Annotated in this window: 49 protein-coding genes (2 of these 49 only partly in view); 28 read left to right on the top strand and 21 right to left on the bottom strand. The window is 69.7% G+C overall.

Annotated features, from left to right (window positions below; translation table 11 throughout):
* The 3 genes from BO221_RS57410 to BO221_RS57660 form a co-directional block, all read left to right on the top strand.
* Window positions 1–2,368, top strand: partial view of a carboxypeptidase regulatory-like domain-containing protein gene (locus BO221_RS57410; protein ID WP_073563479.1) — the 3' portion only. It extends 257 nt beyond the left edge of the window; the window shows 2,368 of its 2,625 coding nt (coding positions 258–2,625); its start codon lies off the left edge, out of view; it ends in the stop codon at window positions 2,366–2,368.
* A 132-nt stretch (window positions 2,369–2,500) separates the two neighbouring features.
* Entirely contained in the window at window positions 2,501–3,379 is an 879-nt protein-coding gene (locus BO221_RS27415; RefSeq protein WP_073563478.1) for a GGDEF domain-containing protein, read from the top strand.
* Between the two features lie 48 nt (window positions 3,380–3,427).
* Window positions 3,428–3,754, top strand: a complete 327-nt coding sequence (locus BO221_RS57660; RefSeq protein ID WP_073563477.1) for an immunity 53 family protein — start codon at window positions 3,428–3,430, stop codon at window positions 3,752–3,754.
* An 8-nt stretch (window positions 3,755–3,762) separates the two neighbouring features.
* Here BO221_RS57660 and BO221_RS27405 read toward each other — a convergent pair whose 3' ends face one another.
* Entirely contained in the window at window positions 3,763–5,376 is a 1,614-nt protein-coding gene (locus tag BO221_RS27405; RefSeq protein ID WP_073563476.1) for a lysophospholipid acyltransferase family protein, read from the bottom strand.
* A gap of 2 nt (window positions 5,377–5,378) precedes the next feature.
* Entirely contained in the window at window positions 5,379–6,341 is a 963-nt protein-coding gene (locus BO221_RS27400; protein ID WP_073563475.1) for an NAD-dependent epimerase/dehydratase family protein, read from the bottom strand.
* A 100-nt stretch (window positions 6,342–6,441) separates the two neighbouring features.
* Here BO221_RS27400 and mutL point away from each other — a divergent pair, with 100 nt between their 5' ends.
* The 4 genes from mutL to BO221_RS27385 all read left to right on the top strand — a co-directional run bounded on the left by mutL (window position 6,442) and on the right by BO221_RS27385 (window position 10,435).
* Complete coding sequence (mutL, locus tag BO221_RS27395) at window positions 6,442–8,334, top strand: DNA mismatch repair endonuclease MutL (protein WP_073563474.1); 1,893 nt, start codon at window positions 6,442–6,444, stop codon at window positions 8,332–8,334.
* A 72-nt stretch (window positions 8,335–8,406) separates the two neighbouring features.
* A complete protein-coding gene (locus tag BO221_RS55520) occupies window positions 8,407–8,562 on the top strand; it encodes a hypothetical protein (protein WP_198956193.1) in 156 nt (51 codons plus the stop codon).
* A gap of 3 nt (window positions 8,563–8,565) precedes the next feature.
* Window positions 8,566–9,255, top strand: a complete 690-nt coding sequence (locus tag BO221_RS27390; protein ID WP_073563473.1) for a hypothetical protein — start codon at window positions 8,566–8,568, stop codon at window positions 9,253–9,255.
* 184 nt (window positions 9,256–9,439) lie between these two features.
* Entirely contained in the window at window positions 9,440–10,435 is a 996-nt protein-coding gene (locus tag BO221_RS27385) for a tol-pal system YbgF family protein (RefSeq protein ID WP_073563725.1), read from the top strand.
* 111 nt (window positions 10,436–10,546) lie between these two features.
* Here BO221_RS27385 and BO221_RS27380 read toward each other — a convergent pair whose 3' ends face one another.
* Complete coding sequence (locus BO221_RS27380) at window positions 10,547–15,325, bottom strand: Ig-like domain-containing protein (RefSeq protein ID WP_073563472.1); 4,779 nt, start codon at window positions 15,323–15,325, stop codon at window positions 10,547–10,549.
* Between the two features lie 192 nt (window positions 15,326–15,517).
* Between BO221_RS27380 and BO221_RS27375 the strand changes: the two genes are divergently transcribed.
* Complete coding sequence (locus tag BO221_RS27375; RefSeq protein WP_073563471.1) at window positions 15,518–16,468, top strand: hypothetical protein; 951 nt, start codon at window positions 15,518–15,520, stop codon at window positions 16,466–16,468.
* Between the two features lie 18 nt (window positions 16,469–16,486).
* Here the strand turns inward: BO221_RS27375 and BO221_RS27370 are convergent, their stop codons facing one another.
* Window positions 16,487–17,425 (bottom strand): bestrophin family protein, encoded by a 939-nt coding sequence (locus tag BO221_RS27370; protein WP_073563470.1) that lies wholly within the window; start codon window positions 17,423–17,425, stop codon window positions 16,487–16,489.
* A gap of 140 nt (window positions 17,426–17,565) precedes the next feature.
* Here BO221_RS27370 and BO221_RS27365 point away from each other — a divergent pair, with 140 nt between their 5' ends.
* The 5 genes from BO221_RS27365 to BO221_RS27345 are packed head-to-tail and all read left to right on the top strand — an operon-like array spanning window position 17,566 to window position 22,939.
* A complete protein-coding gene (locus BO221_RS27365) occupies window positions 17,566–19,131 on the top strand; it encodes a urate hydroxylase PuuD (RefSeq protein WP_073563469.1) in 1,566 nt (521 codons plus the stop codon).
* 27 nt (window positions 19,132–19,158) lie between these two features.
* Window positions 19,159–20,517, top strand: a complete 1,359-nt coding sequence (gene allB / locus BO221_RS27360; protein WP_073563468.1) for an allantoinase AllB — start codon at window positions 19,159–19,161, stop codon at window positions 20,515–20,517.
* 3 nt (window positions 20,518–20,520) lie between these two features.
* Window positions 20,521–22,083, top strand: a complete 1,563-nt coding sequence (gene alc, locus BO221_RS27355; protein ID WP_073563467.1) for an allantoicase — start codon at window positions 20,521–20,523, stop codon at window positions 22,081–22,083.
* Between the two features lie 11 nt (window positions 22,084–22,094).
* The gene (uraH, locus tag BO221_RS27350) at window positions 22,095–22,427 is read left to right on the top strand and encodes a hydroxyisourate hydrolase (protein WP_073563466.1); all 333 of its coding nucleotides are present in this window, start codon (window positions 22,095–22,097) and stop codon (window positions 22,425–22,427) included.
* On the top strand, window positions 22,424–22,939 hold the full coding sequence (locus BO221_RS27345) for an ureidoglycolate lyase (protein ID WP_073563465.1): 516 nt from the start codon (window positions 22,424–22,426) through the stop codon (window positions 22,937–22,939). Before uraH ends, BO221_RS27345 begins: the two co-directional genes overlap by 4 nt.
* A 13-nt stretch (window positions 22,940–22,952) precedes the next feature.
* On the opposite strand, the gene BO221_RS27340 is transcribed toward BO221_RS27345, so the two are convergent.
* Complete coding sequence (locus BO221_RS27340) at window positions 22,953–23,591, bottom strand: CAP domain-containing protein (protein ID WP_233166285.1); 639 nt, start codon at window positions 23,589–23,591, stop codon at window positions 22,953–22,955.
* Window positions 23,592–23,778: 187 nt separating this feature from the next.
* Between BO221_RS27340 and BO221_RS27335 the strand changes: the two genes are divergently transcribed.
* The 5 genes from BO221_RS27335 (at window position 23,779) to ureG (ending at window position 28,620) form a co-directional block, all read left to right on the top strand.
* Window positions 23,779–24,630: an urease accessory protein UreD gene (locus tag BO221_RS27335; protein ID WP_083681415.1), complete on the top strand. Its 852-nt coding sequence runs from the start codon at window positions 23,779–23,781 to the stop codon at window positions 24,628–24,630.
* Between the two features lie 92 nt (window positions 24,631–24,722).
* Complete coding sequence (gene ureA, locus BO221_RS27330) at window positions 24,723–25,490, top strand: urease subunit gamma (RefSeq protein WP_073563464.1); 768 nt, start codon at window positions 24,723–24,725, stop codon at window positions 25,488–25,490.
* Window positions 25,487–27,202 carry an urease subunit alpha gene (gene ureC, locus BO221_RS27325; protein WP_073563463.1) on the top strand — a complete coding sequence of 572 codons (1,716 nt, stop codon included), beginning with the start codon at window positions 25,487–25,489 and terminating at the stop codon, window positions 27,200–27,202. Before ureA ends, ureC begins: the two co-directional genes overlap by 4 nt.
* 9 nt (window positions 27,203–27,211) lie before the next feature.
* Window positions 27,212–27,874 carry an urease accessory protein UreF gene (locus BO221_RS27320; RefSeq protein ID WP_073563462.1) on the top strand — a complete coding sequence of 221 codons (663 nt, stop codon included), beginning with the start codon at window positions 27,212–27,214 and terminating at the stop codon, window positions 27,872–27,874.
* Between the two features lie 8 nt (window positions 27,875–27,882).
* A complete protein-coding gene (ureG, locus tag BO221_RS27315) occupies window positions 27,883–28,620 on the top strand; it encodes an urease accessory protein UreG (protein WP_073563461.1) in 738 nt (245 codons plus the stop codon).
* A gap of 12 nt (window positions 28,621–28,632) precedes the next feature.
* Here ureG and BO221_RS27310 read toward each other — a convergent pair whose 3' ends face one another.
* Window positions 28,633–29,424, bottom strand: a complete 792-nt coding sequence (locus tag BO221_RS27310; RefSeq protein WP_073563460.1) for a cyclase family protein — start codon at window positions 29,422–29,424, stop codon at window positions 28,633–28,635.
* 29 nt (window positions 29,425–29,453) lie between these two features.
* Entirely contained in the window at window positions 29,454–29,699 is a 246-nt protein-coding gene (locus tag BO221_RS27305) for a hypothetical protein (RefSeq protein WP_143195713.1), read from the bottom strand.
* Between the two features lie 92 nt (window positions 29,700–29,791).
* Here BO221_RS27305 and BO221_RS27300 point away from each other — a divergent pair, with 92 nt between their 5' ends.
* Window positions 29,792–30,151, top strand: a complete 360-nt coding sequence (locus tag BO221_RS27300) for a GFA family protein (protein WP_073563458.1) — start codon at window positions 29,792–29,794, stop codon at window positions 30,149–30,151.
* Window positions 30,152–30,423: 272 nt separating this feature from the next.
* Here BO221_RS27300 and BO221_RS27295 read toward each other — a convergent pair whose 3' ends face one another.
* A complete protein-coding gene (locus tag BO221_RS27295; protein ID WP_073563457.1) occupies window positions 30,424–31,833 on the bottom strand; it encodes an APC family permease in 1,410 nt (469 codons plus the stop codon).
* 83 nt (window positions 31,834–31,916) lie between these two features.
* On the opposite strand from BO221_RS27295, the gene BO221_RS27290 reads away from it, so the two are divergent.
* Together BO221_RS27290 and lspA are read left to right on the top strand one after the other, a co-directional pair.
* Window positions 31,917–33,197 (top strand): hypothetical protein, encoded by a 1,281-nt coding sequence (locus BO221_RS27290; RefSeq protein WP_073563456.1) that lies wholly within the window; start codon window positions 31,917–31,919, stop codon window positions 33,195–33,197.
* Window positions 33,194–33,727, top strand: a complete 534-nt coding sequence (gene lspA / locus BO221_RS27285) for a signal peptidase II (RefSeq protein ID WP_073563455.1) — start codon at window positions 33,194–33,196, stop codon at window positions 33,725–33,727. The genes BO221_RS27290 and lspA overlap by 4 nt, the downstream gene beginning before the upstream one ends.
* Here lspA and BO221_RS27280 read toward each other — a convergent pair.
* The 3 genes from BO221_RS27280 to BO221_RS27270 form a co-directional block, all read right to left on the bottom strand.
* Entirely contained in the window at window positions 33,708–35,219 is a 1,512-nt protein-coding gene (locus tag BO221_RS27280) for a CsgG/HfaB family protein (protein WP_073563454.1), read from the bottom strand. The two genes, lspA and BO221_RS27280, sit on opposite strands and share 20 nt — an antisense overlap.
* Complete coding sequence (locus BO221_RS27275; RefSeq protein ID WP_073563453.1) at window positions 35,216–35,881, bottom strand: CsgG/HfaB family protein; 666 nt, start codon at window positions 35,879–35,881, stop codon at window positions 35,216–35,218. Before BO221_RS27275 ends, BO221_RS27280 begins: the two co-directional genes overlap by 4 nt.
* 78 nt (window positions 35,882–35,959) lie before the next feature.
* Window positions 35,960–36,691: a hypothetical protein gene (locus BO221_RS27270; RefSeq protein ID WP_233166284.1), complete on the bottom strand. Its 732-nt coding sequence runs from the start codon at window positions 36,689–36,691 to the stop codon at window positions 35,960–35,962.
* Between the two features lie 141 nt (window positions 36,692–36,832).
* Between BO221_RS27270 and BO221_RS27265 the strand changes: the two genes are divergently transcribed.
* Together BO221_RS27265 and BO221_RS27260 are read left to right on the top strand one after the other, a co-directional pair.
* Window positions 36,833–37,942 (top strand): sensor histidine kinase, encoded by a 1,110-nt coding sequence (locus BO221_RS27265; RefSeq protein WP_158079917.1) that lies wholly within the window; start codon window positions 36,833–36,835, stop codon window positions 37,940–37,942.
* The gene (locus BO221_RS27260; RefSeq protein ID WP_073563451.1) at window positions 37,935–38,759 is read left to right on the top strand and encodes a LytTR family DNA-binding domain-containing protein; all 825 of its coding nucleotides are present in this window, start codon (window positions 37,935–37,937) and stop codon (window positions 38,757–38,759) included. The genes BO221_RS27265 and BO221_RS27260 overlap by 8 nt, the downstream gene beginning before the upstream one ends.
* A 64-nt stretch (window positions 38,760–38,823) precedes the next feature.
* Here the strand turns inward: BO221_RS27260 and BO221_RS27255 are convergent, their stop codons facing one another.
* Window positions 38,824–39,891, bottom strand: a complete 1,068-nt coding sequence (locus tag BO221_RS27255) for a hypothetical protein (RefSeq protein ID WP_073563450.1) — start codon at window positions 39,889–39,891, stop codon at window positions 38,824–38,826.
* A 171-nt stretch (window positions 39,892–40,062) separates the two neighbouring features.
* Window positions 40,063–41,079 carry an oxygenase MpaB family protein gene (locus BO221_RS27250; protein ID WP_143195711.1) on the bottom strand — a complete coding sequence of 339 codons (1,017 nt, stop codon included), beginning with the start codon at window positions 41,077–41,079 and terminating at the stop codon, window positions 40,063–40,065.
* Window positions 41,080–41,249: 170 nt separating this feature from the next.
* On the opposite strand from BO221_RS27250, the gene BO221_RS27245 reads away from it, so the two are divergent.
* On the top strand, window positions 41,250–42,092 hold the full coding sequence (locus BO221_RS27245; protein ID WP_143195710.1) for a hypothetical protein: 843 nt from the start codon (window positions 41,250–41,252) through the stop codon (window positions 42,090–42,092).
* A gap of 33 nt (window positions 42,093–42,125) precedes the next feature.
* Here BO221_RS27245 and BO221_RS27240 read toward each other — a convergent pair whose 3' ends face one another.
* The 6 genes from BO221_RS27240 to BO221_RS27215 are packed head-to-tail and all read right to left on the bottom strand — an operon-like array spanning window position 42,126 to window position 49,083.
* Window positions 42,126–43,268 carry an MFS transporter gene (locus BO221_RS27240; RefSeq protein ID WP_073563447.1) on the bottom strand — a complete coding sequence of 381 codons (1,143 nt, stop codon included), beginning with the start codon at window positions 43,266–43,268 and terminating at the stop codon, window positions 42,126–42,128.
* On the bottom strand, window positions 43,261–44,223 hold the full coding sequence (locus BO221_RS27235; RefSeq protein WP_073563446.1) for an ACP S-malonyltransferase: 963 nt from the start codon (window positions 44,221–44,223) through the stop codon (window positions 43,261–43,263). The genes BO221_RS27240 and BO221_RS27235 overlap by 8 nt, the downstream gene beginning before the upstream one ends.
* Window positions 44,220–45,200 carry an ACP S-malonyltransferase gene (locus BO221_RS27230; RefSeq protein WP_073563445.1) on the bottom strand — a complete coding sequence of 327 codons (981 nt, stop codon included), beginning with the start codon at window positions 45,198–45,200 and terminating at the stop codon, window positions 44,220–44,222. The genes BO221_RS27235 and BO221_RS27230 overlap by 4 nt, the downstream gene beginning before the upstream one ends.
* On the bottom strand, window positions 45,200–47,686 hold the full coding sequence (locus BO221_RS27225; protein WP_073563444.1) for a beta-ketoacyl synthase: 2,487 nt from the start codon (window positions 47,684–47,686) through the stop codon (window positions 45,200–45,202). The genes BO221_RS27230 and BO221_RS27225 overlap by 1 nt, the downstream gene beginning before the upstream one ends.
* Complete coding sequence (locus BO221_RS27220) at window positions 47,683–48,762, bottom strand: aminomethyltransferase family protein (protein ID WP_073563443.1); 1,080 nt, start codon at window positions 48,760–48,762, stop codon at window positions 47,683–47,685. The genes BO221_RS27225 and BO221_RS27220 overlap by 4 nt, the downstream gene beginning before the upstream one ends.
* 30 nt (window positions 48,763–48,792) lie before the next feature.
* Window positions 48,793–49,083: a phosphopantetheine-binding protein gene (locus BO221_RS27215; protein ID WP_073563442.1), complete on the bottom strand. Its 291-nt coding sequence runs from the start codon at window positions 49,081–49,083 to the stop codon at window positions 48,793–48,795.
* A gap of 209 nt (window positions 49,084–49,292) precedes the next feature.
* Here BO221_RS27215 and BO221_RS27210 point away from each other — a divergent pair, with 209 nt between their 5' ends.
* Together BO221_RS27210 and BO221_RS27205 are read left to right on the top strand one after the other, a co-directional pair.
* Window positions 49,293–49,532, top strand: a complete 240-nt coding sequence (locus BO221_RS27210; RefSeq protein ID WP_073563441.1) for a hypothetical protein — start codon at window positions 49,293–49,295, stop codon at window positions 49,530–49,532.
* A gap of 215 nt (window positions 49,533–49,747) precedes the next feature.
* Window positions 49,748–50,260, top strand: a complete 513-nt coding sequence (locus tag BO221_RS27205; RefSeq protein ID WP_073563440.1) for a hypothetical protein — start codon at window positions 49,748–49,750, stop codon at window positions 50,258–50,260.
* A gap of 13 nt (window positions 50,261–50,273) precedes the next feature.
* Here BO221_RS27205 and BO221_RS27200 read toward each other — a convergent pair whose 3' ends face one another.
* Window positions 50,274–50,813: an FHA domain-containing protein gene (locus tag BO221_RS27200; RefSeq protein ID WP_073563439.1), complete on the bottom strand. Its 540-nt coding sequence runs from the start codon at window positions 50,811–50,813 to the stop codon at window positions 50,274–50,276.
* Window positions 50,814–51,009: 196 nt separating this feature from the next.
* On the opposite strand from BO221_RS27200, the gene greA reads away from it, so the two are divergent.
* Both greA and recG read left to right on the top strand, forming a co-directional pair.
* Entirely contained in the window at window positions 51,010–51,522 is a 513-nt protein-coding gene (gene greA, locus BO221_RS27195; protein ID WP_073563438.1) for a transcription elongation factor GreA, read from the top strand.
* A 112-nt stretch (window positions 51,523–51,634) separates the two neighbouring features.
* Window positions 51,635–54,541 (top strand): ATP-dependent DNA helicase RecG, encoded by a 2,907-nt coding sequence (recG, locus tag BO221_RS27190; RefSeq protein WP_083681414.1) that lies wholly within the window; start codon window positions 51,635–51,637, stop codon window positions 54,539–54,541.
* 74 nt (window positions 54,542–54,615) lie between these two features.
* Here recG and BO221_RS27185 read toward each other — a convergent pair whose 3' ends face one another.
* Window positions 54,616–56,170 carry the final stretch of a myxosortase-dependent M36 family metallopeptidase gene (locus BO221_RS27185; protein WP_073563437.1) on the bottom strand. 3,341 nt of this gene lie beyond the right edge of the window, so the window shows 1,555 of its 4,896 coding nt (coding positions 3,342–4,896); its start codon lies beyond the right edge, outside the window — the gene reads right to left on this strand; its stop codon occupies window positions 54,616–54,618.

Below are 56,170 nucleotides of genomic sequence, written 5' to 3'. Positions count from 1 at the left end.
TGACGGCAGCGCGCTGGGCTGCCAGTGTGACAGCAACCGGTGCGTGGTGGCGCAGTGCTCGGCGGACGCGGAGTGCGCGGCGGCGGGGCAGGTGTGCCGCAACGGCGGGTGTGGGCCGGCGCCGGAGGCGAGCGCGGTGACGGCCTGCCGGGTGACGCCGGACTTCGTGGTGGCGAGGGCGGGGACGTTGGCGCGCTTCTCGGTGCTGGCGATGGACGCGGCGGGCCGGGCGGTGGTGGTGCCCTCGGGCGCGGCGTGGACGGCGCTGGACGAGAGCGTGGAGGTGGAGGGCGGGGGCACGGGGGTGGAGTCCGCCTTCGTGTTGTCGGCGGCGACGGAAGGGGCGAGGGAGTCGGTGCGGGCCCAGGTCGGGGGAGCCACGTGCACGGCGCGCGTGTCGGTGCTGGAGGCGGCGGTGGCGCCGGGGCGGTTGCGCGCGGTGGTGAAGGACGAGCTGACGGGCCGTCCCATCGCGGGAGCGGCGGTGGTGGTGGCGGATGCGGCGGGAGCGGTGACGGCCACGGCCACGACGGACGCGAGCGGCGTGGTGACGCTGGCGGCTCCGGCGGAGGCGGGGAGCGTCTCCGTGTTCCACGAGGACTTCGGCTACCTCACGGTGGCGCACGAGGGGGTGGCGGGCCCGAGGGACCTGGCGCTGCCGCTGCGGCGCAACCCGACGGACCGGTACGGCGGGTACAAGGGCACCTTCCGGAACATGCCGGCGAGCGTGGACATGCAAGCGGGGCTGGCGGGGCTGTCGGCGCCGGACGCGGTGACGGACGTGTCGGCGTCGCTGCTGGCGGGGCCGGTGCGCGAGGTGGCCTTCACGATGGGCGGACAGGCTCGCGAGGCGACGCTGCCGGCGGGGGCGTACGTGGTGCTGCCGGGCAGCACGCTGGCGGTGACGGATGTGTCGGCGCAGGGGCTGGCGGGCGTGTGCGGGGCGGTGCTGGAGGGCTCGGAGAGCGCGGAGGAGGCGATGGCCGCGGGGGCGTGTGGCACGCGGACGGCCTGGGCGCTGGGCGGGGACATTCCGCTGAACGCGCTGCCGCTGCTGTCGGGCGGGACGATGGACGTGGGGCAGTTGCTGGCGCGGACGATTCCACTGCTGCGCACCTTCAGCTCCTCGGTGGTGCGGGACGTGGAGTTCCGGCTGAAGGAGACGCCGCCGGAGCCGGACACGGGCGCGCCGGACTTCCGGGACCAGGCGCACTTCGTGACGGTGGACCATGACTTCAAGGAGGACCAGCGCATGGGGCTGGGCTTCCAGTTCGCGGTGCGGGTGCCGGCGCTGCCGAGCTACCGGGGGTACATGGACAGCGCGGCGGTGATGGGGGCGGTGCGGGTGCCGGGGCGGGGTCTGGTGCCGCTGGGCCTGGGCATGGGGGTGAACACCAATCCGGCGGACCACAACACGGACACGCAGGCGGGCCTTCCGGCGCCGGGACTGGTGAGCGTGCGGATGGCGCCCGCGCACCACGGGCTCGAGGGCAGTCCGTACGAGCTGATGATCACCGCCACGTCCTCGGCGGCCAGCAGGGACGCGGCGGCGGGAGTGGCCTCCAGCGCGCTCATCCACCGGACGCTGCAGAAGCTGCCGTTCGATCCGAAGGGAAACACGCCCGTGCTGGTGGGCGGGCCCTTCCTGCCGGTGCCGGAGGGGGCGCGCTACAACTACAACCGGGCGGCGGGGGGTGGACTGGAGGGACGGCAGTTGCGCTTGCTCGGAGCGCCGGAACTGCCCGCGGCGACGGTGCTGCGCGCGGTGTTCACGGACCGGCTGGAGCGCCGCTGGGAGGTGTGGATGGACGTGGCGAGGGCCGGGACGGGCGTACGGCTGCCGTTGCCGCCCGATGGCTTCGAGGACCGGACGTACTACGGGGACACGGTGGGCTCGCGCTCGCCGATGGGGGTGCAGGCGCTGGAGGTCCGCCGGACGGGGACGTCGGCGGGGGCGGCGGTGAATCTGCACGGACTGGTGGAGGCGGACGGGGTGGACCTGGAGCACCTGGGCGAGCTGGCGGTGGCCTGGTCGGCCCTGGAGTACGGGCGTCCGCTGGTGACGTGGATGGAGCCGGCGGAGGACGGCCAGAGCGTGGCGAAGGGCTCGAAGGTGAAGGTGCGCGTGCTGGGCTTCCGGGTGGGCAGCGGCATGGCGGACGAGGGCTACGTGCGGCTGACGTTCGCGGGAGGCACGGGTTGCGAGCCGGTGGACGGGTACGTGGTGGAAGGCCGTGGCGAGGTGGAGTTGCAACTGCCCGCGGCCTGTACGGGAGCGGAGGTGCAGCTCAACGCGACGTTGGTGGACACGGAGGGAGTGGCACTGAGCCCGCCAGTGACGAGCCAGCGCACCCTGACGATCCACTGAATCCCATTCTCAACCCTTGAGACTGATATCCCCTCGCCCTCCGGGAGAGGGACAGGGTGAGGGTGCCCGGGCCCCGGGTTGGACCCTGGAACTGGCTTCCAGGGTTTTACGGGTGGTACCGTCCTATCTGGTATGGCGCAGAACGAGACGGTCGTCACAGTCATCTCGAAGATCTCTGAGCGGCCGGTCGATCTCGACGCGGCGCTGGTGGTCATCTACGGCCTGGAGCTGGGCCGGAAGTACGATCTCTGCAGGGAGGAGACGCTGATTGGGCGCTCCTCGAAGGCGGAGATCCAGGTGGACCAGGAGTCCATCAGCCGCAACCACGCATGCATCGCGAACACGCGGCGTGGGGTCTTCATCAAGGATCTGGAGTCGACGAACGGGACGTTCGTGAACGACGAGCCGGTGAAGGGCGAGAAGGCGCTGCACAACGGCGACCTGGTGAAGATCGGGCGGACGATCTTCAAGTTCATCGCGGGAGGGAACATCGAGGCGGCGTACCACGATGAGATCTACCGGCTGACGACGATGGACGGGCTGACGCAGATCTACAACCGGCGCTATTTCGAGGAGGCGTTGGAGCGGGAGGTGTCGAGGTCGCGGAGGTACGAGCGGAGCCTGGCGCTGGTGATGTTCGACGTGGACCACTTCAAGCAGGTGAACGATCGGTACGGGCACCTGGCGGGGGACTACGTCTTGAAGCAGCTGGCGTCGGCGCTGAAGACGAAGATCCGGCGGGAGGACGTGTTCGCGAGGTACGGGGGTGAGGAGTTCGGGATGCTGTTGCCGGAGGTGGACGAGGCGGGGGCGGTGCAGCTGGCGGACAAGGCGCGCAAGCTGGTGGAGAAGCAGCGCTTCGAGTTCGACAAGAACGTGATTCCGGTGACGATCTCTCTGGGGGTGGCGGTGCTGGCGCCGGAGCACCGGGGCCTGGAGGACCTGAAGCGGGCGGCGGACACGAAGCTGTACGAGGCGAAGTCCGGGGGCCGCAACCGCGTGTGCGCGTAGGGCCCAATCCCTCACAAGGAGTGAGTAACGCTCCTTGGAGGCACTGTGATGTTAGATGACCTGGAATGGTTGGAGCAGTGGTATGCGGCTCAGTGTCAGGGTGACTGGGCCGAGGACAGGGGTGTGGTGATCGAATCCCTGGACAATCCAGGTTGGATGCTTCGGGTTGATCTTCGTGGGACAGCGCTCGAGGGGCGCACGACGGAGGCCCTTGTCCATCGCTCTGGGGAACCGCCCTCGGAGGAGAACGGAAACCTGGGTGGTGAGGAGTGGATGGAGTGCTCCATCAAGGAGGGCCGATTCGTTGGGGCAGGCGATCCCACGAAACTGAGAGCCCTCCTGCGCTGCTTCCGGGCATGGGCTGAGCAGGAGTAGCTGAGCGCTCACCCCGCGAAGACGGAGCGGCGCTCCTTGAGCAGGGCCTGGAGCATGCCCTGGATGGACTCGCGGGTGCGCTCGGTGAGCCGCTGCACCTGGGACATGTCCTCGGCGGCCTCGGGCGGCAGGTCTCCCATACCGATCGGATCTCCGAAGCGGATGGTCCACCGGGCCGGCAGTGGCGGAGGCGTCAGCGGCAGGTAGGGCAGTCCCAGGAAGCCCGCCGGCAGCTTGGCGAACAACGGCACCGTCTCCTCGGCGCCCACGATGGCCACCGGGACGATGGGCGCGCCCGTGCGCAGCGCCAGCTTCACGAAGCCGCCTCGTCCGAAGCGCTTGAGCTGGTAGCGCTGCGCGAAGGGCTTGCTCAACCCCTGGATGCCCTCGGGGAACACGATGACCGGGCGCAATTCGTCCAGCAGCCGCAGCGCGTTCTCCGGGCAGGCCCGCACCGCGCCCATCCGGTTCATCAGCGTGCCGAGCATCGGCGCATGGAAGACCTGGTCCTCCGCCAGCCAGCGCGCCTCCTGGAGATCCGGCCGCTCCCGCGACAACGCCTGTTGCAGCACCGGCCCGTCGATGGGCAGCGCTCCCGAGTGGTTGGCTACCAGCAGCACCGGCCCCGCCGGCACGTGGCTGGCGCCCTGCACCGACACCCGCCAGTAACGCTCGTACAGGAAGTCCAGCACAGGCTGCATCACGCCGCCGAGCGCCGCGTCCTTGCCATACTCATCGATGGCCGTGCCGCCGCCCACGCCAATGCCCGTGAGCGCCGCGCTCAGCAGCCCCTGCGCCGAGCCCACCGTCTTGCTGAACCGCTCGCTCGCCAGCGCCTGGAAGGCGGCCTCCTTCGCCAGGGACAACAGCCCCGCGAAGCGATCCCCCATCCGGTGCGGCTCGGCTCCGGGAGACTCGGCGGTGAAGAAGGCGTCGGCGGTGCCGCTCACGGCGGGCTGCACGGGCGCCAGCGCGGCCTCCACCTGCACCTCGATGCGGGCTTCCTCCGCGGCCTCGGCCTCGCTGTCCGGGGCGTACTCGTCCTGGCTCGCGTCGAGCACCTCGACGGCCACCGTCTCGGTCACCGTCATCTCCACCACGTCCTCGAAGCCGGGCATGGCGACGGGTCCGGTGGGCAGCGGCTCTCCAATGGCCTCTTCCAGCTCCCGCAGGGCCTCCACGGCCGAGAGGGTCTCCGCCGTCCGCTCCCGCGGCTCCTCGACGGAATCGCGTGCCTTGGCCTGGGCCGGCGCTGGTGTGGCAGGTGGCTCGACCGGAGTGCCCACCGTGGCCCCGGCGGCCCTGACCGCCCCGGGAGCGGCGGGGGTCTTCGAAGCCGTCCCCTTGGAGGCAGAGGCCTTCTTCCCCTGTGCACCCGAGGCGGGCTTGGGTGCCGGCTTCGGCGTGGCGGCGGGCTTCGGCGCGGCGGCCCTGGCGGCGGGCTTCTCCTTCGGCGCTGGAGCCGGAGCGGGCGCCTTCTTCGCGGCCTTCGCCGGGGCACTCTTCCCCGTGGCCTGGGCCTTCTTTGGCTCCGGGGCCGCCGTACCGGCCGTCTTGCCCTCCGAGGGCCGCTGAGCGGCGCCCCGCTGGAAGGGATCGTTCCCGAGCACACCCTTGGCCATGATCAACTCCTCCGCATCGCCGCCACGGCGTCCCGGGCGTGGAACATGGGGATGAAACCGAGCTCTTCCTCCGCCCGCTCGCCGTTGGCGACCCACCCGTAGTGCATGTAGTCGAGCAGGGCGGTGGGGAATCCAGGTCCCCCCAGCGAGGTCATCGTCTTCAGGGCCGCCCGGTAGAGCGGTCCGGGCAGGGGGAGCGGCTGGGCGCCCGCCTGGCGGATGAGCCCCGAGAGCGGCAGCACCCCGCGTCCGACGATGTTGAACTCACCCTCGGCGTTGGCGCTCAACGCCTGGTACAGCGCCCGGGCCGCGTCCTCCTCGTGGAGGGCCTGCCAGAGCGGATCGAACCCCAGCAGCGTGGGCACCACGCCGCGAGCCACCATCCGCGTGGCCGGGTTGTCCATGTGCGGGCCGAACAGCGGCGCGAAGCGCAGGACGATGACGCGCGTCTCCGGGTGGCGGTCGCGGAAGGTGCGAACCTGCTTCTCCACCTCGACCTTGTCGGTGATGTAGCGGCTGCCAGGGCACCCCGCCAGCGAGGTGTCCTCGTCCAACAGGGCGGGGTGCTGGCCGCGTGCTCCATAGAGCGCCGTCAACGAGGGGACGATGAGCCGCGGCACCCGGGCCCGCCCCACCGCGCTCAGCACACTCATCGTGCCGATGACCTCGAGCTCGTGTGCCAGGGATCCATCGCGCACCGGCCCATGAAGGAAGGCCAGATGGTAGAAGACGTCCACGGGCAGCTCGGCGAGCGCGTCGGACAGCTCGCTCTCCGCGTCGTGCCGCGTGAGGTCCACGCGATGGAAATCCACCTTGTCACCGGCGGGCTTGGCCACGTCCAGGACCAGGATGCTCTCCACATCGGGGTCTCGCTCCAACAGTGGGAGCAGCAGCCGGCCGAGGTCGCCGGCAGCGCCCGTCACCGCGACGCGAAGTCCCCCCTTGCTCGCCTGAGTTGCTTCCATACGGGAGTGGGCGTGATAGCTCAGAAGCCCACCGTTGTCAGCCGCGACGCGTCAGGATTGCTGGCCAACTTCCCGGGTCCTGCGCATCATATGACCTCCCATGGCACGTATCGCCCGCCTCACTGACGTCCTCATCAACAAGATCGCCGCCGGCGAGGTGGTGGAGCGCCCCGCCTCCGTCGTGAAGGAACTGGTGGAGAATTCCATCGACGCTGGCTCTCGCACCATCCGCGTGGCGCTGGAGAAGGGGGGACTGGGGCGCATCACCATCTCGGACGACGGGCACGGCATGGGGATGGAGGACGCCCGGCTGTGCCTGGAGCGCCACGCCACCAGCAAGCTGCGCGAGCTGGACGATCTGTTCACCATCAACACCAAGGGCTTCCGGGGCGAGGCGCTGCCGGCCATCGCCTCGGTGTCGCGCTTCACCCTGCACACGGCCGAGCCGGGGGCGCAGGTGGGCACGAAGGTGGTGGTGGAGGGCGGGAGCGATCCGCTGGTGGAGGAGGCGCCGCCGCGGGTGGGGACGGTCATCTCGGTGGAGGACCTGTTCTACAACACGCCGGCGCGGCGCAAGTTCATGAAGCGCGAGTCCACGGAGCTGCAGCACGCGGAGGAGGCGGTCATCCGGCTGGCGCTGGCGCACCCGGACGTGGCCTTCTTCGTGGAGCACGGGGGCCAGCAGCTCTTCACCAGTCCGGCGAGCCCGGGAGATCCGCGCGAGCGCATCGCCGCGGCGCTGGGGCCGGGGGTGCACCCGCACCTGGTGCCGGTGGAGGAGCGGCGGCTGGGGGTGAGCGTGACGGGGCACATCGCCTCGCCCGAGTACACGCTGCCCAACGCGCGTGGCATCTACACCTTCGTCAACCGCCGCTACATCCGGGACCGGGGCCTCAACAGCGCCATCCAGCGTGGCTTCCAGGAGTTCCTCGCGGCGGGGCGCCAGCCGGTGGTGGTGCTCTTCATCGACGTGGACCCTCGGGCGGTGGACGTGAACGTGCATCCGCAGAAGCAGGAGGTGCGTTTCTCGGACGCCAAGGGCGTGGTGGACACGGTGCACGCGGCCATCTCCCGGGCGCTCCGGGCCGCGCCCTGGCTGGGCAACAAGGGAGAGGGTGGGGGGCCCGAGCAGCCGAGGCAGGCCGCCCACTACGCCATGGCGGTGGAGCGCTTCCTCACCCGCGCGCAGGAGGCCACCTGGGGCGCGCCTCTCCCTCTGCCGGGCACCCAGGACGCGCCCGTGCCTGGAGGAGGCCCCGTCTCGCCGTTGCCCTTCGCCCCCACGTCCATGCCGGGGCCCTTGGGTCTGGCCTTCGCGCCCACCGCCTCGCTGCTGCCGGGGCGCGCTCCCGCCTTCGGCCAGGCCCAGCCCCAGCTCAACGAGGCGCCGCCGCCGGGCTACTTCGGCGCGCTGCGGCCCATGGGCGTGCTGGGCGAGCGCTTCCACGTGTGCGAGGGACCGGGCGGCACGCTGGTGGTGCTGGACGCGCACGCGGCCCTGGAGCGGGCGCGGCTGATGGGCTTCCAGCGGATGGTGCAGCGGGAGGAGGCTCCGGTACCCACGCTCTTCGGCGCCACGGTGGAGCTGCCGGTGTCGGTGGCCAAGGCGCTGGTGGAAGGGCGTGAGGCGCTCGCGCGCCTGGGGCTGGAGGTGGAGCCCTTCGGCGGAACGACGCTGGCCCTCAAGGCCGTGCCGCCCTCGCTGGTGGGGGCGGATGCCCGGGCGCTGCTGGAAGCCCTGTCACGTGCCCTGCCTCCGCCCGGCTCGGCGCTGGACGTCACCACGCTGGCCGAGGGACTCCGCGTGCTGGCCTGCCATGCCGCGCGCCATGCCGAGGGCCAGCTCAGCGAGGGCAAGCTCCGGGCGCTCCTGGGCGAGCTGGACGCGGCGGACTTCCACCCCACCTGCATCCACGGCACGGTGGTGGTGCTCGAGGTGCCGCTGCTGGAGTTGGAGCGGCGCGCCCTGCGGCCCCCCAGCCCGAAAATTTGACCCTCCAAACGTCACTGCTACGGTGCGCGCCCTGCCTGTAGCACCGGGGCGGACTGACGCGAGGAGGAGCGCATGCGCGGCGTGATCACTCTGCGGGACGTGATGGCCAACGTGGGCCTGGTCCGGCGGGAGTTCGGCTCGTTGTGTGTGGTGCGGTGTCTGCTCGCCGCTCTGTCCCGGCGCCGCACCACGTTTCTCGAAGTCGCGCTGCGCCTGAAGGACTCCTGACCGATGCGCCGTCTCCTCCCGCTCGCCGTCCTGCTCGCCGCCGCGAGCGCCTCCGCCCAGGACGAGGAGCTCATGCCGCTCAACGGCGTGGGCCGTATGACCATCGAGGCGGGCTGGCGGCACACCTCCAACGGCACCTTCTACGACAGCTTCTACTCGCTGCCGGCCTACCAGGGCGTGCAGCGGGCCCCCGAGTCACCGGGTGGCCCCTTCCTGGCGGGCTCCTTCGCGTACTCCGTCACGGAGTTCCTCGAGCTGGGGATCGATCTCTTCGCCACCGGCGAGCAGCTGCGGTTCACGGGGGCCCCCACCATCACCAACATCACCTACGGCGCGCTGGTGGGCCTGCGCCTCCAGACGCTGCTGGACATCCTGACGCCCGAGGGCGTGGTGCCCTTCGTGGGCATCCAGACGGGCCCCACGCTGGCCTACTCGGTGGCCGAGGGGGTGGGCTCGCGCGAGCTCTTCACGCAAGCCTGGGCGGGGACCGTGGGAGCGACCTTCCGCTTCTCCGCCCAATGGGGACTGACCGCCGAGTACCGCCTGGCCTTCGCCCGGGGCCAGAGCGTCTTCAACAACAAAGCCGAGTTCAAGGGGCTCTCCTCCTACAACGCGGGGGGCAACTGGTTCGCGCTGGGAGTGACGTACTTCTTCGCATCGGATCCCTCCCGACCCTTCTCGACCTTGCCCTAGCGGCGTACCGCTAGCCTGGCCCCCTGCCTTCGAGGGATGCACCGGAAATTCTTCGGGGCGTGGGGCCTGTTTCCGGGGCCGACCACCACGAAGCGGGTGTGAAAAGTCACCAATCCCGCCCGACGGAGCCCCTACGATGCGCGAAGAGGCCGAGATCATTTCCGGGCCCAACAGGAAGATGTCCATGGCTGCTGAGACGAAGCCGGAGCAGAACAAGGAACTGAGCGAGATCCGCAAGGAGGTCATCGAGGCCCGCAACCTCGTGATCAAGACGGACAGCCTGCTGAAGAACCTTCACGCGGAAGTGAAGGCCATTGGCAAGCGCCACGAGGATCTCCAGAAGCGGCAGTGGATTTCTTCCGGCGTGGCGTACGCGATCTTCGCGGCGCTGTGCGTGGCGGGCGCGGTGATGGTGAGCTCGGCGAAGAGCTCCGGCGCGACGGCCGAGCGCGAGCGGCTGGAGAAGGCCGTGGCCGAGCTGACGACGCAGCTGGACAAGCAGCGCACGGAGACGACGGCGATGCAGACGTCCCAGCGCCAGGCGGCCGAGGTCTTCCGGCTGATGACGACGCTGCCGGGTGATGAGCGGCTCAAGGGCGTGGACGAGCTGGTGAAGCTGGACACCTCGAAGCTGACGCAGCTGGAGCGCCACGCGCTCAACGACAAGGCGGCGCAGCTGCGCCGGGAGATTGGCGACGCGGCGCTCGAGCGCGGCAAGGCGGCCTTCCGCCGCAACGACATGAAGACGGCGATCGAGGAGATCACGCGCTTCGTGGCGATGAACCCGCCGGCGGAGCAGCTGGTGGAGACGTCGTTCTTCCTGGGCGTGGCCTACAACATGGAGAAGAAGCACGAGCAGGCCGTGCCGCAGCTGACGCGCTACATCGAGAGCGACCGGAGGGCGAAGAACCGCGACTACGCGATGCTGCTGCTGGCGCAGTCGCTCCAGGAGACGAACCAGCTGGAGAAGGCCGTGCAGATGGTGAATGACGGCGTGACGCAGCACCCGGCGAGCGAGTACATCTCTCAGTTCCGTGGCCGTCTGTCGACGGTGCGGCGGCTGATGTCGGGTGGCACGGCGGCGGCGGCGACGGTCCCGGCGGCTGGGACTCCGGCGCCCACGGCGGCTCCGGCGGGTGGGGCTCCGGCTCCGGCGGCGCAGCCCGCTCCGGCGCAGTAGCCCCATCCACCCTGTCCTCCCTCTCCCTCTGGGAGAGGGCCGGGGTGAGGGTCTTCCCAATGAAGGGCCTGGGTTCCGAGAGGATCCCAGGCCCTTTTCTTTTGCCGCCCGCTAATTGCTCACGGTGATGGAGACGGTGGCGCTGTAGGCGGAGTTGCCGGCGGGATCGTAGGCGCGGCTCCTGAGCGAATAGGTGCCATTGGCCTTGCTGGTGGAGTTCCAGGAGAAGGTGAAGGGCGCGGTGGTGGAGGAGCCGAGCAGGGTGTAGCCCAGGTAGAACTCGACCTTGGACACGGTGCCCCGTTCATCGTTGGCGGTGGCCTCGAGGAGGACGGTACCGGAGAGGACGGAGCCCGCGGTGGGAGAGGTGAGGGAGGTGGTGGGGGCCGTCAGGTCGTTGCTGAAGACGACGTTGATGGAGGAGAGGGCCGCGTTGTTGGAGGTGTCATAGGCCCTGGCTTTCAGGGTACGGGTGCCGTTGGGGATGCCGCGGGTGTTGTAGGTGCAGGAGTAGGGGGCGGAGGTGTCGACGCACATCAGGGTGGTGTTCGAATAGAACTCCACCTTGCTCATGCCCCGGTCGTCCGTGGCGGTGGCGGTGAAGGTGAAGGTGCCGTTGATGATGGCGCCCTCGGTGAGATCGGTGAGGGTCACCGAAGGAGGCGTGAGATCGTTATCGGTGGTGACGTCCACCGGGGCGGAGGTGGTGCTGTTGCCCTCGGCATCCAGCGCCCGGGCGGTCAGGGAGTGCGAGCCATTGGCGCCGTTGCGGCTGTTCCAGGACAGCGAATAGGGCGAGGTGGTGTCGGAGCCCAGGAGGGTGGAGCCGTCGTAGAACTCCACCTTGGTGACGCCCACGTTGTCGGAGGCGGCCGCCGAGAGGGTGATGGTGCCCGTGATGGTGGCGCCGGCGGCCGGAGCGGTGAGGGACACCGTGGGCGGGACCAGGTCGTTGTTGAGGGTGACGTTCACGGCAGGCCCCCCGGAAGAGGACAGTCCCACGGCGTCGAAGGCGACGACGGAGAGGGCGTAGGTGCCGTTGGGCATGGTGCGCGTGTCCCATGCGAGGGAGAAGGGCGGGGAGGAGTCGGAGCCCACCAGGGTGGAGCCGGCGTAGAAGTCGACCCGGGCCACGCCGAAGTCATCGGAGGCGGACACCGGGAGGGTGACCGTGCCCTTGAGGGTGGCACCGGCGGCCGGAGCGGTGAGCGACGCGGAGGGCGGCGTGGTGTCCACGCCGGTACCCACGGCGAACACCAGGTCATCGTGGTCGTTCACCGTGCCCGCGTTGCACTCGGAGGTGCTGCCCCCGCTGCGGTAGACGGCGCGCAAGGCCTGCAGGGAGCCCGGAGGCAGCAGGTACGTGGTCGACAGGACCCGTGCGCCGGTGCTGGTGGGGGTCAGGGTGGTGAGGTACGTCCACGACGGCGCGTTCGCGTCCTCGGCGTAGAACAGATCCAGCCGCTCATTGGCGATCGAGCTCACCCAGACGGTGACATCGACCTTCACTTCCTTGCCGGGGGCGAAAGGCGTCCCATCCGTCCGCGAGACCAGGATCTGGTCGATCGAGGGACTGGTGTGGAAGGTGCCACTCGTCCCATCCGCGCAGGAGCCGCCCAGGGTGTTGGGCTGATGAGGTTCGGGCCCGAGGTTGGCTCGGCCCCTCACCAGCGTGGTGGTGTCGCAGCGATAGGTGACGTCCGGGCACAGGGGCACGCCGAGCGTGGCGTCGTACCCGGCGGTGCCGGGGTGGAGGATCGTGACGGAGACGTTGGCACTGTAGGCGGCATTGCCGGCGGGATCGTAGGCGCGCGTCTTGAGCGTATAGGCGCCGTTGGTCCGGGTGGAGGTGTCCCAGGCGAAGGAGAAGGGCTCGGTGGTATCGGTGCCGAGCAGGGTGGAGCCCAGATAGAACTCGACCTTGGAGACGGTGCCCCGTTCATCGTTGGCGGAGGCCTCGATGGGGACGATGCCGTAGACGACGGCGCCCGCGGTGGGCGAGGTGATGGCGGTGGTGGGGGCCGTCAGGTCGTTGTCGAAGATGACGTTGACGGACGACAGGGCCGTGTTGGTGGCGGTGTCATAGGCCTTGGCGGTCACGGCACGGGTGCCGTTGGAGAGGTTGCGGGTGTTGTAGCTGCACGAGTAGGGCGAGGTGGTGTCGGAGCACAGGACGGTGGTCCCGGAGAGGAACTCCACCCTGGACATGGCCCGGTCGTCCGTGGCGGTGGCGGTGAAGGTGACGGTGCCGGTGAGGGTGGAGCCCTCGGCGGGAGCGGTGAGGGTGACCGTGGGCGGGGTGAGGTCGTTGTTGGCGGTGACGGTGACGGGGGCGGAGGTGGCGCTGTTGCCCACGGCATCCAGCGCCCGGGCGGTCAGGGTGCGCGAGCCGTTGGGCCCGTTGCGGCTGTTCCAGGACAACGAATAGGGCGAGGTGGTGTCGGAGCCCAGGAGGGTGGAGCCGTCGTAGAACTCCACCTTGGTGACGCCCACGTTGTCGGAGGCGGCCGCCGAGAGGGTGACGCTGCCCGTGACGGTGGCGTCAGCGGCCGGAGCGGTGAGGGACACCGTGGGGGGGATCCAGTCGTTGTCGACGGTGACGGTCACGGCGGCGCTCCCGGAAGAGGACAGTCCCGCGGCGTCGTAGGCGATGGCGGAGAGGGCGTATGTGCCGTTGGAGACGGAGCGGCTGTTCCACGAGAAGGTGAAGGGCGGGGAGGAATCGGAGCCCAGCAGGGTGGAGCCGGCGTAGAAGTCGACGCGGGTCACGCCGAAGTTGTCGGTGGCGGAGGCCGAGAGCGCGACGGTGTTCTTGAGGGTGGCGCCCGCGGCCGGAGCGGTGAGTGAGGCGGAGGGGGGCGTGGTGTCCACGTCGGTGCCCACGGCGAACACCAGATCATCGTGATCGTCCAGCTCGCCCGGGGAGCAGGGCATGGGCATGCCGTAGGTCCGGTAGGTGCCGCGCACGGCCTGCAGGGTGCCCTCGGGCAGCAGGTACGTGGTGGACATCGTCAGGTAGCCACTGGAGTACGGGCGCAGGGTGGTGAGGTACGTCCACGACGGCGCGTTCGCGTCCGCGGCGTAGAACAGATCCAGAAACTCGTTGGTGGGATCGAGGCTCGCCCAGAAGTTGACCTCGAGCTTCACCTCCTTGCCAGGGGCGAACGGCGTCCCATCCGTCCGGATGACGCGGATCCGCTCCAGCGAGGGGTCGAACTGGTACAGGCCGTAGATGCCCTCCTGGCCGTCCGCGCAGGTGCCGCCCAGGGTGTTGGGCTGGTGCTGCTCGGGGCCGAAGTGGGTGCCCCGGCCGGCGAGCAGCCCCATGGAATCGCAGCTGCTGCTCGGGGAGAGGCAGCGCGGGACGCCCATCACCGGGTCGTAGAGCGCGATGCCCGGGTTGTCGAGCGTCACCTCGACGGAGCTGGCCGCGCTGTTGCACCCACTGTCGAAAGCGCGCGCGGAGAGGGAGGCCGTGCCGTTGTCGTGCTCCCGGCTGTCCCAGACGATCGAGTAGGGGGCCGTCGTGTCGGAGCCGATGAGCTGGCCATCGGCGTAGAAGTCCACCCGGGTGACGCCCACGTCATCGGACGCCGTGGCGGTGAGGGTCACGCTTCCACTGAGCGTGGCGCCATGGGCGGGCGCGGTGAGCGACACCTCGGGGCGCACGGAGTTGCCCATCCCCATGCAGGCCGAGTGAAGCAACCGGTTCGGAGAGCCGAGTCCGGGCTCGATGACGAGGTTGGGGGTCGAGCGGGCGATGATCTCCTCGTTGACCTCGGTGGGAGCCGCCGTGGGGTGCCCCTCCAGGTAGAGCGCCACGGCACCGGAGACGTGGGGCGTGGCCATGGAGGTGCCATCGGCGTACTCCATGTCCGTGTCGCCCGTGAACCAGGCGGAGAGGATGCCCTGGCCCGGCGCGAAGAGGTCCACGCAGGTGCCGTAGTTGGAGAACCAGGCGCGCATGTCGTACTCGTCCGTCGCGCCGACGGTGATCGCCTGGGGTTCGCGGGCGGGAGACGTGGAGCAGGCCTCCCAGCCGTCATTGCCCGCGGCGACCACGAAGGTGACGCCCGCGGCGATGGTGGCCGCCACCGCGTCATCGAGCGCCTGTGTCGCCTCGCCTCCGAGGCTCAGGTTGGCCACGGCCGGCTTCTCGTGGTGGGCGGCGATCCAGTCGATGCCAGCGAGCACCTGCTCCAGGGTGCCCTCGCCCTCGCAGTTGAGCACGCGCACGGGATGGAGCAGCACGTCCTTGGCGACGCCCACCGTGGTACCGCCCACCGTGCCTGCCACGTGGGTGCCATGGCCGCGGCAGTCTTCCGTGCCCAGCCCGTCGCCGATGGAGTCGAAGCCGGGGCGCATGCGGCCCGTGAACTCGACATGGGTGGACAGCACGCCGGTGTCCACGATGTACGCGTGCACTCCGGCGCCCGTGTACTCGTAGGTGTAGGTGCCATTGAGCGGCTGGTTCCGCTGGTCGATGCGATCCAGGCCCCAGATGGCGTTGCTCTGCGTGCCGGACTGGCGGAAGAGGCGATCCTGCTCGATGTAGCGCACGCGCGGGTCCGTGCTCATGCGCCGCGCCGCCTCCTCGGACATGGCGGCCGTGAAGCCCTTCAGCGCGTGGGTGTACGTGCGCCGCGGCTGGGCCCCGTGCGCCCCCGCCAGGGACGTGACGCGCTTCCGGGTGTCCTCGGCGGAGTCCGCCACTCCCTTCTCCTCCGCGAGCACGACGATGTAGCGGTCCTGGATGGCCCGGGCTGGTTTCGCGAGCCGGAGCTTCTGGGTGGAGGTGTGCTCCGGGGGAGGGGTCTCCGGCGATTGCTCGCATCCCACGGCGAGCAGGCAAGCAGCGAGGCGGACGAAGCTCCACAGCCGAGTGCGCATGGAAACCCCCTGGGTTTTTAGGTAGCGCGTCGGTGGATCATCTCAGGAACGATGGAGTCGGGACCAGACCCCCAGGCCGGAATGTCGGGAGGACCCCGCTCAACCCGCCCCCCTATCGGGCCACGGTGACTCCCGGTTAGCGTCGCGGCTCTTCTCTTTGTGACCCCGGAGAAGCTTCAGGGGGAGGACTGCATGCGTTCACGTTGGCTGGCGGTAGTGGCGATGTCCGGACTGTGGGTGGGCTGTGGTGGCCCGGCGGCCGAGGCACTCAACAAATACAAGGCGGCCTCCCTCGCGTCCGAAACCGATGTGCAGGAGTGGGCCGAGCGGTCCAGTGCGCCCAACATCTATGCCATCGCCAACGTGGCGGTGACGCTCGTGGCGCTGACGGGTGGTTCGGAGGGCGCGGATCCCAACTGTCCGGTGGAGAAGAAGGACGGCAAGACCACGCGCATCACCGGAGGCTGCACCGACAAGAACGGCGTGGAGTGGATCGGCTCGATGGAGCTGGTGAGCGAGGAGGAGGGCGAGAGCTCGGGCATCCAGAACGCCCGCTACACCTATGACAACTTCGGCTACCAGAAGACATACACCTGTGGGGGCAAGACCGGCGTGAACAAGTTCGCCTTCCATGGGACCACCTCGGTGACCGGCACCAAGGCGAAAAAGGAGTTCGCGATCGACGTCCGCCTGGAGTCCTCCGAGCTGCGGGACGAGGACTCCGACTCTTGCGAAACCCTCAGCTCCACCGCGGCGTGGGAGTACAAGGGGACCGTCGACGGCGCGGACACCGCCCTGGGCAATGGCAGGCAGACCTGGAACGGCTCGGGCCGCATGGGCTCCGAGGAGCGGGGCGTGGTCGAGGTGGCGACGAAGGACGAGGTGGTGGATGACTCGGTGTGCGACGATGAGGCGGCCTCGGGCAGCACCACCATCAAGTCGGGCGGCCACACCGCGGTCATCACCTACGATGGCGCCACCGACTGCGAGGAGGCCAGCACCGTGCAGTGGAGCCTCGATGGGAAGGCCTCGGGAGAGATGGAGGGCGTCAGCTGCTCGGCCGCCAGTGGCCCCACCTTCGCCGCGTGGGGCGTGGCCCTGCTCGGCGCGCTGGGGCTGATGCGCCGCCGCGCCCGGCGCTGAGTCCACGCCCCCTTTGGCTCACGCCACCGGGGGAGGCTCCTTCGGTACCGGAATCCCCGGGTAGCTCAGCGCGGGACTGTCGATGACCTGGTGGGTCCACGGCACCAGGTCATCGAGGATCCGCGCGATGCCCCCGGAGATATCCTCGAGCGGAAGGTCGTTGTCCTCGGTGCCGAAGGGCTCCTCGATCTCCACGCCAATCTCCTCGATGCCCAGGAAGGTGTGGGCGATGAGCAGGATGACGGGCACGGCGGCCCAACCGAAGGGCTCCACGAGGGCGAAGGGCAGGCCGAGGATGAAGAGGATGAGCGTGCGGCGCAGGTGGAGCATGTACGCGAAGGGCATCGGCGTCCGGACGATGCGCTCACACCCGCCCTGATAGTCGATGAGGAGCTGGACGTTGCGGTCGATCTCCATCTGGATGATGTCGGAGATGAGTCCGGCGCGGCGGGCCTCGGCGAGGATGGCGGACATGCGCATCGCCACCGCGAGGCCGGCGTTGCGCGCGTTGAGGATCTGATCGATCTCCGCGCGGGGAAGTACGGCCGCGGCGGGCCCGAGGTCGTCACCCCCGCCTCGGAGCACCCGGGTCAGCGCGAACGGGTACACCGCCGTCCACGCGGCGAGACGGCGCACCAGCTCGGCCGAGGGGATGTTCAGCGCCGCCGCGCGCACCAGGTTCCGCGTCTCGTTGACGACGCCTCCCCACAGCTTCCGCCCCTCCCAGAACCGGTCGTAGGAGGAGTTGGTGCGGAACACGAGCAACAAGCTGAGCACGGTACCGGCCAGCGTGTGTCCGGTGGCGGGGACGTCCACATGGCGGACGTTCTGATGGAACCAGACCACCGCCGCGGACCAGGCCACGAACATGCCCAGCCGTCCAACGATCTCCTTGAGGATGCCGCCGCGGAGTTTGAGGAGGTGCCGCCACCAGTGATGCGGGTCGTAGTGGATCATTTGTCTCGACGGGCGATGTCAGCCGCCCCTGGCGCGGGTTTTCGCTCAGGAACCATGGAAGTTCCATGGGGATCTGTTGGTTTCCCCACCATTGTTCAGGGGGCTGCTTTCCGGAAAAACGCGGTAGAGTCGCGGCCATCATGTCCGCCTTCATCCATGAATGGCTGAACCTCCTGGTGCGCTGGGTCCACGTGATCGCGGCGATCATGTGGATCGGAGATTCGTTTCTCTTCATGTGGCTCGACAGCCACCTCACCGCGCCGAGCCGCCCCCGCGAGGGCGCCGTGGTGGGCGAGCTGTGGATGACCCACAGCGGTGGCTTCTACGAAGTGGTGAAGCGCAAGTCGCTCGCCCAGGGCGAGATGCCGGACACGCTCTACTGGTTCAAGTGGGAGAGCTACACCACGTGGATCAGCGGCTTCCTGCTGCTCATCATCGTCTTCCACCTCAACGGCGCGTCGCTGCTGATCGACCCGGGCGTCTACCCGCTCACCAGCTGGCAGGCCATCGCCATCAGCCTGGGCCTGCTGCCAGTCGCGTACGGGGTGTACGAGCTGCTGTGGAAGACGCCGCTGGCGAAGAACAACCGGGTGTTCGCGGCGGTGGGGTTCGTGTTGATCACCGGGCTGGCGTATGTGCTGACCCACCTGTTCAGCGCCCGGGGCGCGTTCCTCCAGGTGGGCGCCACGCTCGGCACGATCATGGCGGCCAACGTGTTCTTCCGGATCATCCCCGCGCAGCGCTACATGCTCGCGATGACCCGCGAGGGCAAGCCGGTGGACACCACCCTGGGCCTGCGCGCCAAGGGCCGCTCCATCCAGAACCACTACCTGACGCTGCCCGTGCTGTTCACGATGATCTCCAACCACTTCCCGAGCACCTATGGTGGCTCGAAGCCGTGGCTGGTGCTGGGCCTGTTGTTCGTCGTGGGCGCGGGCCTGAAGTACGTGATGAACTTCCGCGTCAACACGCCGCCGCTGGTCTGGGCGGGCACGGGGCTGGCGATGGTGGGAGTGGTCTTTCTGACGCGGCCGCCGCCGGATCCGGCGCTCGAGCAGTTCGCGGGCAAGCCGCCGGTGAAGTTCGAGCAGGTGGCCTCCGTGATGCAGACGCGCTGCGCCACCTGCCACGCGGCACGGCCCTCGACCCCGATGTTCGCCGCGCCGCCGCAGGGTGTGGTGCTCGACACGCCGGACTCCATCCGCGCCCACGCCGATCGCGTCTTCGTGCGCGCGGTGGCCACCAAGACGATGCCGCTCGGCAACCTCACGGGCATGACGGAGGACGAGCGCGCGCTGGTGGGGGCGTGGTTCGCCCAGGGCGGTGAGGTGCCCTCGGACGCGAAGATGCCTGATTTCGTCGCGCCGCCCGTGGCCGCCGCTCCGGCCGAGGCCCCTACGGCGGGAGCCAATCAGGCGGACATTCCGGAGTCCGCGCGCAACTACTTCGCCTCGGTGTGCAGCACCTGCCATGGCCCCAATGGTGCGGGGGATGGCACGGTGGCGGCGGCGTTGGATCCGAAGCCGCGCAACTTCGGCGACAAGGCCTGGCAGCAGAGCACCACCGACGAGGCCATCAAGAAGATCATCGTCGAGGGCGGTGCGTCGGTGGGCAAGAGCCTGGTGATGCCGCCGAACCCGTCGCTCGCGGACGATGCCGAGACGCTCAACGGCCTCGTGAAGCTCATCCGCGCCTTTGGCGCTTGAGGCAGGGACTCCAGAGGGGAACAACAGATGCAGCCGTTCATCGTGCGCGGCCGTCGTGTGCTGACGCCGCAGGGGATCCGCCCCGCGGCGATCCACATCCAGGACGGGCGAATCACCAGGGTGGAGGCGGGTGACACCGTGCCTCCGGGCGCGAACGTGCTCGAGGCGGGCGATCTGCTCGTCACGCCGGGCGTCGTCGACAGCCATGTCCACATCAACGAGCCGGGCCGTACCGAGTGGGAGGGCTTCGAGACGGCGACCGCGGCCGCCGCGGCGGGGGGCATCACCACCGTGGTGGACATGCCGCTCAACTGCATCCCCGCCACCACCACGCGCGAGGCGGCCGAGGCGAAGCTCGCGGCGCTCGAGGGCAAGCTGCACGTGGACGTGGCGTTCTGGGGTGGGGTGATTCCCGGGAACGTGGATGCGCTCGAGGGGCTCGCGAAGTTCGGCGTGCCCGGCTGCAAGTGTTTCACCTGCCCGTCCGGCGTGGACGAGTTCCCACACGTCTCACGTGAGGACCTCGAGGTGGCGCTGCCTCGGCTCCGGGATCTCGGGCTGACGCTGCTCGTCCATGCGGAGGCGCCGGGTCCGCTCGACGCGGCGGAGCGGGCCATTTCCGGGAAGGATCCCCGGGACTACCGCACCTATCTCGGCTCCCGGCCGCGCGCGGCGGAGGACGAGGCCATCGCGATGATCATCGACCTGTGCCGCAAGCACCGGGCGCGTGCGCACATCGTGCACCTGTCGAGCGCGTCCGCGCTGCCGATGATCCGTGCCGCGCAGCAGGAGGGCGTGGAGATCACCGCCGAGACGTGCCTGCACTACCTGGCCTTCACCGCGGAGGAGATCGCCGCTGGGGCCACGAGCTTCAAGTGCGCGCCGCCCATCCGCGAGGCGGAGAACCGCGAGCTGCTCTGGCGCGGGCTCGAGGACGGGACGATCGGCATGGTGGTCTCGGACCACTCGCCGTGCACGCCCGCGTTGAAGAAGCCGGAGGCCGGCGACTTCCTCCAGGCGTGGGGCGGCATCAGCTCATTGCAGCTCGGGCTGTCGGTGCTCTGGACGCTGGCGAAGGAGCGCGGCCATTCCGTGGAGCAGATGTTCCGCTGGAACGTCGAGGGCCCGGCGCGGCTCGCGGGCGTGTCGGACCGGAAGGGGCGGCTCGCCCCCGGGTACGACGCGGACCTGGTGCTCTGGGACGACGCGGCCTCCTTCGTGGTCCAGCCCGAGGCCATCCGCCACCGTCACCACGTGACGCCCTACGCGGGCCGGCGGCTGTTCGGACAGGTGAAGAAAACCCTCGTCGGAGGCCGGATGGCGTATGACGCTGCGTCCAACCAGCCCCCGGCCACCGTTGGCCGCTTCCTGGCGGTTCGGAGGTAACCCGTGGCAACGCATCAGCCCGTCCCGGCGGAGTTCAAGGGACTCGTGGATCTCTCGGCCGACCTGCTCGGCACGTTCGTGCTCTACGCGACGGATGACTACTTCGCCGAAAAGGAGAACCTGCTCAAGCCGGGTCCTCCCGAGTGGCGCGAAGGCGCGTACACCGACAAGGGCAAGTGGATGGATGGTTGGGAGTCGCAGCGCAAGCGCGAGCCCGGCCATGACTTCGCCATCATCCGCCTGGGCGCGCCCGGCCGGGTGCGTGGGGCGCTCGTCGACACCACCCACTTCAAGGGCAACGCGCCCCAGCAGATCATGCTGGAGGGCCTGGAGGCGCCGCACACCGCCACCCCGGCGCAGCTGCTCGCGGACGAGCGGTGGGTACCGATCATCGAGCAGAGCACGGTGAAGCCGGACTTCCCGAACGTCTTCACGCTCGCGCAGCCGAGCCAGCGCGTGACGCACGTGCGGCTGCGCATCTACCCGGATGGCGGCGTGGCGCGGCTGCGCATCTACGGTGACGTGCTGGCCGAGGATCGCACCTTCTGGCGTCCGGGCAGCGTGGACCTGGGAGCGGTGGAGAACGGTGGCACCATCGCGGCCAAGAGCGACGAGTTCTTCGGCCCGCCGGCGAACATGCTGCTGCCCGGGCGCGGCGTGAACATGGGCGATGGCTGGGAGACGAAGCGGCGGCGCACGCCGGGCAGCGACTGGGCGGTGGTGAAGCTCGCGCGGCGCGGGGTGCTGGAGCGCATCGAGCTCGACACGCACTTCTTCAAGGGCAACGCGCCGCAGGCAACGCTCATCGAGGCCGTGGACGCGACGGGCATGGACGCGGAAGTCCTGCAGACGCTGCTCGGCTCCGCCTCGTCGAGTGGCTGGCGGGTGCTCGTGGACAAGACGGCGCTCGTCCAGCACCGGCGGCACCAGCTGGAGCCCATCCACGCCATGCCCATCACGCACGTGCGTGTGCACATCTTCCCGCACGGTGGAGTGAACCGGCTCCGGCTCTTCGGGTACGCGCTCGACACCGAGGCGGAGTCCACGGCGCTGAAGCGGTTGAACGCGCTCGACGAGAAGGAGGCGCGGGCGGTGTTCCAGGCGTGCTGCGGCTCCTCGGCGTGGGTGGACGGGATGATCGCCCGGCGGCAGTTCCCGAGCGTGCGTGCCCTGTTCGCGGCGGCGGACGAGGTGTGGTGGTCGCTCGGGGCGAAGGACTTCCTGGAGGCGTTCGCCGCGCACCCGCGCATCGGCCAGACGAAGAAGGCCGCGCCCCAGAGCGAGAAGTCCGCGGAGTGGAGCAGGGGAGAGCAGCGCTCGGTGGCGCAGGCGGACGCCGCGACGCTGGAGCGGCTCGCGAAGCTGAACGACGAGTACTACGAGAAGTTCGGCTTCACCTTCATCGTCTTCGCCACGGGGAAGAGCGCGCCGGAGATGCTGGAGCTGCTCGAGCAACGGGTGCGGCGCGGCAAGACGGACGAGGTGGAGACGGCCGCGGCGGAGCAGGCGAAGATCACCCGCGTGCGGTTGGAGAAGTGGCTGCGCGAGCAGATGGCGGGACGCTGAAGGAGAAGCACATGGGCATCAGCACGCACATCCTGGACACCTCCCGTGGGCGCCCCGCCGAGGGTGTCACGGTGAAGCTGTCCGTATGGCAGGACGGGAACTGGGCGGAGTTGGCACGTGGGGTGACGAACGCGGACGGGCGCGTGAAGCCGCTGCTGGAGACGATTTCCGCGGCGGGCGTGTACCGGCTCTCGTTCGAGGTCGCTCCGTACTTCGCCCGGCTCGGCATCGACAGCTTCTACCCGGCGGTGTCGGTGGAGTTCCGGGTGAACGTGCCGTCGGAGCACTACCACGTGCCGCTCCTGCTCAACCCCTTCGGCTACTCGACGTACCGGGGCTCATGAGCACGCCCCGGATCATCCGCGCGAGGCCGCTGACGCCGGAGGACTTCGCCCCGTATGGAGACGTCGTCTCCGCGGGGCTGAAGAGCGGCACGTCGGCGAACCAGGGCACGGCGGTGCGGTTCGACTGGTCGGCCCGGCTGGAGAGTGATCGCACGGGTGCGAAGCCGAACCTCGCGGTGTTCCGCTCGGTGCCGCAGCCGCTGCCCTTCACGGTGAAGCTGCTCGAGCACCACCCGCACTCGAGCCAGGCCTTCCTGCCCATGGTCTGCGGGCGCTTCCTGGTGTGTGTGGCGCCCACGGACGCCTCGGGGGGCCCGGACGTGGAGCGGCTCGCCGCGTTCGTGTGTGGCCCGGGGCAGGGGGTGAACTACCACCGGGGCGTGTGGCACCACCCCATCATCGCGCTGGACGCCCCGGCCGAGTTCGCGATGCTCGCCTGGGAGGACGGCGGCGCCGGAGACTGCGTGGTGCGGCAGTTCCCGGAGCCGCTGCGCGTCCTCGTCGAGTGCTGAGCCCTCGTGAGCCCTACTGGGCGCCGAAGTTCTGCGTCCAGTAGCTCGCGTAGGTGCTGCCGGAGCTCCGGTGGTAGTACCCCACGCCCAGGTGCTTGTAGCTGGCGCCCATGATGTTGTTGCAGTGCCCGGTGCTCTTCATCCAGCCATCCACCACCGCGCTCGGCGTGTTCTGCCCGGCGGCGATGTTCTCCGCCGCGGCACGCCAGGCGTAGCCCGCCGAGGTCATGCGCTGGAACGGCGTGGAGCCGTTGGAGCCCGTGTGGCTGAAGAAGTTGTTCGTGGCCATGTCCTTGGAGTGCTTGCGCGCGGCGCAGCGCAGCCGCGTGTCCAGGGTGAGCGCGGGCACCGCTGGCTTGGCCACGCCGCCGCACGTGGCTCCCGCCGCGCGCTTCTGGTTCACCAGCGTGAGCACCTGGTTCTCGAAGCCGGTCCAGTCCGTGTTCCAGGTAGTCACGTCATCGCACCAGGCCTGGGCCGAGACCGCGCCTTCCCCCGCGGGAGCTTCCATCTGCACGCTCTCGCCAACCACGCCCTCGGACGCCGTCTCGGCACACAGATCCGGACACTCCTCGGCGGGATCCTCACCTCCACTCCCACCACAGCCCGCCAGCAGCACCGCCCCCAACAGAACAGAGACTCCTCGGTTCATTCGCATCACGTCACCGTTCTTTCTTTTCAATGTGTTGTCCAGCGACAGACCCCGCCGCGCGTTCAGGCCGCCCGGTGAGGAGGCGGTCCTGTATTCCATGATTCATCATGAATCCATGTTTGGCTATTCTCGCGGGTTGAGAGAAGGATTGGAGATCCCGGGTCGCATACGGCAGGCTCATGTGCCGATGATCGCCAGTGAGCACACGCCGCCCCTCGAAGTGCCCCGGACCCGTCGAGCGGGAAGCGCGAGGCTCGCCTTCGAGCGCGTGGGGAACCGGACCGTGGTGCGCACGGCGCTGGCGCACAGCCCCCTGCGGTTGCTGACGCCGCGCAATCACGGACACGCCGCCTGGGTCTACACCAGCTCGCTCGGAGGCGGCCTGGTGGATGGGGATCATCTCACCGTGGACCTGGATGTCGCCGAGGGCGCCACCGCGCTGGTGTCCAGCCAGGGCTCCACGCGCGTCTACCGCTCGCCGCGTGGCTGCCGGAGCGAGCTGTCCGCCCGCGTGGCGCCGGGCGCGTTGCTCGCGTGGGTGCCGGATCCCACCATGTGCTTCACGGACGCCCGGTACACACAGAGCCAGGACATCCAGCTCGCTCCGGGTGCCTCGCTCATCCTGATGGAGCTGCTCACCGCCGGCCGCAGCGCCGCCGGCGAACGCTGGGCCTTCACGCACTACACGTCCTCGCTCCGGGTCCACCGCGAGGGCAGGGCGTTGCTCGATGAGCGCTGGCTGCTCGACCCGGCCCATGGCGTGCTGCCCGAGCGTCTCGGCCGCTTCGACGCGCTGGGCACCGTGCTCCTCGTGGGGCCCGCGCTGGACTCCGCCCGCGAGGCGCTCGCCGCGCATGTGGGCTCCCTGCCCGTGAAGCCCCGCTCCGGACTCGTCTGCTCCGTGAGCCCGCTCGGACCCGACGCCCTGGTGCTCCGCGCGGCGGCCACCTCCGCCGAGGCGCTGGTGCGCGCCAGCCGCGAGTGGCTGTCCTTCCTGCCCTCGCTGCTCGGGGACGATCCCTGGGTACGCCGGGGGTGAAACTCATTCTCGCTGGCCGAGAATGACGCATCGCGCTAGGGTGGCCGCTGGCCAGTCCAGGGTCAGTGCTGGGCGGCCCACCCGGAGGGGCGATGCACCTGTCACCGCGTGAGATCGACAAGCTGCTGCTGCACGGCGCGGGCTTCCTGGCCCAGAAGCGCCTGGCGCGGGGCCTGCGGCTCAACTACCCCGAGTCCGTGGCGCTCATCGCCACCCAACTCCTGGAGCTCATCCGTGACGGCCGGAGCGTGGCCGAGCTGATGGATCTGGGACGGAAGCTGCTGGGACGCGCGCAGGTGATGGAGGGCGTGCCAGAGATGGTGGCCGAGGTGCAGGTGGAGGGCACCTTCCCGGACGGCTCGAAGCTGGTGACGGTGCACCACCCCATCGAGGCCGAGCACGGCGACCTGTCACTGGCGCTCTACGGCAGTTTCCTCCCGGTGCCGCCGCTGGAGCGCTTCCAGCGGGGGCCCCAGCAGGAGGAGGTCCGGCCGGGTGAGGTGCTGGTGCAGCCGGGCGAGCTGGTGCTCAACGAGGGCCGGGACACCGTCACGCTGGAGATCACCAACCGGGGAGACCGTCCGGTGCAGGTGGGCAGCCACTACCCGTTCTTCGAGACGAACCGGGCGCTCGTGTTCGATCGAGCGAAGGCATACGGGAGGCGGTTGGACATCCCGGCGGGGACGGCGGTGCGCTTCGAGCCCGGGGAGAAGAAGACGGTGTCGCTGGTGGCCATCGCCGGGGCGAGGGTGGTGTGGGGCGGCAACGCGTTGGGCTCGGGGCCGGTGACGCCGGAGAACCAGGAGCGCGCCCTGGCCGAAGTGGCCGCGCGGGGCTTCGGACACGAGGAGGGCGCATGAGCCGGAAGATGGATCGCCGTCACTACGCGGACATGTTCGGTCCCACGACGGGGGACCGGGTGCGGCTGGGGGACACGGGGCTGGTGGCGCAGGTGGAGAAGGACTTCACCGTGTACGGGGACGAGTGCAAGTTCGGCGGCGGCAAGGTGCTGCGCGACGGCATGGGCCAGAAGTCCGGGGTGGGGGATGCCGAGGCGCTCGACTGCGTCATCACCAACGCGCTGATTGTCGACTGGTCGGGCATCTACAAGGCGGACATCGGCATCAAGGCGGGGCGGATCATCGGCATTGGCAAGGCGGGCAACCCGGACGTGATGGCGGGGGTGACGCCGGGCATGGTGGTGGGCGTCACCACCGAGGCCATCGCGGGCGAGGGGCTCATCGTCACGGCGGGCGGCATCGACTCGCACATCCACTTCATCTGCCCGCAGCAGGCGGACGAGGCGATCGCCAGTGGCATCACCACCTGGGTGGGCGGAGGCACGGGGCCGGCCACGGGGACGAATGCCACCACCTGTACGCCCGGCGCGTGGAACATCCGGCGCATGCTGCAGGCCACGGACAACATTCCGCTCAACATCGGCCTCACCGGCAAGGGCAATACCTCGCGCCCCGAGGGCCTGTTGGATCAGATCGCCGCGGGCGCCATCGGCCTGAAGCTTCACGAGGACTGGGGCACCACGCCGGCCACCATCGACAACTGCCTGTCGGTGGCCGAGGGCGAGGACGTGCAGATCACCATCCACACGGACACGTTGAACGAGTCCGGCTTCGTGGATGACTCGATCGCCGCGTTCAAGGGGCGGACCATCCACACGTACCACTCGGAGGGAGCGGGAGGCGGGCACGCGCCGGACATCATCCGGGTGTGCGGCCAGCCGAACGTGCTGCCGAGCTCGACGAACCCCACGCGTCCGTACACGGTGAACACGCTGGACGAGCACCTGGACATGCTCATGGTGTGTCACCACCTGGACCGGGAGATTCCCGAGGACGTGGCCTTCGCCGAGAGCCGCATCCGGGGAAGCACGATCGCGGCGGAGGACATCCTGCACGACCTGGGGGCCATCAGCATGATGTCCTCGGACAGCCAGGCGATGGGGCGGGTGGGGGAGGTCATCACCCGCACGTGGCAGACGGCGCACAAGATGCGGGAGCAGCGCGGGCGCCTGCGCGAGGAGACAGGGGACAACGACAACCTGCGCATCCGCCGCTACGTGGCCAAGTACACGATCAACCCGGCGATTGCTCACGGGCTGTCGCACGAGGTGGGCGCGGTGCAGGTGGGCATGCTGGCGGACCTGGTGCTGTGGCGGCCGGCCTTTTTCGGCATCCGGCCGGAGCTGGTGGTGAAGGGCGGTTTCATCGCCTGGGCGCAGATGGGAGACCCGGGGGCGTCGATTCCCACGCCGCAGCCCTTCTACATGCGGCCGCAGTTCGGAGCCCGGGGCCATGCGGTGGGCGCGACGAGCATCGCCTTCGTCTCGGGCCGCGCGCTGGCCGAGGGAACGGTGCGGGGACTGGGGTTGACCAAGCAGCTCTCCGGGGTGAAGCGGTGCCGGGGGATCGGCAAGCGGGACATGAAGCTCAACGACGCGCTGCCGGTGCTCACGGTGGACCCGGAGACGTACGAGGTGCGTGCGGATGGCGAGCTGCTGACCTGCGAGCCCGCCGTCCGGTTGCCGCTGGCGCAGCGCTACTCGCTGTTCTGAGGGACGGACATGGGCTCCGCGTGGAGGGTGCTGCAGCTGGCCGACTCGGGCTTCCCCACGGGAGGCTTCGCGCACTCGGGAGGCCTGGAGGCGGCGGTACAGCAGGGCGAGGTGCGCGAGCGCGAGGGCCTGGAGCGCTTCGTGCGCGAGCTGATGTGGCAGACGGGGCACGGGGCGCTGCCCCTGTTGGGCGCGGCCTGGCGCGAGCCCTCCACGTTGGGCGCGCTGGATGCCCGCGCGGACGCCTTCATCACCAACCATGTGGCCAACCGGGCGAGCCGCACGCAGGGGCGGGCCTTCCTGGACACGTGTGCGCGCATCTTCCCGGGACCGGTGGGGCCGTTGCGGCAGGCGGCGCGGGAGGCCGGAGTGCGCTACCACCACGCGCCCCTGTTCGGCGCGGTGCTGCGCGTGCTGGACGTCGAGCTGTCCGACGCGCGGCAGCTCCTGCTGTCCCTCACGCTGCGCGGGGCGCTGTCCGCGGCGGTGAGAATGGGGATCGTCGGTACGCACGAGTCCCACCAGATGCAGAACCGGTGCGCGCCCCTGCTGGACTCGGTGCTGGAGACGTGTGCCGGGCTGGGGGTGGAGTCACTGGCGCAGACGTCGCCCTTGATGGACCTGCTCGGCTCCACGCACGACAGGCTCTACTCACGGTTGTTCCTTTCCTGAGGTGAACCATGCACGACGACCACCGTGGCCACGGCCATGACGACGACCATGACCACACGCATGAGGAGTGGGACCACCCGGGCCACTTCCACGAGCGCGATAAGCCCGAGCGGCGCGACTACGCGGCGAGGGCCTTCACGATTGGCATTGGAGGGCCGGTGGGGAGCGGGAAGACGGCGCTGGTGCTGGCGCTGTGCCGGGAGCTGAGGGAGCGCTACCGGCTGGGCGTGGTGACCAACGACATCTTCACGCAGGAGGACGCGGAGTTCCTGGTGCGCAACAAGGCGCTCTCGCCCGAGCGCATCAAGGCGGTGGAGACGGGCGGCTGCCCGCACGCGGCGATTCGCGAGGACATCAGCCACAACCTGCTGGCGCTCGAGGAGCTGATGGAGGCGCTGAAGCCGGAGCTGCTGATTGTCGAGAGCGGGGGAGACAACCTGGCGGCCCAGTACAGCCGGGAGCTGGCGGACTACACGGTGTACGTCATCGACGTGGCGGGCGGGGACAAGGTGCCGCGCAAGGGCGGGCCGGGCATCACCCAGTCGGACCTGCTGATCATCAACAAGACGGACCTGGCGCCGCACGTGGGGGCGGACCTGTCGGTGATGGATCGCGACGCGCGGAAGATGCGGGGCGACGGGCCCTTCGTCTTCACGCAGGTGACGAAGGGCGTGGGGCTGCAGGAGGTGATCGATCACCTGATCGGAGCGTGGCGCAAGGCCACGGGCGCCACGCTCCGCACCTGATGTCTGACGGTACTACTGGGGAATAAAGGCCAGCACGCGCGCGGGGCTGCCACTGCCGCCCTGCACGGCCACCGGCTGCACGACGACGTAGGCCCCATCGGCCGGCAGGGCGGAGAGGTCCGCGAGGTTCTCGATGTGGTAGCCGCCACCCGACAGGAAGTGCCGGTGCTGCTCGAACGTCTTGCTCGGCCCCGGATCCGTCGAGAGCGTGTCGATGCCAATGCCGCGCACCTGACGAGTGTTCAGCAACTGGCTAGCGGCCATGGAGACTCCGGGGAAGTGCAGCACGCCGGAGGCGTCCGCATTGCCGTAGCGCGCCTCATCCGGCCAGCGCGAGGCCCAGCCGGTGCGGATGAGCACGATGTGCTGGGGCTTCAGCGGGCCGTGCTGCCGCTCCCAGGCCTCGATGTCCTCCACCGTCACCTCGTAGTCCGCGTTCTGCGCGGCCTTGTCCGAGACGTCCACCACGGCGGCCGGGCCCGCCAGTGACTCCACGGGGAGCTGGTCCACCGTCTTCGCACCGGCGGCGAAATGAGCCGGAGCGTCCACATGCGTCCCCGTGTGCTCGCCCACGGTGAAGTCGCGGATGTAGTAACCGTCCTTCTCGACGGTGCCCTTGAGCTTCGCGGACATCAGCGTGCCCCCGGGGTAGACGGGCATCCGCTCCGTGAGGGGATGGCTGATGTCGACGACGCGCGTACGCGCCATCGTATCGGCGAGGCTGGTCCGTCCAGCCTGGGTGGCACACCCACCGAGCAACAGCGTCAGCGGCAAAGCGAGTTTCTTCCAGGAGATGTCGTTCATGGCTGGAACATACCTGTCTGATGTCCGGGTTACTTGCCGGACTTACTGCGCCGTGCCGGGCTCTTCCTCGGCGCGGCCTTCTTCTTGTCGTCGTCCGTGACTCCGCTGGGCAGAAGGATCCTCGCCGGGCTCTTTTTCGGCGTGGCCTTCTTCTTGTCGCCGTCCGTGGCTCCGCTGGGCATGAGGATTCGCGCCGGACTCTTCTTCGACGCGGCCTTCTTCGCCTTGGAGGGAGCCTTCACCTGCTTCTTCGCTGCTTTCGTTCGAGTCGCCATGGTGGGACGGAGTGTAGCCCGTCCACCATGTGGACTCCGAGCCCCCTCACGTCCCGCTGGCTGACGTGCCGGCAACTGCCTAGGCTCCGCGCATGTCCACCACCCACTCGCATTCGGGCGGCTGCCACTGCGGCGCCGTTCGTTACCGCGTCGAACTCGATCTCTCCCAGCCCGTCATCCAGTGCAACTGCTCCATCTGCGCGCGCACCGGCACGCTGCTGGCGTTCGCGCCCGAGAGCAGCTTCACGCTCGAGAAGGGCGAGCAGAACCTGACCGACTACCAGTTCAACAAGCAGGTCATCCATCACCTGTTCTGCAAGACCTGCGGCATCCGCTCCTTCGCGCGGGGCACCAGTCCGAACGGCCCGATGGTGGCGATCAACACCCGCTGCCTCGATGAGGTGGATGTGACCAGGCTGAACATCCAGCACGTCGACGGGAAGAGCCGCTAAGCCAGCCGAAGTAAGTCCGTTCAGGGGTCTGCCCTCAGCTCGAAAGCAGGAGGGACCCCTCCGGGCACGGTCTCGCCAGACTTGTCCAACAGTTGGACAAGTTCGCGAAGAGCGCGCCCGGAAGGCGGACTCACTCACCCCTGAACGGACTTTGTTCCGATGGCTTGGATGTCTTCGCCCGCGCCGTGGAGGAGGCGAGACCCTATCGAGGTCTCTTCCCGCAGCCACGGACGGACGAGTAGCTGACGTCCCCGGCCGCCAGCCCGCGCGCCTCAGCCTTGGCCTCCGGCCTGTGCGCTCACTCGAGGCGCGTTCTTCCCCCCGGACGTGCGGTGCCGCCAGAAGAAGAAGACCGGGATGCCGGCGAGCAGGAGCAGCGCCCCCTTGAGCGCGTTGGCGGGGTTCGACGCAATGGAACCGATGACGACGTAGGCGGCCGCCGCGATGAAGAGCAGCGGGGTAATGGGGTAGCCGGGAACCCGATAGCGCGCTCGTGGCACGCTGCCCGCACGCTCGCGTGCGCGATAGACAAAGAGCGTGGCCGCCGTGGCGCCGAAGACGAGCCAGTCGGCGAAGACGACGGCGTCGAGCAGGTCGCCGTAGGTCCCGGACAGGGTGAGGACAATGGCCCATGCCGCCTGGAACACGATGGCGGACGTGGGGGTGCGGTAGCGGGGATGCAGCCGGGCGAGCTGCGGGAAGAAGAGTCCATCCGCCGCCATGGCCTGATAGACGCGCGGTGAGACGAGGATGACCAGGTTCAGGAACCCGAAGGTGGACACCGCGATGCCCGCCGTGATGAACGTCCGGCCTCCGGGCCCGAGCAGTTGTCCGAGCGCGTCGGCCGCTGGCGCGCTGCTCGCCGCGAGCCCCTCCGCACCGAGCGTGCGCAGGTAGGTGAGGTTGGCGAGGAGGTAGACCGTCACCACGGCGATGACGCCGAGGAGGAGGGCGCGTGGCAGGTTGCGCTCGGGGTCGATCATCTCCTCGGCCACGAAGTTGGTCTGCTGCCAGCCGCCGTAGCTGAAGAGAACGGGGACCAGTGCCGCGCCCACGGCCAGTCCGAGCGAGTCGGGCATGGCGGTGGAAGCGCCGACGGCTGTCTCCGGCGTCACTCGGGCCAGCAGAAGCCCGGCACCGCAGAGCACCGCGAGCGCCACCAGCTTCAGGAGCGTGAACACATTCTGGGTGAGCGCCCCGAGTCTCACTCCGACGTAGTTGATGCCCGAGAGCAGGACGATGGCACCCACCGCGAGCGGAAGCCGGGCCGTGTCCGGCAGCGAGAGCAGCGCGACCGTGTAGCTCGCGAAGGCCACCGCCACCGCCGCGACTGCTCCGGTGGCGATGATGAGCAGCAGGCCCCACGCGTTGAGGAAGGCCGGCAGTGGTCCGAAGGCGTCGCGAAGGTAGACGTAGCTGCCACCCGCCTTCGGGGCGCGCTGACCGAGCTCTCCGTAGACGAATGCTCCGATCAGCGCCACCACCCCGCCGAGCACCCAGACGCCCAGGGTGAGCTCGGGCGTGTGGACCCGCTGCGCGACGATGGAGGGGTTGAGGAAGATGCCCGAGCCGATGATGCCGCCGATGACGAGCATGACGCCCGAGAAGAGCCCGACCCGTCGCGAATATCCGGCCTGGTCTTCCACGGCGCCGCGCGGCCCTGCTTCGTGTTGTTCGTCCATGAGGGCCCTCGGGTCCGGACGTGAGCTTATCCGATGACCCCCGTGGAGTCCGGCGGGGACCGCGTTAGAGTTCCGCCCGCCGCATGTCCTCGCGCACCTCGTCCCACTCCGCTCCCGCGCCCTCCCTTTCCTCGCTGGCGGACCTACGTGTCCAGCTCGAGGGCTCCTGGGAGGTGCTCGAACAGGCCCGGGTCCACAAGAGTGCCCTGCTGAAGCGGCTCGGTTCCATCCGATGGAGACACCACCTCCAGCGTGACCCCGAGCTGCCGCGGCGGGTGAGGGAGCTGGAGGCCCCACTCGCGCAGGCCCTCGAGCGTGTCGAGCACCGGCTGCGCCAGGAGTCCTGGCCCAAGGACCATCCCCTGCACCGCCTCACCCGTCAGCTCCACGACCTGGACGCCCATCTGCACGAACGCGTGCGCCAGCGGCTGGCCCTCTGGGAGCCGGACGGGAAATGGTCCTTCATGGAGGGTCTCGTGCGATTGGAGGCCCGGGTGCGCGAGCCACTCCTCCAGGTTCCCGGTGAGGCCGAGCCCGTGCTCCTGACGGGGGGGGCTGAGTGGGGGTGGGGCAGCTCGCTCTCATTCCTCTTGAGCATGTTCTGGGTCGTTCCCGCGCGTGCTCTGGGCCTGGGGTTCCACGGGTACCTCGCTTCAGGCGCTCTCATCCTGGTGGGTTATCCCCTGGCCTTGAGGCTCCTGCGACGGCGGGCGCGCTTCTGGCTCACGCCGTGGAGGCTGGTGTGGCGCACGAGCCGTGGTCAGGTGAGACAGGTGCTCCTGGACTCAGGGGACGGGCGGAGAACCCGCCTGGTGGGGATGCAAAAGCTCCAGAGCCTGAGAGGGATTCTCGCGATGCGTGAGCTGCCACCGTTGCGCGGACAGACCCTGGGCTTTCCCACGTATGCCCTGGCCATGTTCCCGGCGGTACGCCGGAAGGGGAGCGGTAGCGGATTCATGCGGCGCAACCACTCCCCCGGAATGCTCGTGATGCGCCCCGGCCAGCTCGTCTTCCTCGAGGACAAGAACCTCTGGAATATCTTGCGCGAAGTGTTCCACAGGGGGTTCAACGAATTCCAGGGGTTGACCCTGAGCATGCTGCTGCAACAGCTCCAGCTGCTCCCCGAAGCGGAGTTCGACCGGTGCCTGGAGGAGATCGTCCGCGCCCGTGAAGGCTCGCGCTGGGCCTGGTCCAGCGTGACCCACGGCCTCACCGCCGACGACAAATACCAGGTCCTCCTGCCGGATGGCTCGGTGCTCACCGGGGCTCCCGACGCCACGCAGCACACGGCCATCAGCCGCGTCCTCCAGCTCAGCCGGACACGGTGGATGGGGCAGGGCAAGTCTGGCATCCTCGGGGGATGAATCCATTGGCCCGCCGGTATCGACTCACGCTCGTGTCGCTGGTCCTCGTGGGGACGGTGGGCTGCGATCAGGCCACCAAGCAACTGGCCATCTCGCAACTCCGCGATGAGCCCACCCGGAGCTTCCTGGGCGGGCTCCTGCGGCTCACCTTCGCCGAGAATCCCGGCGCCTTCCTGAGCCTCGGCGGCAACCTTCCTCAGTCCGTGCGATTCTGGCTGTTCAGCGCGGCGGTGGGCGTGCTCCTCCTCGGTACGCTGGCCTACCTCGTGATGAGTCGCCGGCTCGAGCCGCTCCAGTCTGTGGCGCTCGCCCTGATCGTTGGAGGTGGACTGAGCAACTGGTTCGACCGTCTGGTGAACGATGGACGTGTCGTGGACTTCCTGAACCTCGGCATCGGCTCCCTGCGCACGGGCATCTTCAACGTGGCGGACGTGGCCCTCATGCTCGGCGCTGGACTGCTGATCCTGGCTGGGCGGCGAGCGAACAACCCTGAAGAACGCCAGGGGGATGCTACGGGTTCTTCCCGTTAGAACCCGCCCTGACAGCGCCACCGCTCGGGCCTTCGGGCGTACCTGGGGCGGCGGCTTCTTCGTCATCCGAGGGCAGGCTGTTGCGGGCTCCCTCCACCAGGTTGCGCTGGGCTGCGATGTCCGGGTGGGCGTCCACGAAGGATTCGAGCTCCTCCAGGCTGGCGTTGGCCTCGGTGAAGCGGCCCATTTCGGCGAGCGCCGTGATTTCCTTCATCAATGCGATGCTGACATCCACGCGCGCATCGGTGTCGTCATGGTGTCTCCAGGACTCGATGAAGGAGCGGCAGACAAGACGCGCCTCCTCGAACAGGAAGTGTTCGCATCTCAGCGTGCAGTGATCGAGCTCCAGCTTCCGGATCCAGTAGGCCTGGCTCGGGCCGGGCTGCCTGGCCTGGGTCGTCCATGCGTCGTTCTCCGCGATCACTCTCGCCGCGGTGGCTCGGCCCGCCGGTCTCTCCCGTAGCTCCGCGATGAGACGGTTCGCCTGTACCTCCATCGTGAGGGTGTGGACACTGCCAGGGAACTCCCGCAGGAAGCGCTCGGTGACCTGGAGGGCCGCCTCTCGCTGCCGGAGCTCCCTGTGCGCCTTGGCGAGGCTCTCCAGCGCCTGCTCGCGCACGGAGGCGGATATCCGCTCCGGCAGCGTCATTCCCCTGATGCGCTCGGCGTCTCGCCGCAGTCCCCACCAGCTCCGGGCGTGCTTGTGCAGCACGAAGAGCTGGAACGCGGCGTTCCCTCGCTCCTCGGGAGTCAGCGACTCGTCACCCAGCATCGCGAGGAGCCGGGACCGGCGCTCCTCGCGCGCCGCCGCCGCCGCACGCCGGTACTCGCGCAGACGGGCTTCCAGCCGGACGAGGTCCTCGCGTGCATAGGTGAAGTCCGGCTCCGCCTTCACCGCCTCGCGCAGCAGTGCCACGCGCTCGGTCTCCGAGACGCTCGCGAGTGCACGGCCATAGAGCTCGTAGGCCTTCACCACCCGGGGCCCGGTGCGCCGCCGTCGAGGAGCCTTCGTGTCCCCAGTGCCGAGCAGCCGCACGACGAGGTCGTCCTGCAGTGCGAAGATCTGCTCGAGCTTTCCAGTCACCTTCGCCGTGTCCAGCACCACACCCGTCTCCACGGCGACGAGGCGAGCGTTGAGGCGGAGTTGATTCCCCGCACGCTGGAAGCTGCCCAGCAGTACCGTGCGGGCTCCCACCATGCGCCCCACTCGCGACGCCGTGGACTCCTCGGTGCCTCGCGCTTCCTGGAGGGCGAGCTCCGCGAGCGCGTGGCCAAGCTGCTCCCGCTCCACCACCTGGACCCTGCCGCTGGCGCGCAGGTCCGAGAGCAGCGTTTCGGCGATGCCCAGCCGCATCCACTCCAGCGTCGCGTCCTGGTTGAGGTTCTTGAAGGGCAGCACCGCGACGGGCCCCTTGGTGACAGGCTTCGCCGCCCATGTCTCCGCCGCGAGCAGTACCAGCAGGATCCCCGCCACCCGCCCCATGCCGCTCATGTGCGCATCCTGCGCTGGAGCATGGGCAACAGCGCCTTCACCCGCGCGGCGAGCGCGTCCTGGAGGGCCAGGGGCTCCGCGGCGGGCCCTTCCACTCGCGCCGTCTCCAACACCTCGCCCGTCTCGACGTGGACGAAGCGCGCGGTGGCCCGGAGCACGTCTCCCGCGCGCTGGTAGCTGCCGAGCACCACCACCTCCGCCCCGACGATGCGGCCGAGCTGCGCACGCGTGGCCGGGTCCACGTGGCTGCTCTGGGAGAAGGTCAGCTCCTGGAAGTCCAATTCGAGCAGCCCGCGCTCGATGAGTCGGAAGCCGGAATGTTGCCCGAAATCCGTCACCACCGACTCGGCGAGGCCATCCTGCAGCACGGCCAGCGCCTCTTCCCGGCCCAGGTTCTTGAAGGGCAGCACGCACACGCGCACCGGCGACCCGGCCTCCCTCGGCCCGGCGCTCGAGGGGACGGCGGCCGCGACAGGCGCTGGAGTCGCGGGGGGCTCGGCGCGGAGCAGGAGGGCCACCAGCCCCGGAAGGGCGAGGCCAATGGCGACGAGGAGCGCGTGGCGGAGCGACAGCAGGGCGCCGGACGTGCGGGCCCCGGGCTCCACGCTGGAGCGGGCTCGTGAGCGGAGTGGCTCCGTTCCGGTATCTTCGTGCCGCGACATGTCGCCTTTCCCGGGGCAGGTGGGGGTGCTCGGCACCGCCGCTGGGGTCCTGGCCACATTGCCCTCGGCGCTCCGAGCCTAATGCGACTGACCTGGTCTGGAGAAGACCGTGCCCGCGGCTCGGGGCGTGATGCGCTGATAGCGGGCATAGGCGTCCACCAGCGCGGTGCGAAGGCGGCCCGCCTCGCTGGGCCCATGCTTCGCGACCGTCGCCGCCAGCGCCTCGAGGAGGTAGGCCTCCGGTGCCATCATGGTCCGGGTGAGCACGACCGGCCGGGCCCCGAGGGACCGAAGCACTGGCCCGAAGTACTGCTCGCTCATGCAGGCCAGCACCGCGACGGGCTTCGGCGTGGCACCCGAGAGGGCCTGGAGCTCAGGTGGAGCCCGGTCCATGAGCCGGTCGTGCCCGGCCCAGACCAGGAGGTCCGCCGGGCTCCCGCCAGCGGCCGCGCGCAGGAAGTCTTCCAGGGCGTCATCGATCCGATCTCCAGCGTACGCCCGGAGCGAAAGCCGGACGAGCCGCTCTCCCTTCGCGGCCGCCCGCTCGATGACGAGCTCGCGCAGTACCCCGGAGGAAGGGGGGCCCTCGCGCCGGCTTCGAACCCGGAAGCCTGGAGCGCGGGACAGGAACCGCTCCGCACCAAAGGCGGCTCCCCAATAGAGATTCGCCTCCAGGGAGCGCGGGTCCCCGGCTCCTCCCCGGCCACAGTTGAGCTGCGCACCGTCACACAGCGGAACGAAGACCTCGATCTCGATCGGCGCGGCGGGAGTGGCCCCGAGCAGGGCGATCAATCCAAGGGTGAGCACCATGGGCATCCTCCGGGAGACAGCCCTCTTGAACAACCGTGGGGACTCACGAGTTCCATGAGCGGGCTGGGGTGGCTCCGTTCCGGTATCTTCTTGCCGCGACATGGGTCTCGAAATCGGAGTGAGGTTCTCCAGGTGGACGACGTGAGCGCGGATTCGCGGCGGTCTCTCTTCCCGGGGCAGGTGTGGGTGCTCGGCACCGCCGCTGGGATCCTGGCCGCATTGCCCTCGGCGCTCCGAGCCTATGCGGCGGAGCCTCGGGACTTCGCCTTCAAGCTGGCCCTGCACCTGTTCCCCTATAGCGTGTGGGCCCTGCTCGTCCCGCTCGTCCTGGTGCTCTTCGGGCGCGCGCCCCTGGCGGGCCCCCGTGCGCGCTACCACCTGACGTTGCTGCTCGGAGCCGGTGTGCCGCTCTCGCTGGGGCACGTGCTGCTCACCGCGCTGCCCACCGGGTGGCTCCTGCGCTGGCATGGGCTCGAGGGGTGGAGTGCCGGTCTCCGCCAACTCCTGGTGGACCGGGGCGCGGCCAGCTTCATCGAGTACCTGGCCCTGCTGGCCATCCACCACCTGGTGGCCTCCGCCCGCCGGCTGCGGGAGCGGGAGCTGGCCGAGGCGCGGCTGGCCACGCGGCTCGCCGAGTCCCGGCTCCAGACATTGCGGATGCAGCTCGACCCGCACTTCGTCTTCAATGGCCTCAACGCCGTCACGGGTCTGATGCGCATGGGGAGGGGAGACGAGGCCGTCCACGCGCTGGTGGAGCTGGGGCAGCTGTTGCGCATGAGCCTGGAGGGCCGGGAGGAGCTCGAGGTGACCTTGGAACACGAGGTGGAGTTCGTGAGGCGCTATCTGGGGATCGAGCGGCTCCGCTTCGGTGAGCGGCTCCAGGTGGAAATGGACGTCGAACCGGAGGCGATGAACGCGCTCGTTCCGGCGCTGGTGTTGCAGCCGCTGGTGGAGAATGCGCTCCGGCATGGCGTGGCCCGCGGCGCGGCGGGGGGGTGCATCCGCGTCCGGGCCACGCGCGAGGAAGACCGGCTGCTGTTGGAAGTCCGCGACAACGGTCCGGGGTTGGGCAGGGGAGGTGAGCCGGGCACGGGCATCGGGCTGGCGAACACCCGGGCGCGGCTCCGGCAGCTCTACGGTGAGGAGTCCTCCCTCACCCTGACGGACATGGAAGGGGGAGGCGTATGCGCGCGGGTGGTGCTGCCCTACGAGCCAGACTCCGGTGGAGCGCGGGAGGTGCCCCATGCGTGAGGCCAACGCGCCCGTGAGCCCGCTCCGGGTGCTCGTGGTGGACGATGAGCCGCTCGCGCGTGCCAACCTGCGCGGCCTGTTGGGCAAGGTTCCGGACGTGGCACAGGTGCGGGAGTGCGCGGGCGGCCGGGAGGCCATCGACGCCATCCTCGCCGAGCCGCCGGACCTCGTGTTCCTGGACGTGCAGATGCCCGAGGTGGACGGGTTCGCCGTCATCCGCGAGGTGGGCCCGGAGCGGATGCCCGCGGTCATCTTCGTGACGGCACATGACCGGTACGCGGTGCGGGCCTTCGAGGTGAACGCACTCGACTACCTGCTCAAACCCTTTCATGACGCGCGCTTCCGGCAGGCGTTGGATCGGGCCCGGCAGGCGCTCGGCAGTGGGCGGGACCGGGAGCTCATCCAACGGTTGTCGGCGCTGCTCGCGGGGCACCTGACGGCGGTGCCAGCGCCTCCTCCGGCCGCGCTCCCGTCCACGGGCTACCTGGAACGCCTCGTGGTGAAGACGGACGAGCGCGTGGAGTTCGTGCCGGTGGATCAGATCGACTGGTGCGAGGCGGAGGGCAACTACGTGGTGCTGCACGTGGGCCGGCGCAGCCCGATGATTCGCGAGACGCTCTCCCAGGTCGAGCAGTGGTTGGATCCGCGCCGCTTCCTGCGCATCCACCGCTCCACGCTGGTGAACGTCGATCGTATCCGCCACCTCGAGCCCGGCATCGAGCGGGGCCATGTGGTCGTCCTCGCGGATGGGACCCGTTTGAGGCTCAGCCCGGGGCGCAAGGCTCACGTCGAGGCCCTGCTGAATCAGACCTTCTGACGCGGACTCCCCGCCTCGGAAGCACCGGGGCGGGGAGCCGTGACCGCGCTACACGTGAGAGGGACTACCGGCAGCCGATGAACTCGAGGCCGCCCAGGGAGATGACCTCGATGCCGGTGCGGGAGTCGTTGTCATCCGAGACGTTCAGGCGGTACTTGCTGTAGGAGCCGGGCGAGGCGACCGTGTACTCACGCCGCTCGAAGCCATTCCAGTTGAGCTCGTTGGAGCGCGTGTCGACGGCGACCCAGGCGCTGCCGTTGAAGGCCTCGAGCGTCCAGTTCTTGGGAGCGCGCGTGGTGATGGAGCCGTTGGAGTACTGGAGGGCGTAGCGGTTGATGGTCCTGGGCCCATCGGTCCACTCGTAGCCAATCGTTGCCGGAGTCTGGCCCACCTGGGAGATGAACATGGAGGTGACGCTGGCATCGAACGCCAGCCAGGCCTCGTAGGACGAGCCGTAGGCGCCGGAGCGGGTGACGATGCCGCCAGGCGTGGTTGGGCCGCTCATGACAGGCACCTGGTTGGTGTTCTCGCAGGCGCAGCCGATGAGTTCGAAGCCGCCCAGGGAGATGACCTCGATGCCGGTGCGGGCGTCGTTGTCATCCGAGACGTTCAGGCGGTACTTGCTGTAGGAGCCGGGCGAGGCGACCGTGTACTCACGCCGCTCGAAGCCATTCCAGTTGATCTCGTTGGAGCGCGTGTCGACGGCGACCCAGGCGCTGCCGTTGAAGGCCTCGAGCGTCCAGTTCTTGGGCGCGCGCGTGGTGATGGAGCCGTTGGAGTACTGGAGGGCGTAGCGGGTGATGGTCTTGGACGAGGGGAACTCGTAACCAATCGTTGCCGGAGTCTGGCCCACCTGGGAAATGAACATGGAGGTGACGCTGGCATCGAACGCCAGCCAGGCCTCGTAGGACGAGCCGTAGGCGCCGGAGCGGGTGACGATGCCGCTGGGCGTGGCCGGGCCGGTCATGACGGGCACCAGGTTGGTGTCGCAGGCGAGCTCCTGGGTGCTCTGGGCGAGCCCCTCGCTCGGGGATGCCTCGGCGGTGGGCTCACCTCCCTGGCATCCCGGCGTGGACGCGAGGATCAGGGCACTCATCAGGAAGATGTTTCGGACGGACGTCAGGGTTTTCATGAAGCCTCCATGGAGTTCACGTGCGAAGTGCACGGAACCTGTCCCGGAGCCCGTGGGCTCTCGGGTGGCTTCATTCGTAGCGGTAGATGACAAAGCACAGCGGAGACATGTGACGAAACCGCCGTGGCGAGGGACGAAACCGCCGCCGGGAGGGACGGCGCTTCGTGTTTCTCAATCCTTGTCCGCCGGGGCCTTCGGCGCGACCGGCCGGATGCTGAACGGCACATCGACGAAGGAGTCGATGGTGTTCAGAGCCCGGGACATGAGCGTTGGCCGCTCTCCTCGAGCCAGGGCCAGCCGCATCTGGGCCTGATGCCAGGCCGTGACGGAGCGGAGCTCGGGCGGGGTGAGGTTGATTCCCCGGCGCATCGAGCTCTTCAGGAGCTTCCACGCGAGCTGCCGTCTTGATCCCCAAGGCAGCCTGTACGCCTCGCGCCAGCGCTCCGGCATGAGTCCAGCGGTGAGCACCTCATCGACCTGTCCCCGCGTGAACGGCGAATTGAAGAGCAGGCCCGACAGCTCGAGCGCCGTGTCTCCCACGCGCAGCTGCTCCCCCGCCAGCTCTCCGTCATACCACGCGTAGAAGTCCTCGAGCGTGGGTGGCATCTGCTCCGGCAGGATCCCGAAGTACGCCGCGGCACGCAGCGTCTCCTGATAGAAGCGGCGCTTCTCGTCGATGCTGAGCGGCCGCACGAAGGTGTCGAAGATCAGCATGGCGGTATCGATGAGGGTGGCGTGCACCCAACGCAGCAACGAAGGATCGTTCGCGCGATAGGGTCCGGCGCCATCCGCGATTGAGCCGTAGACGCGGCTGTGCAGGCTGTGGATCCGCTTCGCGGCGCCCGTCGCCTCGCGGAGGCCACCAAACTTGAGCTGGTACATCGCCGTATAGGTGCGTCGCGCACGGCCGAGCAGGTCATTGCGGAAGTTGCTGTTCTGCGAGACGCCGGAGGCCACTGCCGGATGGGCGATCTGCAGCAGGATGGCGCGCAGTCCACCGAGGAGGATCACCGGCTCGCGATAGATCATCCAGGTCATGCTGTCGGGGCCGTAGACACCCTCGGTCTCGCCTGCCGCGTGTTCCCGCATGTAGTCGAGGCACTTGCGGAAACGCTCGCGGTCCTGACTGACGTCCTGCTCCATTTCCGGCGGTGGTGGCCACCGCCTCGGGTTCCCCTGCGAATTCACGATACGACCTCCATCACGATTGTCGCCCTCCTCTGTCACATGGGTGGGCCGGCCCACAAGCCATGCTGAGCAACCAGGTGAAGGAGCGGGAAGGGGAGCGCGCGATTCTGAAGCACCTGGGCCTGCCCACGGCAGGTGCGAGGCGGCGAAAGAAGATGCATGCTGCGCATGTGCAGGCACGACTCCGTGAGACCCTTCAAGCGTGGATGCCTCCCGCTGGCAGTGCGGAGGAGGCGTATGCGGCCAGCTTCCAGCGCATGGCCGGGTTGCTGCTCAACACAGCCACCTGCTACGCCGGCGGACGGCCCCACCGCTTCACCGAGCTCGAGTTCTACTTCACCAGCCCAGGCCATCCAGACCCCTTCACCCATGGCGACCCGATGCAGTGCGAGCGGGGACGCTGGTACTTCCACCGCACGGGCAACCAGTACCGCGGAGGCAGCTACAAGGGACTGGACATCACCATCGGTGAACCGGGGGCTCCTGGGGGGATCCTCATTCGCGGCCTGGAGCAACTGGGAGAGGACCACAGGCTGCTCGATGGTCCCTCCCTGTGCGTCGACCACATCCTCGCGCTCACCGGCCATGCCTCCATCGCGTCACTGGTCTCGACGTTCAGCCGTGGCGTGGACCTGGAGCCATCGGGCACTTCGCCCCTCTACGTGTTGCTCGACGCCGCACCCGCCTCCGTGCGGAGGGTCTACGCCTCGGCGAGGGTAGGGCTCACCCTCAAGCGCGGCACCTCCGAGGAGCGGGTCCGTTTCCTCTCTCGTCCCTACCGCTTCCTCACGGAGCCGGTACGCATCAAGAAGGGTCGGCTGCACGTCGCCGTTGCGCTCCACGCCCAGGGGCACCCGGTGGAAGAGGTGGCACGATTGACGGGCTCTACTGTGTCGCAGGTGCGCCGGTACATCGCCCAATATGAAGCGGGCAGGGGCCGCGCTCCCGCGGAGTTTGCCCGGGACCTGTCAACGGACGAGACCTGTCAGTTACTCGGCGCCTGCGCGCGTTGAAGTTCGTGGATCCGCCGCGGAACCCACCAGCCGTCACCGCCGATACGTCCGGTGCCGGCCCACCACCGCCGCCAGTCCCATGGGCACGGCGAGCAGGGCCGGCACGGCGAACAACTGGCGGAAGGCGCCATGTCCGGCCAGCGGCGCGAAAACCCGCATCGCGGTGGCGCTGCCCAGGAAGAGCGCGCCGACGAAGAGCGCGACCACCAGCGCGCGTGCCGCGGGGACGACCTCGGTGGCCCAGACCTGCAGCATGGAGTGCATGAAGGCCATGGCTCCGCCCACCAGGATGCTGGCGGCCAGCACCCCCGCCACGCCCGGAGACAGCGCGGCCGAGCCATAGCCGGCCACCAACATGGTGGCACCGATGGCGATGAGGGCCGCCGGCGGCAGCCTGACGGCCCACTGCTTCACCACGCGCGTCCAGAGGAGGACGGCCCCCCCGTACGCCGCCACCACGAGTCCGGCGATGCCCGGGCGGTGTCCCGCCGTGACGAGCGCGGGCGCCAGGAAGCCCAGGAAGCCCAGCAGGGCGGCGCCCTCGACGAGCGCCAGCCCGATGATGGCCAGGGCCCAGGGTGTCCCCAGCACGGCGCGGATGCGGTGCCGCAAGCCTCCCCTGCCGGCACCGGGACAGTGGGGCAGGCGTGCGAGGACGACAGCCAGCACGCCCGCGAGCACCGCGGAGCCGAGGAAACCCACGCGCCAGCCCGCGTACGCCGCCGCCGCGCCCCCGGCGAGCGTGCCCATCGCGGAGCCCGCCGCATAGGAGGCGTTGAGGTCGGCGATGGCGCCCTGCCGCCGCTCCACGGGGAAGGTGTCCCCTACGTAGGTGATGGACGTCGGCATCACCGCCGCCACGGCACCACCGGCCAGCAGCCGCCCCAGCACCAGCGGCCCGAGCGAGGAGGCCGCCGCACAGAGGACGCCCGTGACAGCCGCGCCCAGCAGTCCCCACCGCACCACCGCGCCCCGGCCGATCCGGTCCGAGACCACGCTCCAGACGGGCTGCATGACGCCGTAGGCGAGGAGGTAGGCGCTGGCCATGCCCGCGGCCGCGGTCAGCGTCGTGCCCGTGTCCGTGGCGATGGACACCAGCATGGGGGCGAGCAGGAAGGTGTCGAAAGCCGCGGCGAAGACGGCGAACCGCAGCAGGCGGGTGCTCCGGTCAGCCATGGAGGACGCTCCTCGGCCAGAGGCTTCCTCCAGGCCGCTCGACCGCGCGGATCTCCCTCGGATGCGAGGTCCCAGCGGCGCGCCGGACGATCCCGCTCAAGAAGTGGCCGGGGCCCACCTCCAGGAGGGTGCGCGCCCGGCGGAGCAGCTCCGCGGCGAGGGGCTGCCACCTCACCTGTTGCGCCACCTGCCCGGCCAGCAGCACGCGGAGCCTCCGCGGATCCTCCTCCAGGGTGCCCGTCACCGAGGAGTAGAGGGGCAGGCGTGGCGGCAGGAAACAGAAGGAGTCGAGCACGTCGAGCACCTCCCGGCCCAGGTGCGCCACCAGGGGGCTGTGCCAGGGCCCCGACACCTCCACCTCGGACACCTGGGCGCCCAGGGCATGCACCCGTGCCTCCACCGCGCGGACGAACTCCGGGCGGCCGGAGACGGTGCCATGGTCCGGCGCGTTCAGTCCCGCCAACGCGAGCGCCTCCGGCGGGCCGTTGTCCGCCACCAGCGTTTCGAGCACGGACAGCGGCAGCCCGGCGATGGACACCATCCGGCCCGTGAGCGAGTCCGCTGCCCGCTGGAGGATACGGCCGCGCAGCACCGCCACCCGCAGCGTGTTCTCCTCGGTGAGCACCCCCGCGCGGCACAGCGCCACCACCTCGCCCGCGCTGTAGCCCGCCACGTACCGCGGCGGCCCCCTCAATGCGTACAACCGGTCCGCGTGCGCCAGGGAGAGCGCCACCAGCGCGGGCTCCAGCACTTCGGGGCGGCGGAGCTGCTCCGCGGGGCCTCGCATGCACAGCTGTCTCAGTGGCAGCCCCGAGAGCGCCTCGGCCCGCTCGAGGAGCTCCCGCGCCCTCGGCCACCGTGCCAGCAGCTCGCGCCCCATCCCCACGTACTGCGCCCCCTGGCCAGGGAAGAGCCAGGCCTCCCCCTCCGCCAGCGCGCCGTCACCCGCGCTCATGCGGCCGCTCCCTTGGTGGAGGCCTCCTGGGTACGTGCCAGCGCGGCCAGTGCCCTCGGGCCATCCACCCCGTACACCTCGAAGTCCGACGCCGGCTCGCAGTTGCGGCGCACCAGCCCCCGCAGCACCTTGCCAGGTCCCACCTCGAGGAAGGTACGCGTGCCCGCCGCCACCATCCCGGCCATCGTCCGCGTCCACAACACGGGCTCGGCCATCTGCGCCAGCACCTGGCCGGCGATGCGCTCCGGGTCGGACTCCCTCTCTCCGGTGGTGTTGAGGTAGAGCGGGACACGCGGCGGGCGGAAGTCGACCCGGCACAGGGCATCCAGGAAGCGCTCGCGCGCCTCGTTCATCAGGGGGCTGTGCCAGGGGCCGCTCACCCGGAGCATCACCGCCTGGCCTCCCTGGCGCGAGACCAACGAGGCCATGGCCTGGAGCGCCTCCACCTCTCCGGACAGCACCGTCTGCGTGGGAGCGTTGCAGTTGGCCACCCCCAGGCTGTACCGGCCCCTCAGCGAGTCCACCAACCCCTGGACGGCCGCCGTGGACATCCCTCCCACGGACAGCATGCCCCCCGGGTGGCGCAGCGCGGCCTCGTGCATCAGCCGTCCGCGAACGGTCACCAGGTAGAGGGTCTCCTCCTCCGTCAGGACGCCAGCGGCGCACAGGGCGGCGAGCTCGCCCAGGCTATGCCCCGCCACGCAGTCCGGCGCATGGCCCGAGTCCCTCAGCAACGCCAGGCAGCCCAGGGTGATGGCCGTCATCGCCGGCTGGAGCACGTCCGTGCGCTCCAACTCATCGCCCGGCCCCTGCCAGCAGAGCCGGGACAGGGGCAACCCGCTCACTTCCTCCGCCTGCTTCAGGATGCGCAGGGCCGGGGAAAAGGCACCGCACAGCTCCCGGCCCATTCCGATCAACTGCGAGCCCTGTCCCGGAAAGAGCCAGGCCGTCGGGGTGGAGTTCTTCGACGCATTCATCACGGCACCTCTTCCATTGTTCGAGGATGGGTCAGGAGAACGGCGGCGTTGTTGCCGCTGTCCGTGCCACCGGCGACCAGCACATGGCGGAAGGAGCCACGCACGGGCTCGTCCCGGACGAAGCACAGGGCCTCGGGGAGGGAGCCCGTGGAGGCCAGGGGCCAGGCCTCGCCCTGCTCCAGGCCGAGCACGGCGGCGGCCACGCTGAAGAGGCCACAGGTGGCCTCGGCCACGCCGGTATTGCCCATGACGCAGGCCACGGGGACGGGCTTGCCACCCAGCAGGCGCTGGAAGGCGAGGGCCTCGCGGCCGTCCTGGATGGGCACCCCGCGGCCATGGCCGTAGACGGCATCGAGGGACCCGGCGGAGACCCCCGCTTCCTCCAGGGCCAGCCGCATGGCCCGCTCCAACTGCCGCCCCTCCGGTTCCAGCCGCTGGAAGCCCCGGGCATCGGCCGTCTGCCCACTGCCCTGGAGACAGGCCCGGACGCGAACCTGGCGGGCCCGGGCGCTGGAGCTCCGCTCGAGGACGAGGGCCACGGCCCCCTCTCCCAGCACCAGCCCTCCGGCTCGGGGATCGTACGGGCGCAGCGCCTCCATGTCCGCATCCGCCAGCAGGCCGCAGCGCTCGTACAACCGCCGCACGTGGTCGACCAGGGCATCGGCGGCGACCACCACCACCGCATCCAGCGTGTCGCTGTCACGCAGCAGCTCGTGGGCATGCACCAGCGCGTGGAGACCACTGGTGGGGCCGTCCACCACGGTGGAGCTCATTCCCCGGAGCTGGAGGGACTGCGTCACCTGCCCGGCGATGGTGGAGAACACCGTGCCCGCGAAGTGCTTGGGACTGGCCTGCTCGATGCCTCCCGCCAGCAGCTCCTCGTAGAAGCGGCCCTGCGCCTCCGCCGGGCCGCGCGTCAGGCCCACCACCACGCCGATCCGCTCTCCGGGCACCTTGCCCTGGTGGAGCCCCGCGTCCTTCAACGCCAGCCCCGCGGCCACGGTGGCGTACTGGTTGAGCCGATCCATCCGGCGCGTCTCCACCGTGGGCAGCAGGCGCCTCGGCTGGAACTCCCGCACCGGCGCCGCCCACCGCGTGCCCTGCCCACCGTCCCGTGGCACGGGGACGATGCCACTGCGCCGCTGGCGCAGGCTCTCGGTGAACTCCTCCAGCGAGCACCCCACCGGGGAGATGACACCCAGCCCGGTGATGACCACGTCCTCGTGACGGCGCGGGAGCAGCACCCGGCCGGGCCGCACCTCGCCACCGGCCAACACACTGTTGACGCCCCCCAGGGCCGCCGAGTTGGACAGGAAGCAGCGCACGCTCGCCGGACGGACCTGATTGGGCACGTAGTCCAGGTCACACCCTGGCCGGGGCGCCGTCATGTTCATGGTGGGCGGGAGGAGCCCCTGGTTGCGGCACACCAACGAGGTGATGAACTCGAGGATGCCGGCGGCGCCCAGGGCGTGGCCCAGGAAGGACTTGCTGGAGCTGACCGGAGGAACGGCCGGGGCGCCCTCGTAGAGGCCCCGGATGGCCAGCGTCTCCGCGCTGTCGTTGTCCCGGGTGCCCGTGCCATGGGCGTTGATGTAGCCCACCTCCTCCCGGTCCAGCCCCGCGTCGGCCAGGGCCAGGACCATGGCGCGCTGGAGTCCCTCGCCGGTGGGGTGCGGAGCGGTGAGGTGGTGCGCGTCGCTGGTGGCACCGAAGCCCAGCAGCTCACCGTGCAGCCGCGCGCCCCGGGCCACCGCCTCCTCCAGACGCTCGAGCACCACGAAGCCAGCTCCCTCGCCCAGGGTGACGCCGAGCCCCTCACTGAAAGGCGAGCAGGGCCCCTCGGCCATGGCGCCCACGGAGAGGAAGCGCGCATAGGCCAGCAGCGAGAAGGCCTCGGCGCCGCCGGCGATGACCACGTCCGCCTTGCCATGGCGCAGCAGCTCGCAGGCGTAGCCGAGCGCGGTCGCGCTGGAAGCACAGGCATTGGAGACGGTGACGAGCGGCCCATTCACGCCCAGCAGACCCGCCACCGCCTCGGTCTGCGCGTACTGCGACGAGCGCAGCACCCGCCGGGCCTGCTCGGCGGATTCCCGCTGCTCCGGGTCGTTCAGGTGCTCCAACTGCCTGTCCAACCCTCCCACGCTCACGCCCATCACCAGCGCGGTCCGCTCCGCGGAAGCAGGCCTCCCGGAGTCCGCGAGGGCCTGGCGGGCGGCGATCACCGCGAACTGCGCCGTGCGCTCCAGCGTGCGTGCCTCCTCGGGCGTGAACCAGTCCCGAGGGTCGTGCCCGGCGATGCCACCCGCGTGGACGGTGCGGTGGGGCAGTGACGACTCGTAGCCGCGTTGGACGGTGATGCCACCGAGGCCCTTCTCGAGGTTCTCCAGCAGGGCCTCGGGGGAGGTCCCCAGGGGGCTGTAGATCCCCAGACCGGTGATGACCACCCGCTCGCGGGGGCGGACCTGCTCCGTACTGCGCGTGCTCATACGCGGTCTCCTTGGAGGTAGCTGTGTTCCTGGAAGCGGAGCCCCAGGCTGCGATTGGTGAGGAAGGGCGCGGACACCGCGAGGGCCTGGTAGGGCATGCCCGACGCGGTCAACGCGTGCTCGAGCCCCACGTACGCATAGGCCGGGTCCACCAGCGCGACGGCGATGGGCCGCTCGAGGGAATAGGAGAACTGGACGTTGGCCAGCGTCCCGATGCGCTGCCCGCGGTGTGTCACCGCCTCGCCGATGGCCGGCAGAGGGGCATCCCACGAGGGTCCTTCCGGCTCGAGCACGAGCCCGATGAGGCGCCGCTCCGGACCGGTGGCGAGCACGCGCTCGAGGGCCTCCCGGCCGAGGTAGTCACCCTTGTCGGTGCTCACCATCAGGCGGCAGTTGAGCTCCAGCGGATTGCGGGCCGCCGCGCCCTCCAGCGCCACGTTGAGGAGGCGGTTCTCCAGCCGGCAGATGTCCAGCACCTGCTGCCCGTAGGGCGTGAGATCGTAGGCCACCCCAGCGCTGGCCAGCGCGGCCTCCACCTCGCCGGCCCTGTCCGAGGGGACCTGCACCCAGTAGCCGAACTCGCCTGTCTTTCCGACGCGATGGAGCGTGACCGGTACGCCGGCGATCTCCTGGTCCGTCACGACCTCCAGGTCTCGGACACCGAGCACGGCCCTGCCCGCTACGTTCGCGAGCAGCTCCCAGGCGTACGGCCCATCCAGACTGAGGAGGGCGGAGCCGCTCGTCACGTCCTCGACGTCCACTCCAGCCCCACCGCACGTGTCATGGACGGTACGGGCGATCTCCCCGGCATCTCCCGGGCCGGTGATCACCCGGTAGCTGTCTTCACCCAGGTTCACCACGTAGGCATCGGTGAGGAGGGTGCCGTCCTCGCGGAGGATGAGGGTGTACGTCATCTTCCGGATGGGGAGGCGGGAGATGTCCCCCAACACCAGCCGGTTGACGGCGTCGAGCGCTCCCGGGCCGGAGAGCAGGAACTTGCCCATCCCAGGGTCACCGCGGATGCCGATGCCCTGGCGGAGCCGCGCGTACTGATCCTTCAGTCCTGTCTTCTGCATGGTGGTTTCCTCGAGCGCGAAAGGGATGGGTCAGGCGTGCACGCCGGAGCGCGAGGCCATGACGGTGTCGGCCAGCGTGTTGAAGGTCCGCATGGACTGGAGATCTCCCTCGCGGAGCTCGACGCCGAAGCGGGACTGCATGCAGAGGACGATCTCCATCACGTCGATGGAGTCGAGGTTGAGCCCCTCGCCAAAGAGGAAGGTGTCGTCGTCGAGGCAGGCCGGCTCCACGTCCAACTGGAGCCGATCCACCAGTTCTCCCTTGATGGTCTCGAGGACGGCCTTGCGTGCCTCGATATGGGCCTGGGTCTCCGGGTGCATCCGTTGCTCTCCTGGAGGGCGTCCGGTCGTCGCCGGGAGCAGCCCTCGTTCAGAATCTGATCAGGAAGAGCCGAACTGCCGATCCTGTGACGGGCCACGGCGGCGCCAGTGCACGTGGACAGCAAGCAAGCGCGAGGAGCCCACCCCGTCACCGCTCGGGGCGGGGCCCTCCTCTTCAATAGGAAACCCGACCCGGAAAAAGGAACCCCATGTCCATTGCCGCCGTCATCCGTCCCCCCTTCCTCCGGAAGAACCGCACCCGGGCGATCCAGATCATCGCCCGCTCCTTGTTCCGCGAGCTGAGGGCGCATGGCTACACGCCCCACCACGTCATCACCCTGAGCTCCGAGCTCATCCAGCTCGTCACCGACGTGTTGAAGGGCTCACCGCCCGAGCCGGAGAAGGTGCCAACGGATTCGAATGGCGGGGCTCACGCCTCGCGGACGTGAGTGGACGGAGCTCGCGTCCCTTGTGGCGGGATGCGTCTCCGGCTTGGCGACATTCAGGAGACGCCAAGGAGCAGGAAAGCACCGGGGCTGGAAACCGCTGAGCTCCCAGCAGCTTCCGGCCCCGATTGAAATGTCCCTGACGGGAGTCGACCCCGTCAGGGGCCGGAATCCACCCGGGCGTTGCCATGGAGGGCGCGCGGTCGTAAGACGGGGCCGTGTCCGAGTCCGATCCCCGGAAAGATCCCCGCTTCCGTCCCTTCCGCGCCGCCGCCTACGGCCTCTACATCGCCGTGGTGTCCGCCTTCTGCATCGCCGTCATCATCGGCGTCACGCGCTCGGTGCGGGCCATGACTCCGGCGAAGAAGCCCGCCGAGGAGCAGGTGCTCTCCTACCGGGAGTGCCTCGACGCGGCGGATTCGCTCTGGTCCCGGCTCGAGTCCGAGCGCGAGAAGCTGGTGCGCATCTCACCGGCCCGCGAGGTGGACAAGGAGTGGCTCGCGTTCCGCACCCACTGGCTGCAGGGCATGCGCGACACCGAGGCCCGGTGCGCGCTCGAGTCCCGCGACCGCGCCAACCTCAAGGAGGTCTTCCGCCGCCTGGAGGATGTGCAGGATCTCTACTCCATCCACGCCGTGCAGTACGCCGGCGAGGTGGGCGGCGTGGTGGACGCCCTGCGCGGCGCCTTCTCCACGGCTCGCAAGAACCCCGCCGCGGGCCGGCTGCCCTGAGCGGGGCTCCTCGCTACCCGCCCCGGTAGGGCCCCTTGGCGCCCTTGGCGGCCGGGGTGCCGTGCAGCCGCACGTGCAGCGTATCCGTCACCAGGTACCAGAACTGGACATTACCGAAGCTGAGGATGTCCCCGTCCTTGAGCGTGGTCTCGCGGGTGCCGAGCGTGCTGCCGTTGAGGAAGGTGCCGTTGGTGGAGCCGGTGTCCTGCACGGTGCAGCGCCCCTGGGGCTCGTTCCAGCGCAGCACGGCGTGGCGCTTGGACACCGAGGCGTCGTCGATGAACAGCTCGCAGTCCGGCAGCCGTCCCACGCTGAGCTCCTCCACGCGGGCCAGCGGGGGGAGGGTGGTGATGAGCAGGTCCTCGAACTCGAAGAGGAGCGAGAGCATGCCCTGTTCGATGGCGTCGGCGGAGGCCACGCGGGTGGGCTCGAGCGCGGCGGACGAGGGCCGTCCGGGGGCGCGCTGGATGAGGACGAAGGGGCCCAGCTGACGGCGGAAGGCCCCGGTGGACAGTGACGCGCCGAGCGCGCGCAATTCCTGGATGGACAGCACGGCGCGGCAGCATGCCAGAAGTCTGGCGGGACGGGCGGGCGGAAGATGCGCCGGAGCTGGTGCGGACGGCGGGTTTCGTTGACCGGCCAGTCAAACGTCCTTTACAGTTTCCCTTTCGGCCCGGGCGCCGCCATCGTTGAAAGGCGGTGGCTGGGGCCCCAGCGTTCACCTGTTGCCGTGGGAAGGAGTCGTGTCGATGAGTGGGAGCGGGAACATTCCGATGACCCCGTCGGGTCTGCGGAAGCTGAAGGCGGAGCTGAAGCACCTTCAGACCGTCGAGCGCGGGAAGATCTCCCGGGAGATCGAAGTGGCGCGCGCGCACGGGGACCTGCGGGAGAACGCCGAGTACCACGCGGCCAAGGAGAAGCAGTCCCACATCGAGGGGCGCATCCTGGACCTCAACGACTGGATCGCCCGGGCCGAGGTGATCGACCCGGCGAAGCTGGGCGGGGACAAGGTCGTGTTCGGTGCCACGGTGGACCTGCTGGACGTGGAGTCGGACAAGACGGTCACGTACCGGCTGGTGGGCGAGCTGGAGGCGGACCTGAAGAAGCGGTGGATCGCCGTGACGTCGCCGGTGGCCCGGGCGCTGATTGGCAAGAAGGTGGGCGACGTCGCCACCGTGCAGAGCCCCGGAGGCACCCGCGAGTACGAGGTCCAGGAGGTCCGCTTCGAGGACCCGCAGGAGGACGCGCCGGCGGAGGGCTGAAGACAGCTCGAGGCCAGGCGAGCGGGGGGGCGGGCGCGAGCTCGTTCCCCCGTGTCGTTCTGGTGGGCGGAGAGAAGGCCGCGCCTTAGGATGAAACGCTCGGATCCTGCCTGTGAACCATCCGCTGACCAGTCTCGTTGGACCGTTGCGTTACGCGTGCCGGAGTGACTTCGCCCATCTGTCGACGGTGAAGGACCTGCGGAGTCTGTTGGAGCGCGCGCTGGCGGGGGCGACGGGGGTGGACGGGGAGGCGTTGAAGCAGTTGAGGGCGGCGTTGCCGCACGTGGACCATCCGGCGCCGGAGCGGCGCAAGGAAGCGTTGAGGAGGGTCCTGGCGGGGCTGAAGCTGAGCGGGGTGCCACTCCCCGACGAGCTGGCCCAGGTCGCGAGCGCGGCGCCCCCAACGCCCGCCGGTGCCACCGCCTCCGCCACAATGCCCCCATCCCCCACCGTGCCCAACACCCCTCGCCCTCCGGGAGAGGGACGGGGTGAGGGTATCGAGTCCCCCAGGTTGAACCGCACCCCTCTCCCTCTGGGAGAGGGACGGGGTGAGGGTATCGAGTCCCCCAGGTTGAACCGCACCCCTCTCCCTCTGGGAGAGGGACGGGGTGAGGGTCGTCGCGAGCCCGTGCCCGAGTGGAAATCGCGAACCCCGGCGCCTCCGCCCCCGGGAACCCGGACCTCGACGGCCCAGACCGCCGCCGAGGGCACCCCGCCGCCACTCGCGCGCCGACCGGCCCCGGCCAGACCCGCCCCCCCCATCCTCGCGCGGAGCGCCACGAAGCCCGCGGCCCCCGCGCCGTCCGAGGCGCCCCCGGCTCCCGAGGAGAAACCCGCCGCGAAGCGCAAGAAGAAGAAGGCGGCGAAGGGACAGGAGGAGTCGCGAGCGGAGGCGAAGTTGCTGTCGATCGCGCCGCGCTCGGGCCCGTTGGCGATTCCGCTGAAGACGATGGGCAAGCGGTTGGGCCCGAGGCTGTTGGCGGCGCTGAACAAGAAGGGGCTGAAGCGGGTAGGGGACATCCTCTTCCTGCTGCCGCGCTGCTACGAGGATCGGCGCAAGCTGCAGACGATCGCCGAGCTGATGCCGGGCGAGCGCGGGGTGACGGTGGGCGTGGTGAAGATGGCGGACTTCGTGCCGAGCCGGACGGGCAAGCGCTACTTCCGGGCGGTGGTGGCGGACCGCTCGGGGAGCATCGCGGCGACGTACTTCAACGCGGGCCCGTGGCTGAAGGCGCGCTTCCCGGTGGGCAAGCGGCTGGTGCTGTCCGGCGAGGTGCGCGCGTCGCTGTCGGGGCGCGAGATGGCGCACCCGGAGATCGAGCCGGCGGAGGACCTGGAGATGTCCTCGGTGCACTTCAACCGCATCGTCCCGGTGTACCCGGGCTTCGAGCGGGGTGACCAGCGCATGTTCCGGGAGCTGGCCTCGGTGGTGAGCGAGTCCTACGCGCAGCACGTGGAGGAGCCGCTGCCCGAGGGACTGCGCCGGAAGCTGGAGCTGATGACGCTGACGGAGGCGCTCAAGTCCATCCACTTCCCGGCGGGGGACGCGGATACGGAGATGCTGGACCGGCACCTGAGCCCGGCGCACCGGCGGCTGGCGTTCGACGAACTCTTCTTCCTGCAGCTCGGCATGGGGCTGAAGCGGCAGGGGGTGAAGACGGAGAAGGGCATCACCTTCGACGTGTCGGCGCCGCGGCTGGAGAAGTCGCGAGGGGCATTGCCCTTCCAGCTCACGGGGGCGCAGAAGAAGGTCATCGAGGAGATCGCCCAGGACATGGGCGCGGCCGAGCCGATGAACCGGCTGGTGCAGGGCGACGTGGGCTCGGGGAAGACGGCGGTGGCGGTGGTGGCGGCGCTGGTGGCGTTGCAGGACGGCTACCAGGTAGCGGTGATGGCGCCCACGGAGATCCTCGCAGAGCAGCACGAGCGCACGTTCCGCAAGCTGCTGGAGCCCCTGGGCTACAAGGTGGGGCTGTTGAGCGCGGCGGGGACGGCGAAGCGCAAGCGCGAGGTGCGCGAGGCGGTGGCGCGAGGAGAGATCCACCTGGCGGTGGGCACGCACGCGCTCATCCAGCAGGACGTGGGCTTCGAGAAGCTGGGCTTCGTCGTCATCGACGAGCAGCACCGCTTCGGCGTGTTGCAGCGGCACACGCTCATGAGCAAGGGCGTGTCGCCGGACGTGCTGGTGATGACGGCCACGCCCATTCCGCGCACGCTGGCGATGACGCTGTACGGGGACCTGGACGTATCCGTCATCGACGAGCTGCCGCCGGGGCGCACGCCGGTGAAGACGCGCGTCTTCAACGACAAGCAGCGGGCGCGTGTGTACGAGGCGGTGGCGTCCGAGGTGCAGAAAGGCCACCAGGCCTACGTGGTGTACCCGCTGGTGGAGGAGTCGGAGAAGCTGGACCTGGAGGACGCCACGCGCGGCGCGGACAAGCTGCGCCAGGTGTTTCCCGGCGTGGAGGTGGGGTTGCTCCACGGGCGGATGAAGCCCGAGGAGAAGGACCTCGTCATGGACGCCTTCCGGGCCGGCACCATCCAGGTGCTCGTGTGCACCACGGTGGTGGAGGTGGGCGTGGACGTGCCCAACGCCTCGGTGATGGTCATCGAGTCCGCGGAGCGCTTCGGCCTGTCGCAGCTGCACCAGCTGCGCGGCCGGGTGGGGCGCGGAGCGGCGGTGAGCTTCTGCTACCTCGTGGCCAACCTCGCGCGCTCCTCCATGGACTCCTCGGAGCGGCTCGGGGTGATGGAGCACAGCAGTGACGGCTTCGTCATCGCGCAGAAGGACCTGGAGATCCGCGGCCCGGGCGAGTTCCTCGGCACGCGGCAGAGCGGCCTGCCGGAGCTGGCGGTGGCCAACCTCGCGCGCGATGGAGATCTGCTGTCGCTGGCGCAGCAGGAGGCGCGGCGCATCCTCGCGAGGGATCCGAAGCTCGCCGCACCCGAGCACCAGGCGCTGGTGAAGGCGCTCGAGGAGCGCTGGGAGGGGCGGCTGTCCCTCGCGCGCGTGGGCTGAGCGGGGGCTGAAAAAGAAGAGGGGTGGCCCGGAGGCCACCCCTCGTTCAACAGGGCCTGGGGCCCGCGGTCACACTACCCGCGGCCGAAGACACGGCGGCGCGAGAAGAGCAGGCCGGCGCCGAGCAGCAGCATCGACACCATGGAGCTCTGGCCGGAGCCGCCCGTGCTGGAGCAGCCCATGCCACCCTCATCCTGCGCCTTCGGCACGTCCACCGTCACCTGGTTCGTGGCGGACGTCTTGCCATCGGACACCGTCAGCTCGAAGACGAGCGTGGCGCCATCCTTGGACTTCGGCGACACGAAGCTGGTGACCGCGCCATCCGTCGAGGAGAGCGTGACGGACGGACCGGACACCTGCGTCCACTGGTAGGTGAGCGTGTTGCCGTCCGGATCCGTGGAGCCGGTGCCATCGAGCGTGATGGTGTCACCCGCCACGCTGCCGCCGGAGCTCTTCCGGGCCAGCGCCGTGGGCGTACGGTTGACGTCCGTCACCGTGACCAGGGCCGTGACGGCCTCGCTCTCGGCGCCATCCGCGTCCTTCGCGATCAGGCTGAAGGTCACCAGGGTCTCACCCAGCACTTCGGGCGCGGTGAAGCTCAGCGTGGCGGTGTCGGCACCCGACAGCTCCACGCGCGGGCCACCCGTCTGCACCCACCGGTAGCTGAGCGCGTCGTCGTCGGCGTCCGTACCCTCGGCCGTGAGCGTGACGCTGCTCCGCTCCTCCACCGTCACCTCGTTGATCCCCTTGACCACGGGGTGACGGTTGGACTTCTTGATGGTCACCGTGACCATGTCCTCACCCACCAGCTCGTTGGTCTGGGCGAGCAGGAGGAACACCAGCTCCGTGTCCTCCTTCACGTCCGGGGCGGTGAAGGTCGTCTCGAGCGCGCCATCATCCTTCAGCGCCACCTCCGGGCCACTCAGCTGGAACCAGAGGGACCCGAGTACGAGGTCCCCGTCCGGATCCGTCACGGAGCCCGAGAGGGTCACGGTGCTGCGGCTGGCGGCCTCGAAGTCCGCACCCGCCTCCACCACGGGATCGTGATCCGTGATCACATAGACGGTGACGTTGGCCGGGGCGCCGTTCTCCTTGCCGTCGTTGACCACGAGCTGGAAGACGAACGTCTCGCTGTTGGCCACGCGGGGCGTGAAGGTGGGCTTGGCCGTGTTGGCGCCCGTGAGCGTCACGGGGGGGCCGGACAGCTGGGTCCACGTGTAGGTGAGGGCGTCACCATCCGGGTCGAAGCTGCCGCTGCCATCGAGCTGCACCGTCGTGTACACCTTCGCACCCGTGGACGGGTTCACGGTGAAGTTGGCCACGGCCTGCGGGCCCTTGCCCGAGTTGGCCACCGGGCGGCGGTTGCACACGAGGGTGGAGGGATCAACGGGACCCTCGAGGGCCTCGCGGACGGGGCCGCCGAAGGGCAGCTGGCTGGCATCGATGCCGGCGAACTGCAGGTCGTCCACGTCCAGGCCGTGCGCGCCCACGCCCGGATCGGAGCCGATCCGGAAGCGGAACTGCACGGGCTTGCCAGCGAACATGCGGCCGAAGTCCAGCTCCGCCTCATCGAACTCGGGGAAGGCCGCGCTCAGGCCGGTGTAGCCGGGCACTCCGTCGAGCGGGTTG

The sequence above is a fragment of the Archangium sp. Cb G35 genome, from assembly GCF_001896145.1.
Lineage (GTDB): Bacteria > Myxococcota > Myxococcia > Myxococcales > Myxococcaceae > Archangium > Archangium violaceum.
Note: the sequence above shows the minus strand (reverse complement) of the source record. Positions and strands in the feature narration are given on the sequence as shown.

Bases quoted from the DNA above. Each gene is read 5' to 3' on its own strand.
- BO221_RS27255 (WP_073563450.1), bottom strand. From the start codon at position 39,891: ATGAAAACCCTGACGTCCGTCCGAAACATCTTCCTGATGAGTGCCCTG.
- BO221_RS27225 (WP_073563444.1), bottom strand. From the start codon at position 47,686: ATGAGCACGCGCAGTACGGAGCAGGTCCGCCCCCGCGAGCGGGTGGTC.
- BO221_RS27415 (WP_073563478.1), top strand. From the start codon at position 2,501: ATGGCGCAGAACGAGACGGTCGTCACAGTCATCTCGAAGATCTCTGAG.
- BO221_RS27215 (WP_073563442.1), bottom strand. From the start codon at position 49,083: ATGCACCCGGAGACCCAGGCCCATATCGAGGCACGCAAGGCCGTCCTC.
- allB (WP_073563468.1), top strand. From the start codon at position 19,159: ATGCAGCCGTTCATCGTGCGCGGCCGTCGTGTGCTGACGCCGCAGGGG.
- greA (WP_073563438.1), top strand. From the start codon at position 51,010: ATGAGTGGGAGCGGGAACATTCCGATGACCCCGTCGGGTCTGCGGAAG.
- BO221_RS27375 (WP_073563471.1), top strand. From the start codon at position 15,518: ATGCGTTCACGTTGGCTGGCGGTAGTGGCGATGTCCGGACTGTGGGTG.
- lspA (WP_073563455.1), top strand. From the start codon at position 33,194: ATGAATCCATTGGCCCGCCGGTATCGACTCACGCTCGTGTCGCTGGTC.
- BO221_RS27320 (WP_073563462.1), top strand. From the start codon at position 27,212: ATGGGCTCCGCGTGGAGGGTGCTGCAGCTGGCCGACTCGGGCTTCCCC.
- BO221_RS27345 (WP_073563465.1), top strand. From the start codon at position 22,424: ATGAGCACGCCCCGGATCATCCGCGCGAGGCCGCTGACGCCGGAGGAC.
- BO221_RS27300 (WP_073563458.1), top strand. From the start codon at position 29,792: ATGTCCACCACCCACTCGCATTCGGGCGGCTGCCACTGCGGCGCCGTT.
- BO221_RS27270 (WP_233166284.1), bottom strand. From the start codon at position 36,691: ATGGTGCTCACCCTTGGATTGATCGCCCTGCTCGGGGCCACTCCCGCC.
- BO221_RS55520 (WP_198956193.1), top strand. From the start codon at position 8,407: ATGCGCGGCGTGATCACTCTGCGGGACGTGATGGCCAACGTGGGCCTG.
- BO221_RS27260 (WP_073563451.1), top strand. From the start codon at position 37,935: ATGCGTGAGGCCAACGCGCCCGTGAGCCCGCTCCGGGTGCTCGTGGTG.
- BO221_RS27280 (WP_073563454.1), bottom strand. From the start codon at position 35,219: ATGAGCGGCATGGGGCGGGTGGCGGGGATCCTGCTGGTACTGCTCGCG.
- mutL (WP_073563474.1), top strand. From the start codon at position 6,442: ATGGCACGTATCGCCCGCCTCACTGACGTCCTCATCAACAAGATCGCC.
- BO221_RS27310 (WP_073563460.1), bottom strand. From the start codon at position 29,424: ATGAACGACATCTCCTGGAAGAAACTCGCTTTGCCGCTGACGCTGTTG.
- BO221_RS27230 (WP_073563445.1), bottom strand. From the start codon at position 45,200: ATGAATGCGTCGAAGAACTCCACCCCGACGGCCTGGCTCTTTCCGGGA.
- ureG (WP_073563461.1), top strand. From the start codon at position 27,883: ATGCACGACGACCACCGTGGCCACGGCCATGACGACGACCATGACCAC.
- uraH (WP_073563466.1), top strand. From the start codon at position 22,095: ATGGGCATCAGCACGCACATCCTGGACACCTCCCGTGGGCGCCCCGCC.
- BO221_RS57660 (WP_073563477.1), top strand. From the start codon at position 3,428: ATGTTAGATGACCTGGAATGGTTGGAGCAGTGGTATGCGGCTCAGTGT.
- BO221_RS27405 (WP_073563476.1), bottom strand. From the start codon at position 5,376: ATGGCCAAGGGTGTGCTCGGGAACGATCCCTTCCAGCGGGGCGCCGCT.
- BO221_RS27210 (WP_073563441.1), top strand. From the start codon at position 49,293: ATGTCCATTGCCGCCGTCATCCGTCCCCCCTTCCTCCGGAAGAACCGC.
- BO221_RS27275 (WP_073563453.1), bottom strand. From the start codon at position 35,881: ATGTCGCGGCACGAAGATACCGGAACGGAGCCACTCCGCTCACGAGCC.
- BO221_RS27235 (WP_073563446.1), bottom strand. From the start codon at position 44,223: ATGAGCGCGGGTGACGGCGCGCTGGCGGAGGGGGAGGCCTGGCTCTTC.
- BO221_RS27295 (WP_073563457.1), bottom strand. From the start codon at position 31,833: ATGGACGAACAACACGAAGCAGGGCCGCGCGGCGCCGTGGAAGACCAG.
- BO221_RS27370 (WP_073563470.1), bottom strand. From the start codon at position 17,425: ATGATCCACTACGACCCGCATCACTGGTGGCGGCACCTCCTCAAACTC.
- BO221_RS27385 (WP_073563725.1), top strand. From the start codon at position 9,440: ATGGCTGCTGAGACGAAGCCGGAGCAGAACAAGGAACTGAGCGAGATC.
- BO221_RS27305 (WP_143195713.1), bottom strand. From the start codon at position 29,699: ATGGCGACTCGAACGAAAGCAGCGAAGAAGCAGGTGAAGGCTCCCTCC.
- BO221_RS27390 (WP_073563473.1), top strand. From the start codon at position 8,566: ATGCGCCGTCTCCTCCCGCTCGCCGTCCTGCTCGCCGCCGCGAGCGCC.
- BO221_RS27335 (WP_083681415.1), top strand. From the start codon at position 23,779: ATGATCGCCAGTGAGCACACGCCGCCCCTCGAAGTGCCCCGGACCCGT.
- ureC (WP_073563463.1), top strand. From the start codon at position 25,487: ATGAGCCGGAAGATGGATCGCCGTCACTACGCGGACATGTTCGGTCCC.
- ureA (WP_073563464.1), top strand. From the start codon at position 24,723: ATGCACCTGTCACCGCGTGAGATCGACAAGCTGCTGCTGCACGGCGCG.
- BO221_RS27290 (WP_073563456.1), top strand. From the start codon at position 31,917: ATGTCCTCGCGCACCTCGTCCCACTCCGCTCCCGCGCCCTCCCTTTCC.
- BO221_RS27365 (WP_073563469.1), top strand. From the start codon at position 17,566: ATGTCCGCCTTCATCCATGAATGGCTGAACCTCCTGGTGCGCTGGGTC.
- BO221_RS27380 (WP_073563472.1), bottom strand. From the start codon at position 15,325: ATGCGCACTCGGCTGTGGAGCTTCGTCCGCCTCGCTGCTTGCCTGCTC.
- BO221_RS27400 (WP_073563475.1), bottom strand. From the start codon at position 6,341: ATGGAAGCAACTCAGGCGAGCAAGGGGGGACTTCGCGTCGCGGTGACG.
- BO221_RS27340 (WP_233166285.1), bottom strand. From the start codon at position 23,591: ATGAACCGAGGAGTCTCTGTTCTGTTGGGGGCGGTGCTGCTGGCGGGC.
- BO221_RS27220 (WP_073563443.1), bottom strand. From the start codon at position 48,762: ATGCAGAAGACAGGACTGAAGGATCAGTACGCGCGGCTCCGCCAGGGC.
- BO221_RS27240 (WP_073563447.1), bottom strand. From the start codon at position 43,268: ATGGCTGACCGGAGCACCCGCCTGCTGCGGTTCGCCGTCTTCGCCGCG.